General features: G+C 49.5%; 56 protein-coding genes and 2 pseudogenes (1 of these 58 running past the window's edge). 30 read left to right on the plus strand and 28 right to left on the minus strand.

The window, feature by feature from the left end; genetic code table 11:
- From CUS_RS11680 to CUS_RS11740, 13 genes and pseudogenes are all read left to right on the plus strand, one after another.
- Positions 1-412, plus strand: a pseudogene (locus CUS_RS11680) (methyltransferase); the annotation flags it as partial.
- A 204-nt stretch (positions 413-616) separates the two neighbouring features.
- Positions 617-1063, plus strand: a complete 447-nt coding sequence (locus tag CUS_RS11685) for an RNA polymerase sigma factor (protein WP_037277226.1) — start codon at positions 617-619, stop codon at positions 1061-1063.
- The gene (locus CUS_RS11690) at positions 1053-1256 is read left to right on the plus strand and encodes a helix-turn-helix domain-containing protein (RefSeq protein WP_037277232.1); all 204 of its coding nucleotides are present in this window, start codon (positions 1053-1055) and stop codon (positions 1254-1256) included. Before CUS_RS11685 ends, CUS_RS11690 begins: the two co-directional genes overlap by 11 nt.
- Before the next feature lie 627 nt (positions 1257-1883).
- Positions 1884-2282 carry a plasmid mobilization protein gene (locus tag CUS_RS11700; RefSeq protein WP_037277235.1) on the plus strand — a complete coding sequence of 133 codons (399 nt, stop codon included), beginning with the start codon at positions 1884-1886 and terminating at the stop codon, positions 2280-2282.
- The gene (locus CUS_RS11705) at positions 2254-3885 is read left to right on the plus strand and encodes a relaxase/mobilization nuclease domain-containing protein (RefSeq protein WP_002851056.1); all 1632 of its coding nucleotides are present in this window, start codon (positions 2254-2256) and stop codon (positions 3883-3885) included. Before CUS_RS11700 ends, CUS_RS11705 begins: the two co-directional genes overlap by 29 nt.
- Positions 3875-4231, plus strand: coding sequence for a cysteine-rich VLP protein (locus CUS_RS19255; RefSeq protein ID WP_002851050.1), 357 nt, complete (start codon positions 3875-3877; stop codon positions 4229-4231). Before CUS_RS11705 ends, CUS_RS19255 begins: the two co-directional genes overlap by 11 nt.
- Before the next feature lie 112 nt (positions 4232-4343).
- Positions 4344-5108 (plus strand): phage replisome organizer N-terminal domain-containing protein, encoded by a 765-nt coding sequence (locus CUS_RS11710; RefSeq protein WP_002850992.1) that lies wholly within the window; start codon positions 4344-4346, stop codon positions 5106-5108.
- A gap of 62 nt (positions 5109-5170) precedes the next feature.
- The gene (locus tag CUS_RS11715; RefSeq protein ID WP_002851075.1) at positions 5171-6016 is read left to right on the plus strand and encodes an ATP-binding protein; all 846 of its coding nucleotides are present in this window, start codon (positions 5171-5173) and stop codon (positions 6014-6016) included.
- Complete coding sequence (locus CUS_RS11720; RefSeq protein WP_002851043.1) at positions 6013-6207, plus strand: transposon-encoded TnpW family protein; 195 nt, start codon at positions 6013-6015, stop codon at positions 6205-6207. The genes CUS_RS11715 and CUS_RS11720 overlap by 4 nt, the downstream gene beginning before the upstream one ends.
- Positions 6208-6340: 133 nt before the next feature.
- Positions 6341-7966 (plus strand): recombinase family protein, encoded by a 1626-nt coding sequence (locus CUS_RS11725; protein WP_002851054.1) that lies wholly within the window; start codon positions 6341-6343, stop codon positions 7964-7966.
- 525 nt (positions 7967-8491) lie between these two features.
- Entirely contained in the window at positions 8492-8845 is a 354-nt protein-coding gene (locus CUS_RS11730; RefSeq protein WP_002851020.1) for a hypothetical protein, read from the plus strand.
- Between the two features lie 160 nt (positions 8846-9005).
- Positions 9006-9185: a transposon-encoded TnpW family protein gene (locus tag CUS_RS11735; protein WP_037277238.1), complete on the plus strand. Its 180-nt coding sequence runs from the start codon at positions 9006-9008 to the stop codon at positions 9183-9185.
- Between the two features lie 114 nt (positions 9186-9299).
- Positions 9300-10925, plus strand: a complete 1626-nt coding sequence (locus CUS_RS11740) for a recombinase family protein (RefSeq protein ID WP_002851040.1) — start codon at positions 9300-9302, stop codon at positions 10923-10925.
- A gap of 51 nt (positions 10926-10976) precedes the next feature.
- Here CUS_RS11740 and CUS_RS20795 read toward each other — a convergent pair.
- From CUS_RS20795 to CUS_RS11875, 27 genes and pseudogenes are all read right to left on the minus strand, one after another.
- Positions 10977-11099 (minus strand): annotated as a pseudogene (locus CUS_RS20795) (Maff2 family mobile element protein); the annotation flags it as partial.
- Positions 11100-11382: 283 nt separating this feature from the next.
- On the minus strand, positions 11383-13431 hold the full coding sequence (locus CUS_RS18690; protein ID WP_227945365.1) for a VirD4-like conjugal transfer protein, CD1115 family: 2049 nt from the start codon (positions 13429-13431) through the stop codon (positions 11383-11385).
- Positions 13432-13547: 116 nt separating this feature from the next.
- Positions 13548-13673: a hypothetical protein gene (locus CUS_RS20670; protein WP_002850069.1), complete on the minus strand. Its 126-nt coding sequence runs from the start codon at positions 13671-13673 to the stop codon at positions 13548-13550.
- Positions 13670-14146: a PcfB family protein gene (locus CUS_RS11760; RefSeq protein ID WP_002851070.1), complete on the minus strand. Its 477-nt coding sequence runs from the start codon at positions 14144-14146 to the stop codon at positions 13670-13672. The genes CUS_RS20670 and CUS_RS11760 overlap by 4 nt, the downstream gene beginning before the upstream one ends.
- Positions 14146-14430 (minus strand): hypothetical protein, encoded by a 285-nt coding sequence (locus CUS_RS11765; protein WP_002851049.1) that lies wholly within the window; start codon positions 14428-14430, stop codon positions 14146-14148. The genes CUS_RS11760 and CUS_RS11765 overlap by 1 nt, the downstream gene beginning before the upstream one ends.
- The gene (locus CUS_RS11770) at positions 14423-14620 is read right to left on the minus strand and encodes a hypothetical protein (RefSeq protein WP_002850033.1); all 198 of its coding nucleotides are present in this window, start codon (positions 14618-14620) and stop codon (positions 14423-14425) included. Before CUS_RS11770 ends, CUS_RS11765 begins: the two co-directional genes overlap by 8 nt.
- 39 nt (positions 14621-14659) lie before the next feature.
- On the minus strand, positions 14660-15649 hold the full coding sequence (locus CUS_RS11775; RefSeq protein ID WP_002851011.1) for a hypothetical protein: 990 nt from the start codon (positions 15647-15649) through the stop codon (positions 14660-14662).
- 12 nt (positions 15650-15661) lie between these two features.
- Positions 15662-15922 carry a hypothetical protein gene (locus CUS_RS11780; RefSeq protein ID WP_002851028.1) on the minus strand — a complete coding sequence of 87 codons (261 nt, stop codon included), beginning with the start codon at positions 15920-15922 and terminating at the stop codon, positions 15662-15664.
- A gap of 365 nt (positions 15923-16287) precedes the next feature.
- Positions 16288-17646: a phosphoribosylamine--glycine ligase gene (gene purD / locus CUS_RS11785; RefSeq protein WP_002851063.1), complete on the minus strand. Its 1359-nt coding sequence runs from the start codon at positions 17644-17646 to the stop codon at positions 16288-16290.
- Between the two features lie 80 nt (positions 17647-17726).
- Positions 17727-18452 carry a hypothetical protein gene (locus CUS_RS11790; protein ID WP_157769524.1) on the minus strand — a complete coding sequence of 242 codons (726 nt, stop codon included), beginning with the start codon at positions 18450-18452 and terminating at the stop codon, positions 17727-17729.
- 235 nt (positions 18453-18687) lie between these two features.
- Positions 18688-19869, minus strand: a complete 1182-nt coding sequence (locus CUS_RS11795) for a phosphoribosylaminoimidazolecarboxamide formyltransferase (RefSeq protein WP_002851074.1) — start codon at positions 19867-19869, stop codon at positions 18688-18690.
- Positions 19870-19897: 28 nt separating this feature from the next.
- Entirely contained in the window at positions 19898-20725 is an 828-nt protein-coding gene (locus CUS_RS11800) for a hypothetical protein (protein WP_002851077.1), read from the minus strand.
- A gap of 25 nt (positions 20726-20750) precedes the next feature.
- Entirely contained in the window at positions 20751-21284 is a 534-nt protein-coding gene (locus CUS_RS11805; RefSeq protein WP_002851035.1) for a CbrC family protein, read from the minus strand.
- A 1-nt stretch (position 21285) separates the two neighbouring features.
- Positions 21286-21879, minus strand: coding sequence for a hypothetical protein (locus CUS_RS11810; RefSeq protein ID WP_002851030.1), 594 nt, complete (start codon positions 21877-21879; stop codon positions 21286-21288).
- Between the two features lie 28 nt (positions 21880-21907).
- The gene (locus CUS_RS11815; protein ID WP_002850988.1) at positions 21908-22267 is read right to left on the minus strand and encodes an Imm51 family immunity protein; all 360 of its coding nucleotides are present in this window, start codon (positions 22265-22267) and stop codon (positions 21908-21910) included.
- A gap of 38 nt (positions 22268-22305) precedes the next feature.
- Positions 22306-23022, minus strand: coding sequence for an IMP cyclohydrolase (locus CUS_RS11820; RefSeq protein ID WP_002851009.1), 717 nt, complete (start codon positions 23020-23022; stop codon positions 22306-22308).
- 82 nt (positions 23023-23104) lie between these two features.
- The gene (locus tag CUS_RS11825) at positions 23105-23794 is read right to left on the minus strand and encodes a hypothetical protein (protein WP_002850996.1); all 690 of its coding nucleotides are present in this window, start codon (positions 23792-23794) and stop codon (positions 23105-23107) included.
- A gap of 52 nt (positions 23795-23846) precedes the next feature.
- Complete coding sequence (purN, locus tag CUS_RS11830; RefSeq protein WP_037277240.1) at positions 23847-24476, minus strand: phosphoribosylglycinamide formyltransferase; 630 nt, start codon at positions 24474-24476, stop codon at positions 23847-23849.
- 182 nt (positions 24477-24658) lie between these two features.
- Positions 24659-25186: a hypothetical protein gene (locus tag CUS_RS11835; RefSeq protein WP_002851059.1), complete on the minus strand. Its 528-nt coding sequence runs from the start codon at positions 25184-25186 to the stop codon at positions 24659-24661.
- Positions 25177-25674 carry an SF0329 family protein gene (locus CUS_RS11840; protein WP_002851052.1) on the minus strand — a complete coding sequence of 166 codons (498 nt, stop codon included), beginning with the start codon at positions 25672-25674 and terminating at the stop codon, positions 25177-25179. Before CUS_RS11840 ends, CUS_RS11835 begins: the two co-directional genes overlap by 10 nt.
- 28 nt (positions 25675-25702) lie before the next feature.
- Positions 25703-26206 carry a DUF2262 domain-containing protein gene (locus CUS_RS11845; RefSeq protein WP_002851055.1) on the minus strand — a complete coding sequence of 168 codons (504 nt, stop codon included), beginning with the start codon at positions 26204-26206 and terminating at the stop codon, positions 25703-25705.
- A gap of 20 nt (positions 26207-26226) precedes the next feature.
- Complete coding sequence (locus tag CUS_RS11850) at positions 26227-26601, minus strand: hypothetical protein (protein ID WP_002851034.1); 375 nt, start codon at positions 26599-26601, stop codon at positions 26227-26229.
- Positions 26602-26785: 184 nt separating this feature from the next.
- A complete protein-coding gene (gene purM, locus CUS_RS11855; RefSeq protein WP_002850986.1) occupies positions 26786-27826 on the minus strand; it encodes a phosphoribosylformylglycinamidine cyclo-ligase in 1041 nt (346 codons plus the stop codon).
- Positions 27827-28066: 240 nt separating this feature from the next.
- Complete coding sequence (locus CUS_RS11860) at positions 28067-29488, minus strand: amidophosphoribosyltransferase (protein ID WP_002851041.1); 1422 nt, start codon at positions 29486-29488, stop codon at positions 28067-28069.
- Positions 29489-29564: 76 nt separating this feature from the next.
- Positions 29565-30218 carry an HAD-IA family hydrolase gene (locus CUS_RS11865; protein WP_002851081.1) on the minus strand — a complete coding sequence of 218 codons (654 nt, stop codon included), beginning with the start codon at positions 30216-30218 and terminating at the stop codon, positions 29565-29567.
- Positions 30215-30712: a 5-(carboxyamino)imidazole ribonucleotide mutase gene (gene purE, locus CUS_RS11870; RefSeq protein WP_002851000.1), complete on the minus strand. Its 498-nt coding sequence runs from the start codon at positions 30710-30712 to the stop codon at positions 30215-30217. Before purE ends, CUS_RS11865 begins: the two co-directional genes overlap by 4 nt.
- 352 nt (positions 30713-31064) lie before the next feature.
- A complete protein-coding gene (locus tag CUS_RS11875; protein ID WP_157769525.1) occupies positions 31065-31325 on the minus strand; it encodes a hypothetical protein in 261 nt (86 codons plus the stop codon).
- Between the two features lie 147 nt (positions 31326-31472).
- Here CUS_RS11875 and rsmA point away from each other — a divergent pair, with 147 nt between their 5' ends.
- From rsmA to araD, 10 genes are all read left to right on the plus strand, one after another.
- Positions 31473-32333 carry a 16S rRNA (adenine(1518)-N(6)/adenine(1519)-N(6))-dimethyltransferase RsmA gene (rsmA, locus tag CUS_RS11880; protein WP_002851072.1) on the plus strand — a complete coding sequence of 287 codons (861 nt, stop codon included), beginning with the start codon at positions 31473-31475 and terminating at the stop codon, positions 32331-32333.
- A gap of 71 nt (positions 32334-32404) precedes the next feature.
- The gene (locus CUS_RS11885; protein WP_002851036.1) at positions 32405-34714 is read left to right on the plus strand and encodes a SpoIIE family protein phosphatase; all 2310 of its coding nucleotides are present in this window, start codon (positions 32405-32407) and stop codon (positions 34712-34714) included.
- A 312-nt stretch (positions 34715-35026) separates the two neighbouring features.
- Positions 35027-37018 (plus strand): 1,4-alpha-glucan branching protein GlgB, encoded by a 1992-nt coding sequence (gene glgB, locus CUS_RS11890; protein ID WP_002851007.1) that lies wholly within the window; start codon positions 35027-35029, stop codon positions 37016-37018.
- A gap of 83 nt (positions 37019-37101) precedes the next feature.
- Complete coding sequence (locus CUS_RS11895) at positions 37102-38304, plus strand: glucose-1-phosphate adenylyltransferase (protein WP_002851004.1); 1203 nt, start codon at positions 37102-37104, stop codon at positions 38302-38304.
- A gap of 16 nt (positions 38305-38320) precedes the next feature.
- Positions 38321-39448 carry a glucose-1-phosphate adenylyltransferase subunit GlgD gene (glgD, locus tag CUS_RS11900; RefSeq protein ID WP_037277242.1) on the plus strand — a complete coding sequence of 376 codons (1128 nt, stop codon included), beginning with the start codon at positions 38321-38323 and terminating at the stop codon, positions 39446-39448.
- A gap of 287 nt (positions 39449-39735) precedes the next feature.
- The gene (locus tag CUS_RS11905) at positions 39736-41145 is read left to right on the plus strand and encodes a glycogen synthase (protein WP_002851073.1); all 1410 of its coding nucleotides are present in this window, start codon (positions 39736-39738) and stop codon (positions 41143-41145) included.
- A 208-nt stretch (positions 41146-41353) separates the two neighbouring features.
- On the plus strand, positions 41354-42004 hold the full coding sequence (locus tag CUS_RS11910; protein ID WP_002851002.1) for a hypothetical protein: 651 nt from the start codon (positions 41354-41356) through the stop codon (positions 42002-42004).
- 32 nt (positions 42005-42036) lie between these two features.
- A complete protein-coding gene (locus tag CUS_RS11915) occupies positions 42037-43617 on the plus strand; it encodes a xylulokinase (protein WP_002851065.1) in 1581 nt (526 codons plus the stop codon).
- The gene (locus CUS_RS11920; protein WP_002851078.1) at positions 43614-44006 is read left to right on the plus strand and encodes an MmcQ/YjbR family DNA-binding protein; all 393 of its coding nucleotides are present in this window, start codon (positions 43614-43616) and stop codon (positions 44004-44006) included. Before CUS_RS11915 ends, CUS_RS11920 begins: the two co-directional genes overlap by 4 nt.
- A 2-nt stretch (positions 44007-44008) precedes the next feature.
- The gene (araD, locus tag CUS_RS11925; protein ID WP_002850994.1) at positions 44009-44698 is read left to right on the plus strand and encodes an L-ribulose-5-phosphate 4-epimerase; all 690 of its coding nucleotides are present in this window, start codon (positions 44009-44011) and stop codon (positions 44696-44698) included.
- Between the two features lie 225 nt (positions 44699-44923).
- Here the strand turns inward: araD and typA are convergent, their stop codons facing one another.
- Complete coding sequence (gene typA, locus CUS_RS11930) at positions 44924-46738, minus strand: translational GTPase TypA (protein WP_002851022.1); 1815 nt, start codon at positions 46736-46738, stop codon at positions 44924-44926.
- Between the two features lie 558 nt (positions 46739-47296).
- Between typA and CUS_RS20435 the strand changes: the two genes are divergently transcribed.
- The 7 genes from CUS_RS20435 to CUS_RS11965 all read left to right on the plus strand — a co-directional run.
- Positions 47297-50398, plus strand: coding sequence for a dockerin type I repeat-containing protein (locus CUS_RS20435; protein ID WP_002851076.1), 3102 nt, complete (start codon positions 47297-47299; stop codon positions 50396-50398).
- 248 nt (positions 50399-50646) lie between these two features.
- On the plus strand, positions 50647-51927 hold the full coding sequence (gene yfmF / locus CUS_RS11940; protein ID WP_002851080.1) for an EF-P 5-aminopentanol modification-associated protein YfmF: 1281 nt from the start codon (positions 50647-50649) through the stop codon (positions 51925-51927).
- The gene (yfmH, locus tag CUS_RS11945; protein ID WP_037277249.1) at positions 51920-53203 is read left to right on the plus strand and encodes an EF-P 5-aminopentanol modification-associated protein YfmH; all 1284 of its coding nucleotides are present in this window, start codon (positions 51920-51922) and stop codon (positions 53201-53203) included. Before yfmF ends, yfmH begins: the two co-directional genes overlap by 8 nt.
- A 7-nt stretch (positions 53204-53210) precedes the next feature.
- A complete protein-coding gene (gene lgt / locus CUS_RS11950) occupies positions 53211-54446 on the plus strand; it encodes a prolipoprotein diacylglyceryl transferase (protein WP_002851053.1) in 1236 nt (411 codons plus the stop codon).
- A 73-nt stretch (positions 54447-54519) separates the two neighbouring features.
- A complete protein-coding gene (gene folD / locus CUS_RS11955; RefSeq protein ID WP_002851045.1) occupies positions 54520-55371 on the plus strand; it encodes a bifunctional methylenetetrahydrofolate dehydrogenase/methenyltetrahydrofolate cyclohydrolase FolD in 852 nt (283 codons plus the stop codon).
- 1001 nt (positions 55372-56372) lie between these two features.
- Positions 56373-57194, plus strand: coding sequence for a TatD family hydrolase (locus tag CUS_RS11960; protein WP_002850977.1), 822 nt, complete (start codon positions 56373-56375; stop codon positions 57192-57194).
- A gap of 51 nt (positions 57195-57245) precedes the next feature.
- Positions 57246-57671, plus strand: the start of a protein-coding gene (locus tag CUS_RS11965; protein ID WP_002851015.1) for a glycosyltransferase family 2 protein. It continues 531 nt past the right edge of the window; the window shows 426 of its 957 coding nt (coding positions 1-426); the start codon lies at positions 57246-57248; its stop codon lies off the right edge, out of view.

Here is a 57671-nt window from a genome sequence, read left to right on the forward strand (position 1 = left end):
AGCGGATGCGACCAATAGAGAAAGTATATTAGAATTAAAAAGAAATCGAGCCTTTACGAAAGCAGTTTCTAATATGGCAATTATGGATATTACGGATATTGAACCACTTCTTATGGCTGTTTATGAACTGTTGGAGGAAAGCGGAATTTTTGTCTTTGCAACGCAACACCCTTGTTTTATCACGTTGACTGAAAAATATATGACACCGCACAGTTACTATGGTATAGCGATTGAAGGGCAACCGGAGGAGCAGATTTATTATCATCGTTCCATACAAGATATTTTTAACCTTTGTTTTAGAGCTGGATTTGTCATTGATGGATTTTATGAAGAATGTTTCAAAAACAACAAAGAAATTCCTATGGTAATGATAGTAAGGCTTAAAAAGGTAAAACGTGATAGCTTAAAATAAATTCAAGTTTGTTGGGTAAATAGCAAACCCGGCCGAGCCAGTCAACGGTCAAGATGAACGGGCTTCGCCCGCCGTTGACAGCCCCGCCCGGTTTTGCAGTTAGGCAGTCAAGGAGCGACAGCCTAAAGTGCTGCCGCCCCTTACTATCATAAAAAGCAACTACTAACCAGCCACAGCCCTTTTGGGAGGAAAGGGGGATTTTCCTTGACCTGTACAGAAGAATATCGGGAACATATCGAGTACACTTTCCATGCCTTTTGCAAAGTCGTTATCCGAAATGCAACGATCAACGCAGCGAGGACACGGAGCAGGAAGCACAAAAGAAAAATATCCCTTGAATACCTCACAGATGAAAAGCACTACCCTTTAGGCACGACAGATGAATATTTCCAAGCCCCGGAGCCGGACGAGGAATACATACTTACCCTTTGCGGAGATACCGTCATTTTCAGCAGCGGCTTACTTGCGGAAGCCCTGTCACGGCTGGACGAACGGGAGCGGGAAATGATTTACCTGTCCTTTTTCAAGCGTATTCCACAGCACGAAATTGGCAGACAGTACGGGCGCAGCCGCAGCACAGCGGGCTATCATATCCGAAAAGCCCTGCGGCAGCTCCAAGCGGAAATGGAGGGAATGGCACATGAGGAATAACAGGCTTCTCCCCTATGAAACAATCGTCCAAGCCGTCAGCGGGGAGCCGGAAGCGGTGGGAACCGTGTTGCAGTATTACAGCCGCCGAATACAATGCGCCGCCCGTGTGAATGGACGGGTAGACCAAGATACAGAGGACTACATCACCCAGACGCTTCTCACAGCTATTTTCAAGTTCCGCTTTGGGAGATAGCCCTACCGCCTACAACTGAATAACCGCCGCTTCGCCGGCAACCAGAAAGCAGTAAATCTATTCAACGGATTTGCTGCTTTTTTTCGTTCCTGTTCGGCGTTTTTGAAAATCCCCAGTATGAAAAAACAAAAGGGAAAATAGCCGCCGCAGTTGGCAAAATCCTTTTCCTATCCGTGGAGGGTATCAAAGAAAAAAATACTGCCATTGTCCGCCTTTTCCGGCTTGCGTGGTGTTGTAGGGAATAGAGGGGAAATTCTAAAAATCTCCGTCCATTCTGCTTTGAGTGGTGTTGTAGGTAGTGAACAAGAAAATTTTCAAGATATGCCGGAATAGCGGGTAGCAAAGCCCTTTTGAAACGTCTTGTTAGCGGAAAGGACGGGAGTCGGGGAACGCCGGAGTTTTTCAGAGCAAGATTCTACCACAGTACCAAATTTCGCTTATCGCTCATTTTGTCCTGCGGGAATCTTGTTGGGGTTGCCACCCCAAGCCCGCCTTATTGCGGCTTGCGCCGCTTGAAAAAATCCCGCAAAAACTTTTTCGGATTTTTTCAAAAACACTTCCGCTTTTGCCCCTGTTTTTCTCCCATTAGTGAGGGGGACACCATGAACAGAAAGGAGGTCACAGACCATGCGAAAAAAATATAACACGCCCCACCGAAGCCGGGTAATCAAGACACGCTTGACTGGGGAGGAATACGCCGAGTTTTCCGAGCGTGTTTCCTTTTGCCAGATGAGCCAAGCCGAATATATCCGGCAAGCCCTAACCAAGTCAAGGATACGCCCGGTCATTACCGTTTCCCCGGTCAATGATGGAATGCTCTCTGCCGTTGGGAAACTCACAGCCGAGTATGGCAAGATAGGCGGGAATTTGAACCAGATTGCCCGCTGCCTGAACGAGTACGGCGCACCCTATAACGCCCTCTCCAATGAGGTACGAGCCGCCATAGCGGAGCTTGCCGCCTTGAAGTTTGAAGTCTTGCAGAAAGTGGGTGAAGCTGTTGGCAACGTTCAAACATATCAGCTCTAAAAATGCCGACTATGGGGCTGCCGAACAGTACCTAACCTTTGAGCATGACGAATTTACCATGAAGCCCACACTGGACGGAAACGGGAGACTTATCCCCCGTGACGATTACCGCATTTCCTCTCTGAATTGCGGCGGGGAAGATTTCGCCATAGCCTGTATGCGCTCCAATCTGAAATACGGTAAGAACCAAAAGCGGGAGGACGTAAAGAGCCACCACTATATCATTTCCTTTGACCCCCGTGACGCACAGGACAACGGCTTGACCGTAGACAAAGCGCAGGAGTTAGGCGAGCGGTACTGTAAAGAGCATTTCCCCGGACACCAAGCCCTTATATGCACCCACCCGGACGGTCACAACCACAGCGGCAATATCCATGTGCATATCGTAATCAATTCTTTGCGGATTGAGGAAGTACCCTTGCTTCCCTACATGGACAGACCAGCGGACACAAAGGCAGGCTGCAAGCACCGCTGCACGGACGCAGCTATGGAGTATTTCAAAGCGGAAGTCATGGAGATGTGCCACCGGGAAAACCTCTATCAGATTGATTTACTGAATGGGAGCAAGAACCGTGTCACCGAGCGGGAATATTGGGTGAAACGGAAAGGACAAGCCGCACTGGATAAAGAGAACGCTTCCCTTGCCGCCAAAGGAGAGCCGCCCAAACTTACAAAATTTGAAACCGACAAAGAGAAGCTGCGCAGCGTGATCCGTGCCGCCCTGTCTTCTGCCATTTCTTTTGAGGACTTTTCCGGGAAGCTGTTACAACAGGGAGTGACCGTCAAGGAGAGCCGGGGGAGATTGTCATATCTCACGCCGGACAGGACGAAGCCAATCACCGCCCGGAAATTAGGTGATGATTTTGACCGTGCCGCCGTACTGGAAACACTCACCATAAACGCACAGAACGCCGCAAGAGCCGCCGAAAAGCCTTTACCCCAACAGGAATACCCCCGCAGCCTAAAAGACCGTTTACAGCGGAATAAAGCCGCCATAAACGCCCTGAAACAGGACAGCGTTCAACGCATGGTAGACCGGGAAGCAAAACGGGCAGAGGGGAAAGGCGCAGGATATGACCGCTGGGCGGCAGTCCACAACCTAAAGCAAATGGCGGCGACCATGAGCATTTACGAGGAATCCGGCTTTTCTTCCCCGGAGGAACTGGAAGCCGCCCTTGCTACTGCCAGCGCAGAACTGAACAGCGTCCATGCCGAACTGAAAGCCGTGGAAAGCACTTTGCGGGAGAAAAAGGACTTGCAGAAACAGCTATTAGCCTACATCAAGACCAAGCCCGCCCGTGACGGGCTGAAAGCACAGAAAACGGAGAAAGCCCGGAGAGCCTACCGGGAACAGAACGAAAGCGATTTTATCATAGCCGAAGCCGCCACCCGGTATTTCAAGGCAAAGGGCATTTCCAAGCTGCCAGCGACCAAAGTGTTACAAGCCGAGATTGAACAGCTAATGAGGGAGAAAAACAGCTTATACAACGAATACCGGGAAAAACGGGAGCGCACCACAGAATTACAGACCATAAAGAACAATATCGACCAGATTTTAAGGCGTGAGCCGGAACGGGGAAAGGCGAAAGACCATGAAAGATAAGATACCAAGAATGGACTACCAGCAGCACCGAGCGGCGTGTCGTCTTGTGCATGAGTGCTGTAATTACGATAACGGCAACTGTATCTTGCTGGATAGCGGCGAGCCTTGCGTATGTGTGCAGAGTATCAGCTATTCGCTTCTCTGCCGCTGGTTCATTGCCGCCGCCCTGCTCCACCAGGCAGACAGGAAACTCTGTACCGAGTGCGGCGGGTATTTTCTCCCCAAATCAAACCGGGGGAAATACTGCCCGGATTGTTCCGCAAGGGTGCGCCGCCGGAAAGAAGCCGAGCGTCAGCGGAAAAGATACCACCTTTCTACGCATTTAGGCTATGAAAGAAGCCCGTAAATCAAGGCTTTTTTGACCGCCCTCAACGGGTATGCGATACATTTATCCTTTATCCCCGGAAACGGCGTTCTAAAGCGTAACAGAAGCCCAAAACAGAACCAAAGGAGGAACAATGTCAGACAACCGCAAATATTACTACCTAAAGCTGAAAGAGAGCTATTTTGACGAGGACGCTATCGTGCTGCTGGAAAGTATGCAGGACGGTATGCTCTACTCAAACATTCTCCTGAAGCTGTACCTAAAATCACTGAAAAACGGGGGAAAGCTCCAGCTTGACGAGAATATCCCCTACACCGCACAGATGATAGCCACAATCACCCGCCAGCAGGTCGGCACAGTCGAGAGGGCTTTGCAGATTTTTATGAAGCTGGGGCTTGTAGAGCCTTTGCAGAACGGGGCTTTGTACATGAGCAACATAGAGCTTTTAATCGGTCAGTCCTCTACCGAGGGGGAGCGCAAACGCCGTGCAAGGCGGGCTTTGCAGGAGCAGAAGGCACTCCCGGAAGCCGTGGCGGACAAACGTCCACCATACAGGGCGGACATTTGTCCACCAGAGATAGAGATAGAGAAAGAGATAGATATAGAGTTAGAGATAAAGAGAGAGGGAGAGATAAAAAGCGGACAGACCGCCCGCACCCCTTTGGGCAGATACGAAAATGTATTCCTGTCAGAGAAAGAGCTTGCAGAGCTGCAAACGGAACTTCCCGGCAAATGGGAGTATTACATAGACCGCTTATCCGGCTATATCGCTTCCACCGGGAAGAAATACAAGAACCATGCCGCCACTATCCGGCGCTGGGCGGCTGATGATAAGGCAAAGGGGAAGCCGAAAAAGGGAATCCCCGATTATTCCTGCAAAGAGGGCGAGAGCCTTTGACAACTGAAACAAAACGCCCCGTAAACAGGGCGTAAAAGACCATGAACAAGGAGGACGATTTTATGAGTGATTATAATAACGCCATTTTCCGGCTTGCCACGGAAGCAGAGCCGGAGGACTACACCGGGGAGGACGGGCTTTTATACTGCGGGAAGTGCCGCCAGCCCAAAGAAGCCTACTTCCCGGAGGGCAAGAGCCTTTTCGGACGTGACCGCCACCCCAAAGAATGTGACTGCCAGCGGAAACGCCGGGAAACACTGGAAGCCGCAGACCGGGAACGGAAACACCGGGAGGAAGTGGAACGGCTGAAAAGAAAGGGCTTCACCGACCCGGCTATGAGGGAATGGACTTTTGAGAACGACAACGGGAAATGCCCCCAAATGCACAACGCCCATTCCTATGTGGAGCGTTGGGAGCAGATAAAGGAGGAAAACCACGGCTTGATTTTGTGGGGGAATGTCGGCACGGGCAAGAGCTATTTTGCCGGGTGTATCGCCAATGCCCTTATGGAGCGTGAGGTTTCCGTGTGCATGACAAACTTTGCCTTGATACTCAATGACCTTGCCGCCAGCTTCAAAGACCGCAACGAATACATATCCCGCCTTTGCAGCTTCCCTCTGCTTATCCTTGACGATTTCGGCATGGAGCGGGGAACTGAATACGGGCTTGAACAGGTCTACAACGTGATAGACAGCCGATACCGATGCGGAAAGCCGCTGATTGTCACCACAAATTTAACGCTGGAAGAATTACAGAACCCGGAGGACACGCCCCATGCCCGGATTTATGACCGCCTTTCGGAAATGTGTACCCCTGTCCGTTTTACCGGGGAAAATTTCAGAAAAGCCACCGCACAGGCGAAAATGGAACGTCTTAAAACGCTGCTGAACAGAAAGGAGAGCCTATGACCGACACCCCAAACAGAAGCACCACCACCACCCGCCGCCCGGATTGCGTTACAGAGATACGCAGAGGGAACACTGTACTTGTCGTGTCCGGCTACTTCAAACAAGGCACTACCGCTACCGCCGCCGACAAAATGATGAAAGTGCTGGAAGCGGAAACTGCCGCCGGGGAAAGAGCCGCCAGTGCCATGTAGAGTGACATTCCTTGTTAAAAACCAAGCGACATTATGTGACATAAAGTAGCAAAAAGGACTGTACAGCCAGCCCCGCCCTATGGTATAATAGACCTACGGAATAGTGGGCTGGCTGTCGGAAACGGAGGATATTATGTCAGGACAGACCACCCAAACACTTATTACCGCCCTTTATCCGAGATTATCCCATGAGGACGAGCTGCAAGGCGAGAGCAATTCAATCAGCAACCAGAAGCGAATCCTTGAAAACTACGCCAAACAGAACGGCTTCCGCAATCTGAAATGGTACACGGACGACGGTTATTCCGGGGCAAATTTCCAAAGACCCGGCTTTCAATCCATGCTTGCCGACATTGAAGCGGGGCTTGTGGGAACGGTCATAGTAAAAGATATGTCACGGTTAGGGCGCAACTACTTACAAGTGGGAATGTACACGGAAATGATTTTCCCACAGAAAAATGTCCGTTTTATTGCTATCAATGACGGCGTTGACAGCGCACAGGGCGACAATGATTTTGCCCCTCTGCGGAACATTTTTAACGAATGGCTGGTGAGGGATACGAGCAAGAAAATCAAGGCAGTCAAGAGGTCAAAAGGCATGAGCGGGAAGCCCGTCACAAGCAAGCCCGTATATGGCTACCTCATGGACGAGGACGAAAATTTCATCATTGACGAGGAAGCCGCCCCGGTAGTGAAGCAGATATACAGCTTATGCCTTGCCGGGAACGGACCGACCAAGATAGCCCGTATGCTTACGGAGCAGGAAATCCCCACGCCGGGAACGCTGGAATACCGCCGGACGGGAAGCACACGCCGCTACCACCCCGGTTATGAGTGCAGGTGGGCGACAAACACCGTGGCGCATATCCTTGAAAACCGGGAATACACGGGCTGCCTTGTGAACTTCAAGACCGAGAAAGTGTCCTATAAGGTCAAGCAGAGCAGGGAGAACCCGGAAGAAAAACAGGTAATCTTTGAGAACCACCACGGAGCAATCATTGACCGGGAAACATGGGAGCGTGTGCAGGAGTTACGCAAGCAGCGCAAACGCCCCAACCGCTATGATGAAGTGGGCTTGTTCTCCGGCATAGTCTTTTGTGCCGACTGCGGCAGCGTCATGTACCAGCAACGCTATCAGACGGACAAACGGCGGCAGGACTGCTATATCTGCGGCAGCTACAAGAAGCGCACGGCAGACTGTACGGCGCACTTTATCCGCACCGACCTGTTGACCGAGGGAGTGACCGAGAGCTTACGGCAGGTCACCAGCTACGCCGCAAAGCATGAAGCCCGGTTTATGAAGCTCTTGACCGAGCAGAACGAGGACGGGAGCAAACGCCGGAACGCCGCCAGGAAGAAAGAGCTGGAAGCGGCAGAAAAACGGATTGCGGAACTCTCTGCTATCTTCAAGCGGCTGTATGAGGACAGCGTGACCGGGCGCATATCGGACGAGCGTTTCACGGAACTTTCGGCAGACTATGAAGCGGAGCAAAAGGAACTGAAAGAAAAAGCCGCCGTTCTGCAGGGGGAGCTTTCAAGGACGCTGGAAGCCACGGCAAACGCTGAAAAGTTTATGAAAGTCGTCCGCAAGTACACCAGCTTTGAGGAACTCACCCCTACCCTGTTACGGGAGTTTGTGGAGAAGATAGTCGTCCACGAATCGGAAGCCCTTGACGGGAAACGCCGGGGAAAGCTCCGCAGACAGGAAATCGAAATCTATTATTCTTTTGTCGGCAAGGTAGAGCTGCCCGATACATAAAGCCCGACCTGTCCGGCAGTCAGCCGGATAGGAACGGCAAAATTTTTTACACTTCTTTTACTTCTTTATCTCACATGAGCAAATAAAGAACGCTTTAAGCAGGACAAGGCTAAGTACATAACTGAAAATCTCGATCACAAAAAATGGAGTACACGATTAGATGAAGAATTGTTTATCCGGTTTTTAGAGTTTTATGATTCAGCTATAAAATGATGTTCAACAGAAAACTGCATATCATAATAGAATATGGAAATTGGATTCCATGAATTTCAGTAAACGCACGACTTCTGATTTATCTTGGCAACAATCCTCTCAACTTACAAAACTGAATAACCCTACAAGCTGTGTGAGCGAATTTCCGCTCCGCAGCTTTTTCTTTTCCCCCGTAACAATGTGTCGAACTGGATAATGCAAGTGAAACAGAAAGTTTGAGCGCAATATCAATAGACATTGAACTGCGTTTCGCGCTATAATATTAACATAGGGTATTATCCCTAAATCCAATAAAAATGTTAGGTGATGTGAATGCGTGGTAATCTGAAAGACAACCAGGCGAAGCTCGACAGCTACGAGAAGTCTATCAAGGCAGCTCTCGAACGTAAACGCAAGGTCATCATGGAGAGCAAGCAGATCGCTTACGATATGCTCTCTGAGCTTTACGGCTTAGAGGGACAGGCTCTTGTCGATACTGCAACCATAGAGCATACGCTGATCGGTAAGCTGACCGCAAGCGGTATGACCTATGACAAGATCGCTGAGCTTGCTGACGATAGCTCTGCCGATACCAACGGCGATGAGGACGATGATTCCGACAGCGACGATAATGCCGACTATCAGACTACGTTCTTCGATAACAAGCACACTCCGTATTCGGATTAACATATATCCGACAACAAGACGATAGCTGTGAGAGGGACGGCAGCAATGCCGTTCCGCACGGCTGTATTCACAAACATCAACCATGAGGGTGAGAGATATAAAGCGATGCCCTCAGACCTATAAGCGTAGATATAGATAAGCTCAAGGAGATAAATTCGCTATGAATGAAACAACAACTGCCGCGGTTGCGGTAACAGATAACGTGTCCGAGTATCATATCGGGCATACGATTTACAGAGTGAAAACCGTCTTTAACCCGGCTTTTCGGCAAAGCCTGAGTGACATACTTGCAAGGCTCATCACGGCTGACTGCGAGAAAATGCTCGGTGATAATGAATAGGAACAGGACAAGCAGGCTGTGTGAAATTTTAGCTTGGTGCGTATTGACTTTTTCGGCAATGCGCGCTAAACTATTATCATAGCTTGCTGTATTCTGTCGGAAAGCGAGGTTAATATGACAGACAAGATAACAGCTTTATACTGCCGTCTTTCACAAGATGATATGTTGGACGGCGAGAGCAACAGTATCACCAACCAGAAAGCAATTTTACAGAAATTCGCTGAGGACAACGGCTTTCCCAATCCGACTTTCTATGTCGATGACGGAGTAAGCGGCACGACTTGGGAGCGTGAGGGTTTCAAAGCGATGATGTCGGACATTGAGGACGGCAAGGTCGCTACGGTAATCACTAAGGATTTGAGCCGTTTAGGTCGTGATTACCTGAAAACAGGTGAACTGATCGAAATGGTGTTCCCCGACTACGATGTGCGTTACATTGCGGTCAACGATAATGTCGATACGGCGAAATCCGAGAACGAACTGCTTGCTTTCAAAAATATCTTTAATGACTGGTACGCCCGTGATTGCAGTAAGAAGATTCGTGCGGTGTTCAGGGCAAAAGGTCAATCGGGCAAGCACCTGTGTCCGCCCGTGTACGGCTACAAGAAGTCGGATACCGACAAGAATCTGTGGGTAATCGACGAGCCTGCTGCTGAGGTGGTACGCAAGATTTTCAAGCTCTGCATTAAAGGTTACGGTCCGGTGCAGATCGCAAGGATTTTGACAGAGCAAGGCATACCAACACCGACTGCCTACGCATTGTCGCAAGGTCGTGACAACGGCAGACATAACGCAAAAACATACCGCTGGGGAGCGCAGACAATTGCCCATATCCTTGAACGCTACGAATACTGCGGTCACACGGTCAATTTCCGCACAAAGATGAAGTCTTACAAGGTGCATAAGATCGTCTACAATCCGCAGGACGAGTGGCAGATCTTCGAGAATACGCAAGAACCTATCATCACGCAGCAGACCTTTGACTTGGTGCAGGAGCTTCGCAAGCACAAGCGCAGACCGCAGCGCTCTGAGGTGGTCAATCCGTTCGCAGGAATGGTTTACTGTGCCAACTGCGGAGAGAAGATGTACCTGAGCCGACGCAAGAACGAGCGCCCCGAACAGGAACATATGCGTTGTTCTACATATGCTAAAGAACAGGATAAATGCACCGTGCATTATATCCGTACTTGCGTACTCAACGAAATTGTCCTCGGTGAGCTGAACAAGCTCCTTGCCACGGTACGTGAGAATGAGGACGAATTTATCCAGACCGCTATGAGCAATTCCGTTCAGCGTAAATCCTCGGAGCTTACTAAGGCGAAAAAGACCTTAAAACAGGCTGAAAAGCGTATCTCTGAACTGGACAAGCTGTTCACCAGACTGTATGAGGACAATGTTCTCGGCAGGCTCTCCGATGAGCGTTTCACGATGATGTCCGCAGGATATGAGGACGAACAGAAACAGCTCAAAGTCACGGTTGCAGAGCTTACCGCATTTGTCGAAACGGCTGAACAGAAGTCCTCCGATGTGACGGCGTTCCTCAAAGTGGTGCATAGATATGAGCATATTGAAACGCTCACGCCTGAGATCATGCACGAACTGGTTGACAAGATCGTAGTCCACGAACCCGACAAGTCCAGTGGAAAGCGTGTGCAGGATATTGAGATACACTTCCGCTTTGATGTGGCGGTGTCCACCATATCCGTTGAAACAGGTAAATATGGAAAAAAGGTCGCATAACCGACGGTGTTATGCGACTACACTAAGGGAGAAAAAACTTCTATATCACTACTGTGCTTTTGCGCCCGGGTTATCATTACCGTAACCTTCCAGAAGGTTTACGATACCCCATACACCAACACCGCCGCCAATCAGGCAGATGACACTCTTGAGAACGGTGCAGGCAGTAGTAATAAAGCTGGAAGTATCAACTTCACCGGTACCAGCCGCAAAAGCCTGCGTTGCACAGGTAGATGCCATTACTCCGGCGATAGTTGCGAACATAGTTGCCTTCTTAGCAAACTTAGCACCCTTAGAAAGCCACTTGTGCTTAGGTGCAGAGGCGGTTGCTGTCTCCATTGCGGTATTCTCCACCGCAGAAATATTCATAGTTTCCATAGGTAAAAAGTCTCCCTCAAATAAAATAAATTCGTCCATTCAGCGTCACCCGATTATCTCTTTTTTATTTTTCGGGTTCTTAGCTGTTTGCCGTATCTCCGTCTATATCTGTTTCGGAGTCGGCATCGTAAACAGCTTCTGCTTCTGCATTTTCTCTTTCTGTCGCATCAGCAGGATAGGTAACTTCCTTTAAGGCGGAACTTGACTTGTCGATCACCCATTGACTTATTTGATCTTTCGGAGAAATATTTGAAACCATCCCACTTCGGTCACTAACAAAACTTTGAATGTCAAACTTTTTCTTCGGATCTGCATCAAGAAGTTCAGAGTAATTTTTGTGTCTTGTTATATCGTATTTATCAGAGAAGAACGGACGCACTCCTCTAAGCTGTAAGATACATTTTCCGCCGTCCATTACGGCTAATTCGTCCTGTGACTTCAACTCCTTTCCGAGTTTCTGATAGTTCATGCCGTAGCTTTCCGACTGACCTCTGTTTGTGGAGGTATTGAAACTGTCGATAGTTTCCTTACCCAAACTTTCAGAGATCTCTTTCAGCGTGGACTTCTCCTTACCACCGAGAAACAGCATCGTATCACAGTTGCCTTCAATTGTGTCTGCATTGTCTTTGTAGATAGCCTTTAGCTGGCTCTTAGCTTGCAAGATGATACTTGCCGATATTTCACGGCTTCGGATAGTCGCTATCAGCTTTTCAAACTGAGGTATCTCACCGATGTTCGCAAACTCGTCCAGGAGACACCGCACATGGTACTGCAATCTGCCGCCGTCGCTGTTGTCAGCTTTGGTACACAGCAGATTGAAAAGTTGTGAATACATGATCGCAACGAGGAAGTTGAACGTTGCGTCAGTATCGGAGATTATTACAAACAGCGCTGACAGCTCATCACCGAGCATATCAAGGTGCAGTTCGTCATACGAAGTTATCTCCAGAACTTCATCTATGGCAAAAGGCGCTAAACGTGTCGAACAGCTAATTAAGATAGACTTAGCCGTTTTGCCTGCGGCAAGTTTGTACGCCTTGTATTGTTTGAGAGCAAATGCGCCGAGCCTTTGCTGTTCGCTTACAGGAGAATTTCTGCTCCAACAGCGGTATTCGTCATAGGCTTGGGCATCATAAGGAAGTTTGCTCTCACTTTCTTCTGTATCATCGGAACTATTAGGGTTTTCCGATTTATCTTTTTCTATTTTTAAGGCTTCGTCAATTTCTTCCTCAGAAGGAAATGTACCATTAAGCCAGCTTTCAAGCATATCGAACTGAATGTCGATAGCGTTCTTAAATTCTTCATCGTCCTCTCTGCATTCGGAAGAATTGATCATTTCTATCAAAGTCTCAAAGTTTCTTTCATCTTCGGGATAGATAGTAAAGATCATTGCAATATACGCCGTATATAACAGCTTCTCAGCCTTTACCCAAAAGTCATCACCACTTGGCTGTTGAGAGGAAGAAGTATTCTTGATCAGGACTTCCACGAATTTGAGTATGTCCTTCTCACGGTTTCTTTCGGAAATATAGGCAAAAGGGTTATAGTGCATGGATTTGGCAAAGTCAATGGTATTAAATACTTTGATAGTGTACGGCTCATAAACAGGCATAGGCTTGCCGTTCTTATCTTTCTTATAGCCGTTTTTGCCGTCCCTCTGATACACTATCTTGCCTTCGCTGTTTCTCAGCGGTCTGCCCCTTGCAAGAAGATGACCGCACTCCACAAGCACCGTACCTTTCGGATCGGTCACTACATAGGAGGAGTGCATCTGCATCAGATTCGGCTTTACGAAAAATCGTGTCTTACCTGAGCCTGAACCGCCGATCACAAGAATGTTCTTGTTTCTCGCAAACTTCGGAGCAGAGGGCTTGCCCATCGTCAGGGATTCTGTTTTCGTGAGGATAACGTTGTTTTCGGGGTTGGATAAGTCCATATAAGGCTCAATATCCTTTTCCGTACCCCATACAGCAGAGCCGTATTCTTCGCCCTGCCTAAACTTCTTCTTGTTTTTCGACTTGACATAGAGGACTAACCTCATCACACCCGCCAGAACCAAGCCGAAAAGAATATCCAACGGGTGTAAACTGGGAAAGACCTTAGCAAAAGCGACCCCGAGATTGCTCATAAAAGGGAGTATCTTCTCCTGAAACCCGTTGCCCTCCGCTGTTCGGTACGCATAGCCGATAAGGTTGCCTGCATACGCAAAGATCGCATAGGGTAAGGCTTTCAGAATGACCTTTTTTAGCTTTCGGGTATTGATCTGCACTCGGCAGATAAAGCCTTTCTCATGTTATCGGCATAAAAGTTCGCCGTAAAAACATCATCGCCCCTTGCTCTTGGTGTCGGGGGATAGGTATGTTCGATCATCTGTGTGTCTCCCTTTTTCTCTCTTTCGATCTGTGTTTCCTGTGCGGTGACTGTGCAACACGGGCAGCTTCTCTCTTTAACTGCTCCCTCGTGAACACCCCACGCTGGTTTGTCTTAGCGTTTTTCCCGACGTATTCGGTAAACGCTTTCTTGAAGTTCTCAGTCTTGCTTGCTGAAAAGAAAACATGATAGGTTGCCGGCTGGGTGGACTTGTCCGCTTTCAGGGCAAAGTCAACGTCGTACTTTCTCGCCGTTTTGAGGAAATCACCGATATTGTCCTCGCTGACCTCAATGCTGTCGAGCTTGCTGTCAGACTTCTTTTCCAGCTGACGATAGGACATTCGCCCTTTCTTTTCAGCCTTGCCTGCCATAAACTCCTGCAAGGCTTCTTTGAGAATATCCGAGCTGATCTTCTCCGCCTTGATTGTCAGATCTATCGTTTTCTTCGTGCCGTTTTCGTAGTCATTAGCCATCAGGTATCAGCTCCCTCCGGCTTGGGGACTTCGTAAACGGCATACGCCTGATTCTTGAACCACTCATGGAGTGCCTTGACAGCTTCCTCCGCTTCCTCATAGGTCTTGTAGATGCCGATAGGGATCTCAAGCCCCGTAATATCTCTGCCGACCATTTCAAAATCGGGAGCGATAGTGCCGTCATCGGAAATATCAGCGTCCTCCCAATTTGTCTTGATGCCGATTTTTACGATATTATCGTAATTCACCATCTCATCAAACTGTGTGTAGATAGTCTTAGCCACGTTCTTCACCGTCCTCTCTGCATATTTGTCTCAGCTTTTCGTGATATTCTTCCTGCAAGCGGTCAAAATCCTCAAACATCGTGTCTATGATACGCTTATCCGTCTTTTCAGCGATCATGTCCATGACGATAGCTTCAAACTCGCTGTGGAAAGAATAAAACAGCTTGTCTACTGCCTTGTATTCGGGCATAGTGTCACCTCACAATCATACGCACCACCTCCTTTGCGGTCAGTCGAAGTCATCATAGTGGAGCATTTGCTGAACATCGTACTTGATACTGCGCTCCTCGGAATTTGCAACAAGGTCATACTCGCTGCCGAGCTTTATCAGCACACTGACAAGATAGCCTGTGCGGTTATTGACTGTTCCCGGCGCCTTCTGCCTAAGCACCTCATAGCCCATTTCAATGCACTCTCTGTTCAGATTCAGCACAGCCTCCTGGACTTCGTACTTCGAGAAGCTCTCGTCATTGATGACTCGACCCTTGCCCGATGTAGCAGCCTTAGCCAGCTTATCCACAAGCTGTTTGATCTCAGCAGTTGTCATATCCTTGCCGAAAAGCCTTATCCATTGGAGATAATCTTCGTATTCGATATGCTCTTTGATGATACTCTTGATTCTTTTTGTGTCTGTGCTGTATCCCTCAATCACTCCATCAATCAGATTTTCAACAGTTTCAACAGAATCCGTTTCCTGTACAGAAGCGGATTGATTGGTGGATTCTTTATCACACAGTATTTTATTTTTGGATTCTTGATTATTTAGTTCTTTATATGCGTCCGGGTTTTCAAGATGTCGTTTTTCAAGATACGGGTTTTCCGTATCAAGTAATTCAGCATCTTGAATATCCGTATCTCGTGGGGCAGAAGCAGATGAGTTTTCAACATTTTCAACATTGCCGCCGTCCTCATCTTCATCGGCATCCATAGGCTCGTCACTGATAATGTAGTCCCAATCAATGATCCTGCCGTTCTCAAAGACACGCACACGCTTGAGGTAATGGTGGTCATACTCCAGACGGTTCAGGCTGTTTTCAATCTTCGTTACACCGTCTGGCAGGATAGCTGCAAGCCCTCTGATAGAGAAGTTCCAATTGTCGGGGAGCGACAGCAGCGTGCAGAGCGTACCACGGTCGGTAACACCCAGCTTTTTATTTCTGAATACCTTGTTGCTGATTATCGTGAAGTCTCCCGATAATCTTTTTATCAGCTTAGACATAGCTATCTCTCCTCAGATCGTATTTATCTCCAACAGTTTCATTTTGTTTACAGCATATCTGCCATTCACGCAGATAAGAAACTGCTTATCCTCGCTCATCAGCTCTGCGATTGCATCATCAATGACCATCGGAGGGTCAGCTTTGAAACGGCTGTACAATTCCTCAGCGGTCAGATAGTCGCTCTCGGGCAGACACATCATTGTCGCAAGGACACCCTTAGCAGCACCCGACAGGGGCTTGTCAAAGGGTTCAGCCCAGTTGATCTCACGCATACATATCTCCTCCATCTCTCTGAAATAGAAAAAGGGTGTCTCTCATTGACTGAGAAACACCCTTTCGGTTTATAATTATCCCTTAGTGTAATTGCAGGGAACAAAGCGTAATAACAGGAACAAAAAAGGGCGTTCCAAATTATATGGAACGCCCAAAAGCCTTGATTCTATTAAGTTTTAGCGATATTCGACCTGCCAATTTCTTACTGTTTTCATCATTTTTGTTTGTAAACTTTTTGTGAAGTCTTGTTCCCTTTGGACTTTACAAGTAGTACTTCTGACCTTACATCAGAAATACTATGGCGTAAAACTTCTTTATGCGTACCGTACTTAATAGCGCAGAGCTTTGATGTTTACTGTATCTGTCACTGTCTGAGGTAAACGCCGTTTTCCTCTATGTAGTCCTCCATATCGTCCTTATATCCGAGATGGAGCGGGTCGGTATTGTCGATAGCTTTCAGCGCACGCTGACCGATGTCTTTCCTGAAATGCGCACCCTCAAAGCTGATCTTGTCAACGCCTGCATACGCCTTTTCCAGCGCCGCTTTCAGTGTCAGAGCCTTTGCGGTAACGCCCAGCACTCTGCCGCCGCTGGTCAGGAACTTGCCGTCAGACAGCTTGGTGCCTGCGTGGAACACCTGCACGCCCTCAGCCTGACCCTTATCGTCAAGACCCTTTATCTCGATGCCCTTAGGATAAGAGAGCGGATAGCCGCCGCTCGCCATTATGACGCATGCACAGCTTCCCTCTGCCCACTCGACGTTCAGTTCGCTCAGCCTGTGGTCGTAGATGGCTTCCATGATGTCCACCAGATCGGTCTTGAGCATCGGCAGTACCACCTGTGTTTCGGGGTCACCGAAACGGCAGTTGTACTCTATCACCTTAGGACCCTTCGGTGTCAGCATAAGTCCGAAGTACAGACAGCCCTCGAAAGTCCTGCCCTCTGCATTCATGGCATTTATGGTCGGCAGGAATATCTTCTCCATGCACTGCTTTGCGATGTCCTCTGTATAGTAGGGATTGGGCGCTACTGTACCCATTCCGCCTGTGTTAAGACCCTCATCGTTGTCAAGCGCACGCTTGTGGTCCATCGAAGAAAGCATTGGCACAACGGTCTTGCCGTCAGTAAAACTCAGCACCGATACTTCGGGACCTGTCAGAAATTCCTCTATAACGACAGTTGCGCTTGACTCACCGAACTTCTTGCCGTCTATCATATCCTTGATGGCTTCAACAGCCTCAGCCTCGTTCTGTGCCAGTATAACGCCCTTGCCCAGTGCCAGACCGTCAGCCTTGATGACTGTCGGATAGCTGTTCTGCTGTTTTACATAAGCTATGGCAGACTCGCTGTCGCTGAAAACTTCATAGCCCGCAGTGGGTATGTTATACTTCTTCATCAGTTCTTTCGAGAACACCTTTGAACCCTCGATGATAGCCGCCGCTTTCTTTGGTCCGAAAGTCTTGAAGCCCTCAGCCTGCAAAGCGTCTACCATGCCCAGCACCAGCGGGTCATCGGGTGCAACAGCCACGAGGTCAACAGCCAGTTTCTTAGCAAGTGCTACCACGCCGTCTATATCGGTGGCGCTCACATCAAAGCACTCAGCCATAGCCGAGATGCCGCCGTTGCCGGGTGTGCAGTAGAGTTTCTCCACCTTAGGCGACTGTGCCAGCTTTGCAATCATAGCGTGCTCGCGTCCGCCGCCGCCAACTACCAGTATCTTCATATCAAACACGTCCTTTTTATTGAGATCATTTTTCAGCTGTCCTCTCAGCGTTCAGCCTGCGCGGGAACAGCCGCATTTTATCACGCAAAAGCGATGGTATCCAGCACCGCATCATAGTTTGCCTGCATAGCTTCGGTGCATTCCTTGTAGGAGATCACCCACACCTCTATCACCTGCGTACCCTCTGCCATTACGTTTATGTCAAGGTCAAATTCCACGCCATTGACGGTATACAGGCAGTCAAGATAATACGCCTCGTGACCGTTCAGCACACTGTCGCCCCGAGTATTGACTTTGACCGAATCGGTCAGTCCCTTTGAGTCGATAATGGCATCTGCGAGGTCACTCAGCAGTCGGTCTGCCATATCGGGCACAGTACGCGCATTTATCATTATGGTGCAGTTGCCTTTTGCGTACTGTATGTCATCGGCGTTGTATGTTATCGCCGCGCTCACCTCGTCAGCAGTCACCGCCCACTTGCTCTCATCAGCCTTGAAAGTGAACGGCGCACCCGCCGCCTGCACAGCTTCCGCCTTGCTTTCAGTACCGCTCTCTGCGGGGTCTTTTATCTCAACGACCACCGCGCTCTCGTCGGATATTTCCGACTGCGGCACAGCCGTGACAGTACCATCTGTCACAGCGGAAGACACTTCCTCAGCCGAAGCCGCATCTTCTGCCGCTGTAGTTTCGGTAATGGGCGGCATTTTCTTCACCCTGCCCGAACCGTCATTCTTTTCTTTGTCGCCGCACCCCGCAAGGCTGACAGACATCAGCGCCGCCAGTGCAGCCATCGCAAATCTTCTCATGTATATCACACTTCTTTGTCTTGCCGACCGTTCCCGACCGCAAGACTTTCATCTTACTTTCTTATAGCAATCCAACTATTTAAATTCACAAAATCCGGTCGCAAAAGCTCGGATCTATGGATTTTGTGACTGGATTTTGTCTGAATTTTAAGGTGGATTGCTATTGTACTGCAAACCGCCCCGCAGAACGCCGCCGCACAAGACAGCGTCCGCGATGCAGTGTATTTTTCGTTTATCAGTGGTGGAACAGTCTGATGCCTGTGAACGCCATAGCCATGCCGTACTTGTTGCATGTTTCAATAACGTTGTCATCTCTGATAGAACCGCCCGGTTCTGCAATGTAAGCAACGCCCGACTTCTTAGCCCTCTCGATATTGTCACCGAACGGGAAGAATGCGTCAGAACCCAGACAAACATCGGTATTCTTTGCAAGCCATGCCTTCTTCTCCTCAGCAGTCAGCGGTTCGGGCTTGGTCTTGAATATCCTCTGCCACTCGCCCTCAGCCAGTACATCCTCGTACTCGTCACCAATGTAGACATCAATGGCGTTGTCGCGGTCGGGTCTGCGGATATCGTCCTTGAAAGGCAGTGCCATTACCTTAGGGTTCTGTCTCAGCCACCAGTTGTCAGCCTTGCTGCCTGCCAGCCTTGTGCAGTGTACTCTCGACTGCTGACCTGCACCGATGCCGATAGCCTGACCGTTCTTTACATAGCATACAGAGTTCGACTGTGTGTACTTAAGGGTTATCAGCGAGATGATGAGGTCTTCCAGCTTGTCATCGGGGATATCCTTGTTGTCGGTAACAACGTTTGAAAGCAGTGCCTTGTCTATCTTAAGTTCGTTCCTGCCCTGTTCAAAAGTAACGCCGAATACCTGCTTGCGCTCTATCTCAGCGGGCACATAGCTTTCATCTATCTTGATGATATTGTAAGTGCCTTTTCTCTTTGACTTGAGTATCTCCAGCGCTTCATCGGTGTAGCCGGGTGCGATAACGCCGTCGGAAACCTCTCTCTGTATCATCTTTGCGGTGGGAACATCGCAAACATCAGACAGTGCGATGAAATCGCCGTAGCTGGACATTCTGTCAGCACCTCTTGCCCTTGCGTAAGCACATGCCAGCGGTGAAAGTTCGCCCAGATCATCAACAAAATAGATCTTTGCCTCAGTTTCGGTCAGCGGTCTGCCGATAGCCGCACCCGCAGGTGAAACATGCTTGAAAGAAGTTGCGGCGCACATGCCTGTTGCCGCCTTAAGTTCTCTTACCAGCTGCCAGCCGTTGAATGCGTCAAGCAGGTTGATATAACCGGGCTTGCCGTTCAGCACCTCGATAGGCAGATCCTTGCCGTCCTCCATAAAAACTCTTGACGGCTTCTGGTTAGGATTACAGCCGTACTTCAAAAGCATCTCATTTGCCATTGTGATTACCTCCGTTAATTATTATCTTTTAACGCGCATCATCCGCGTCTTTTTGCTTTGTAACTATCGGCACTTTGCCGAAGAAATCATCGGAATCGACTTTTTTCTTGTCTTCGTCCCTGCGTGCTACTCTTACACCGTTGCCATGATTATAAAAGCTCGCACTGCGGAACATCGGGTCGTCGGGGTCTTTTACCATCATCACATCGTCATTGCTGTTGATCCTGGCATCTATCTGCTCAGCCGACAGCTTGTCAAGACGCATCTGGTCAGCCACCGCATCGCCCATCGCCGCTCTCACCATGCTGTCCATCTCCTTGCCCGACGGTGCGCCCGCAGGTTCGTTTACTGTCAGTTCGACGGGAGAAACGCTCTTCACATATTCGATGAATTTTTCGGTTTCCTCGCGTGAAGAAAATTTGATAACATCAATGGGTCTGTCATAGATATTCTTGCCGTAGATATACAGCTCGAATTTCTTGTCGTTGTAGCTTTGCTGACCGTAGTATCTCGGCTGGAGATGGTCTATCTCGCTGTACAGCGACAGGTGACATGACCCGAAATAGTAGATGCCCTGATCCAGCAGTGCCACGTTGTTCTTCACGTTGCGGCAGTTTTTCAGTGCTTCATCAAGGTTGCCTTTGTACACCATTTTAGAACGCTTGTGTTCTTTGCGCACGCCTTTGGTGAGATAATAGTACAGCCCCCATATTATCAGCAGGAAAGGCAGTGTCCCAAGCACCGCAAATATCAGTTCTTCGCCTGCCGCCAGCTCTATAACTATCGGCAAAAGTGATAATCCGATGCACCAGCCCAAAGCCTTTTTTCTTCCGCTTGTATATTCATTATTGTTCATCTTTTGTTACCTCCGGAAGCGACATTCAGTCACAGTCGGCATAAAGCTGATACTTCCCGCATAAAAGGCATCTGAACAGATATCCTTGCAGACTGCCGCCGTTATACAGACCCTCTCTTATTGTATCAAGGTCGAAAAATGCCGCGTCTTTTCTGTAAATGTCTTCCGTCTTGTCTGCCAGACCCATTTTTTCCAGTTCTTCCATGCCCACATATCCCACGAACGCGCAGTAATCGCCGCAGTGTGCGAGCCAGTATTCCTGCTGCCAGCCGATGTAGCCGGGAGTGCGCTTTGTAAGTTCCTCCGTCTTTGCGGGATCATCGACCTTGTCACAGCTTGCCGCGTCCTGAAATTCGCCGTCAAACTTTTCTGCGGCACTGCCGTCAGCTATGCAGTACGGGCAAAGCACCTCCACATTTTCCGCCGAAAAGAACGGGGCTTCATATACATACTCAGTCTTTTTGCCGCAGCATTGACACACACGCGGCTCGTCCGCCTTTTTGAAAGCCTTAGTGCCTATCGGTTCGGGGTGATACTTAAATTTCGGGAACTCAGCCAAATCAGACCTCGCTTTCAGTCACCGTCACGACAGCCGCATATCCACTGCTCGCCGCTTCTCTTTCAAGCTGTGCCTCAGAGGGTGTCATAGAATTAAATATCACATATCCTGCCAGAAAGCCTGCAAGCACCGTCATAACCGCCAAGCCGACCAGCTTTATATATCTCATCCAGCCGCCCTGTAACCTCAGCGGCTCTTCTACCTCTTCGGGAGCAGGCGGCACTATGAACGTCAGGATAGGCGGCATGGCGAATCCTGAGATGAGCGCCATGACTATCATCGTCATACCTAAGTCATACGCATCCGAGTCCTCATAAGTGCGCTCTATGACGACAGAACCTATCGCCATCATCACAAATACCACCACATAGTAGACCCATGCTATTATCTTCCATTTTTTGACCCGCCGCGCGTATTCAGCCCTTGTGTCTGATATATTGCGGTATGCGCGCTTTGTTTTTTCAAGCGTTACCTCTGCCGCTTCGGGTTTTATTTCCAGTGTCGAGTCACAGTAAGGACACCTCGCCGTCCGCTGACCCACAGCGAACGTTATACTGCCCGCACAGTTAGGGCAGTTCATTGCTTTTATCTCCATTATGTATCACCCTGTCAGGAAAGCTGTGTCAGTCCCAGTCCACCTCATCGCCGTACTCACTTACGAAACGGAACAACTTCTGTTTGTCTTCTATGAGCGACTTTATGATATTCACCAGAGTCATTGCGTTTCTCGCGCCCTCCTCAGACTTCTCAAAGTACGCCGCAAACATATCTGCCTCGCTGTCAGCTTCAAAAGCGAATGCCAGACCCGGTGCGAACTTTGTTATATAGCAGTCAAGCAAAGCCTGCCAGTTATAACCGTTCATGTAGGCATTTGCGTTTATCGCCGCAAGTTCTTCGCCTATAGCCATTATTTCGTCACGGTCAATGTAGAACATCACATCAAGACTTCCGTCATTTTCTATTATCTCAACATAATCACTCATCGTCTTCGCTCCTTATCTTTCGTTAAAATATCACTCGTTTACTTTGAATACTTGTTAACTATCTTTGAAACCGCCTTGCCTGTTTCGATGTCGATAAATCTCACGAACAGCGACACCTTGTTGTCCTCGTTCAGCGCATTCCACAGACCATCGGTGAACTCGTCGATGTCGTTGGGAACGGTTATCTTCTTAGGCTCACCCTCAAAGCTGGGCAGAGGACTGCCGTCACCCATGTAGGTGTGTATGAAGTGACCGTAACCTGCAACAGGGGTCGAATAGCTGAAAGTAAATCTCTCTACGCTGTCGGGGTCACCGTCAGCAGATTTCAGTATGCTCATGGCATAGTTATACTGACCGTCACCAACGTGCATTATGCCTGAAATTCTTGGGGTGTAGTTGGGCGCATCGTCCTCATACTCCCTTGTGCGAAGGCTCTGCTCGAAAGTCTGCTGTTTGTCCATCAGTTCATATATAGTATCGGTCTGGTCGCCGTTTGTAACTATGGTCTTGTTGCCCAGCACCCTTACAGGCGAATAGATTATCAGATGGGGGTCTGACAGCTTGGAAGGATCGGCAGCCTCAGTCTTTATGCCGTCCTCAGTTTCGGTGAATACTCTGTTGCGTGAATTAACGCTCCTGCCCATGATGAAGTAAGCAGTCACCGCATTTTTGCCATCAGCGCTCTTGCCGATGATGATGCCTCTTCCGGGATAGGAATTGCTCTTAAGTTCCTCATAAATGTCAAGTGTTTTCATTTGAAATGACCTCCTTGTTATTGTCTGTATGTTTGCCATTGATGATATCATCAATGGGTATTTTCTTCTACTGTACGGACGTTCAGTCATACTCATTCAGTATAAATCTGAAATCCGCCGCCTTGTTCAGCTTTGGAATAGCGTTCTCTTCGATGGCTCTCTGCATGATGAACGACCCGAAGCCGAACATATCAGCTCTTGTTTCGGGCGGACAGCAGACCAGCATCGTGCTCCATGTATCGCAGTCACAGCTGATGCGGTATTCATTGCTGTATTCGCCGCTGTTGTCAGCCGCACTGTCACCGCCGACCGCTCTCACTGCCGCAACTTCTTCGGGGCTTGCTGTCTTCACCGAAAAATCCACCGATTCACCGTCATAGAACTTCTCGATAAAAATTCGTGACACCTTAGCACTGCGCTCTAATATGCTCTCGCAGAGCCTTTCGCCCTCTAAACTGCAAAAGTGATATATCACTGCTTTTGCCGAGTCATCATCTGCGATGTTGAAATAGACAGGACACCTGTATTTTCCGCTCATCACATCGACCAGCACTATGTCGCCTTCATCATTATATCTGACCCGCATGGTCTTTTCGGCATCTTCGGTCTTGACCGAATAGCGCCTGACCTCAGTTCCGTAAACGGGCAGCAGATATATCAGGTAATCGAACTTTGTCTGTTCGATGACAAGGCATTCGCCCTGTTTCGGAAGTTCTGCGGCTAGATAGTCGCCCGCCTTGTATTTAAGGGGGATATAAAATGTCTTTTCCACCGCATATCACCTCACTTTATATTATACCAGATAATCCCGCCGATTGCAAGCATTATTTCAGATCAACGTAAGCCTTGCCGTCCTTTATGGTTATCCTGTCTTCGCAGAACAGCGACACCGCCTTTGGCAGGAGTTTCCATTCAACGTTTTCCATTATCTTGCGCTGTAAAGTTTCGGGAGTTTCATCATTAGCGATGTCAACAGCGCCCTGTAGTATTATCGCGCCCGCGTCAGCCTCTTCATTCACGAAATGTATAGTCGCGCCGCTGACTTTCACGCCGTATTCAAGGGCTTTCTCGTGTACTTTAAGCCCGTAGAAGCCCTCACCGCAGAATGACGGTATCAGTGCGGGGTGAACATTTATTATCTTGTATGGATAAGCCTTTGTCAGGCATTCGTCCAGTATTATCATAAAGCCTGCCAGCACCACAAGGTCAGCTTTCTGACGGTCAAGTTCTTCCTTTATCGCCATGCTGTAGCTTACCTTGTCAGCATAGTCCTTTCTTGGCAGTGTGACGGCGGGTATGCCCGCTTTAGCCGCCCTCTCCAGCGCATACGCGCCCTCTTTTGATGAGATGACACAGCTTATCTTTCCGCCCTTTATCTCACCGCGCTCCTGCGCATCTATCAAAGCCTGCAAATTAGTACCGCCGCCCGATACCAGTACAACTATATTTTTCATATCGTTCTTCCTTTCAGATACATTTTCCGCACAGCCGAGCGCTCCGATATTCACCCGCTGTGGCATTTATGTAGTTTCGGTGCAGAAAAAAGCCCGAAAACGCGCACTTTCACATTGTTTTATGCAGAAAGTGCAGAAACCACATACATTTTCCGCACACCTATAGCAATCCGCCTTAAAATTCAGTATTCGTCCGCGCCCTCGTTTATGACCACCCGGCTGACACCGTCCACGCGGTCGATGGCTTCTAGTATGTCGGTGATCATGCTTCCATCTTCGGCATTTCCGAGATCAAGCACCACCATGACCTTTTCCTTGTCGAACGACTCGTCCTGCCACAGCGATATATCGCCGTAGCAGACATCTTCGCTGTAATTTTCATACAGCTTGTCTATCTCAGCCGATACCGCATCGCGGTCAGCCTGTGACACCTCATGGTCAAAATATATGCTGTAATCGAACATCTCGCCGTCAATGCCGTCCATGCTGACATCATAGCCAAGCCCCAGCTTGTCAAAGCCCATGTACGCGCCCATGTCTGCATCATTCATGCCTGCGTCTTCCACCACGACTTCTTTCGGGTGAGCCTGCCGCCAGCCGATATACCATATCGCCAGTATCCCCGCCAGCAGAAAGCACCCGAATACCTGATGCTTGTGCCGCCGCCAGAAATCTTTCAGCCCCTTTTTACGCTGATAATTCAATTCCATTCTACGCCCTCCGCTTCACACCGCAGAGCATAAAACGCCTGAATGTACGGCGGCGCCGAGTGCATCTCATCAGCCATAGCCGCAAGCCTGCGCTTGCCCACCCGCCTGTCAACTATGGCGAATATGCGTATCAGCGGAAATTCACTTTCAAGGCTGACCTCGATGGGCTGACTGTCAAACGCCTGAAACTCACGGTAAAAAACATGATGGTCAAATCCGCCTGCTTTTTCGGCTTCATCAAAGGCTTTCATCCAGCTTTCATGAAGACCCGCGCCGCGTTCCTCCAACTCATGGTATTTCTGCGAATGTATCATCATTCGCTCAAAATAATTGCTCTTGAAAACTTCGGCACCGTCAACACGTATCGCCGCCCTGCCCTCATGGTCGGGGCATTTTGAGTAAGATGTGGCAAAATATGTCACCCGTCCTCTCAGCGATGGCGCGAGATATTCATTTTCAAGCCTGTGTTTAATCTTTGAAAATGGCATATTATCCCTTTCTTCGGCTGTATTCCGACTATCCGCACAGACCGCATACTTCAATGTTTCCGTCGCCGTCTATCTGCACATCAATGGCATGACCCGCAAATATGTCGGGGTCACAGGTCAGATAAAGCTGTATGTTGCTTATCTTATCAGTGTCTTCACAAAACTCCAGCGAAGCCTCAGCGATACCCAGCATACTCGTGAAGACTTCCTCGCTTATCGGCGTTCTCACCTTACGACCGTCTTCCATTATATAGCAGTCCTCTTCATCGGGGTCTTCCTCCGCCGATGATGCCCAATCGTCAGCCATATCAAGTGCATCGTCATCTATCAGCGCCGCGATGATCTCGGCTTTGCGGCTGTTCACAAATCCGACAGCCCTTTCCACCTCAGGCAGTATCTCTGCCGCTGTGCTGTCAGTTACATCAATGTCCTCCGTCAGGATCTCTATTTTAAGCGACCTGCCCCACAGTTTAGTTTCAAATACAAAAGCCCATTCATCGCTGTCCTGTCTTTTCAGTACGATGTCGCCCATAATATACCTCCGTTTTTCATTCACCACAGCCTGTACTTCAGCCTCAGATACAATATCCCTCCGCAGGCAAAAGCTATCAGTATCGCCACGCCCGATGAGTGGAAGTCTGTGCGCTTGTCGTATCTGAGTTTCTTCTTTAACGCCCTGTGTATCACACAAACGTGGAACGCCGCCCCTGCCAGAAACATCGCAAAGCCCACCGCCGTCATAATGGCGAAATGACCCGCCCTGTGCAGTTTGTAAAGTTCGGGACCTATCAGCAGTACCGCCGCCGCGCCGGTTGTTATGAACGGCGTGTTCAGACCGCTTGTTCTTTCTTCCTCTCTATCTCTGTAAGACCAATGGGCGGGATCACTGAAAACATCAACGATCTTTCCCCATATCCCCTTGTTCATAATGTTCCTCCATCTACCCTTATTAAGATACTCCCAATTCTGAAGTGTATTGCTGATGATACAGAATGGCTTTTTTTCGTATTGTTTCCCCCGCCTTCGGCGGGGGAAACAATACACAACCAAATTGGGATTTAAGATAAAGCCACCCGACACCTGCCGCGCCGAGTGGCTTGCTGAAAATTTTTTAGCAGATTATAACGCCCATGTCGCTGTCTACCAGTTCACCGAGAACATATGCGTCCTCGCCAGCCGCCTTGATAGCCGCGATAGCCGCATCAGCGTCAGCCTTATCGACTACAACGGTCATGCCCACACCCATGTTGAAAGTGTTGAACATGTCCCTCTCAGGGATATTGCCTGTCTTTGCGATAAGGTCGAATATAGGCAATACCTGAACATCGCTCCTCTTTATCTGAGCCGAGATTCCCTTAGGCAGTGCTCTCGGAATGTTCTCGTAGAAGCCGCCGCCTGTGATGTGAGATATGCTCTTCACCTTTACAGCGTCCAGCAGGCTCATTATCGCCTTTACATAGATGCGTGTAGGTGTCAGCAGAGCTTCGCCCAGTGTGGTGCCCAGTTCGTCATAGTGCTTGGCGAGGTTCTCCTCGTTTACATCGAATACCTTTCTCACCAGCGAGAAACCGTTGGAATGTACGCCGCTGGACTTGATAGCGATCATCACATCGCCAGCCTTCTGGGTGGTGGGGTCAAGTATCTTGTCCTTGTCAACGATGCCCACCGAGAAGCCTGCCAGGTCATACTCTTCCTCAGGCATAAGACCCGGATGCTCGGCAGTTTCGCCGCCTACCAGTGCGCAGCCTGCCTGCACGCAGCCCTCTGCCACGCCCGAAACTATGCTCGCTATCTTTTCGGGTATGTTCCTGCCGCATGCGATGTAGTCAAGGAAGAACTGAGGCTTTGCGCCGCAGCAGATTATGTCGTTCACGCACATGGCAACGCAGTCGATGCCCACTGTGTCATGCTTGTCCAGTAGGAAAGCGATCTTGATCTTAGTGCCGACACCGTCAGTGCCCGATACCAGTACAGGCTTGTTTATGCCTGTCATATCAAGCTCGAAAAGTCCGCCGAAACCGCCGATACCGTCAATAACGCCTTTAGTGACAGTCCTGCCCACATACTGCTTCATAAGTTCCACTGCCTTGTATCCGGCAGTAACATCAACGCCTGCTTCCTTGTAGCTGTTAGAATAGCTGTTATTGTTCATAATTTGATCCTTTCGGTCTAATACGTCCCCTCAGACCGCGCCTGTCGGTCATCGGGTATCCTGTTAGTTTTATATAGTCGTCCATAATTATAACGCCGCTAAAAAGACGTTATAACGAGTAACATTTATTGATACGTTATCTTTCGTCAAGCCCGCCGAAAGACTGTACAGCCGTTGTGTCAGCGGGAAAGAATTATAGTTTTATCGTTATTTGCGTTGAAATAAATTTCCGTCTGCGGCTTATTCTCTGCCGTCCCAGCAGTAGGTACACAGACCGCATTCGGGCTTGCCCACAGCCTTTACAGTGCCCTCTATCGACTGGAATTCCAGCGAAGTCAGCTTCAGTCTGCGGCATATCTCATCTCTCAGCAGTTTGCCGCGCTCGGTATTGGTATCGCTGTACTCGCTTATGTACTTAACGCCCTCAGCGCCCTCGTTCTCGTCGATTATCTGCCTTGCGATAAGTTCCAGTTCGGAGGTGCTTCTTGAGAAGTTCAGGTACTTGCACCCGTACATGATGGGCGGGCAAGCCGACCTCATATGCACTTCCTTAGCGCCGTTCTCATACAGGAACTCGACAGTTTCCCTCATCTGAGTGCCTCTTACTATACTGTCATCGACGAACAGCAGTTTCTTGCCCTCGATGAATTCGTGTACAGGTATCAGCTTCATCTTAGCCACCCTGTTTCTCATCGACTGATTGGTAGGCATGAAACTTCTCGGCCATGTGGGAGTATACTTGATGAAAGGTCTTGCAAAAGGTATACCGCTCCTGTTGGCATAACCGATGGCGTGAGGCGTACCCGAATCAGGCACACCGCATACATAATCGACTTCGGGCAGTTTGCCGTTCTTGATGTCGTTCTCAGCCATTATCATGCCGTTGCGTATCCTCATGCCCTCGACATTCACGCCCTCATAATTGGCGTTGGGGTAGCCGTAATAAGTCCACAGGAAAGTGCATATGCTCATTTCATCTGTGCCCTCAGCCATTATCTCATAGCCGTCCTTAGTCAGCCTGAGTATCTCGCCCGCTTTCAGTTCATGGCAGGTCTTGTAGCCCAGCTTCTGGTAAGCAAAATCCTCAAAGGAGAAGCAGTAGCCGTCCGACCTCTGCCCTATCAGTATCGGCAGTTTGCCCGCCTTGTCCCTCGCACAGATTATGCTGTTCTCGGTCATTATTACCAGCGACATAGTGCCGACTATCTTTTGCTGTGCATATCTTATGCCGTCAACGAAGCTGTCCTTCTGTGCTATAAGTGCGCCTATCAGCCCTGCCGAATTGATAGCGCCGCTGCTCATTGTTTCAAAGTTCGCACAGCCGCTCTGCAAAAGTTCCTGCGAAAGCTGTTCTGCGTTGTGTATAACGCCTATCGAACAGACAGCGTAAAGTCCCAGTTTAGAGCGCACCATTATCGGCTGAGGGTCGGTGTCGCTTATACAGCCGATGCACACCCTGCCGCGCATCACCTCTACATCTTTCTCGAACTTTGTTCTGAAAGGTGAGTTCTCGATGCTGTGAATGTTTCTCTGAAAACCTATCTCAGGCGCATAAGAGGTCATACCGCCTCTTCTTGTGCCCAGATGTGAATGATAATCAGTTCCGAAGAAAACGTCCTGTATACAGTCGTTCGACGAAACCGCGCCAAAAAATCCGCCCATATATTACTCTCCCAAGAATTCTATTCATCATTTCCCGAAAAGCGAACTTCGGGAAAACTTACTTTACATAATGCCGTCATTCAGCCGCCGCGATATGCCTGCCGCATTCTTCGGGTGTCGCCGCCGTGAAAGCTGCCCCGCATTCAGCCGCTTCCTCCGCACTGCCGTACCCCCACAGAGCATACAGTCCGTCAATGCCGCACTGCTCTGCCCCGATGATGTCATGCTCTCTGTCGCCTATCATCAGCACTTTGCTTCTGTCAGGCTGACCCAGATTTTCCAGTACATATTCTATGACCAGCTTTTTATTGTCCCGCGTGCCGTCAACGCCCGAACCGCCGATATAGTCAAAATACTTATCCAGCCCGAACCTTTTCAGCAGACTCCTCGCAAAAGGCTCAGGCTTGCTTGTAGCCACACCGAGAGTGTATCCCTCAGCTTTCAGCCCCGCAAGAAGTTCTTCGACACCATCGAACTTCTCCGAGTTATAAAGGTCGTCCTTCGGGTACTTTTCGCGGTAGATACGCACCGCCTGCCACGCACGTTCCTCGTCCAGCCCGCAGTAGTCCATCATAGACCGCAGCAGCGGAGGTCCAAGAAACTTTTTCAGCTGAGGCGGTTCTTCCACCCCCAGCTTTGCCAGCGTGTACCGCACAGTGCTGAATATGCCCGGCGCTGTGTCCATCAGCGTGCCGTCAAGGTCAAACAGCAGAACTTTGTATCTGCTCACAGTGCAGCCAGCTTTTCCTGAAGAGCCGCGTCCTTAGCCTTGACGCCCTCTATCATATCAGCCTTAGCCTTTTCCAGCTTTTCAGCCAGACCTTCATCGGACAGTGCAAGCATCTGTATAGCCAGTATAGCCGCATTCTTCGCGCCGTCTATGGCAACGGTGGCAACAGGTATGCCGCTCGGCATCTGTACTGTAGCCAGCAGAGCGTCAAGTCCGTCAAGATTTGAGGACTTGCAGGGAATGCCTATAACAGGCAGTGTGGTATGACCTGCTATTACGCCTGCCAGATGTGCCGCCATGCCTGCCGCACAAATTATAACGCCGAAGCCGTTATCCTTAGCCTTGTCAGCAAAATCAGCCGCCATAGCGGGAGTCCTGTGGGCGCTCATAACATGGCACTCATAAGGTACGCCGTAAGCCTTAAGTTCGGCACAAGCCTTGGATACAACAGGAAAATCGCTGTCAGAACCCATTATTACTGCGACTTTCTTCATATTTATCAAACTCCTTCCAAACCAAAAAAACTGCAACAATAGCGTTGCAGTTTCAAATTCGGTCAAACTTACTATGTGTTTTACCCATACAGATGTGACAAGAGTGCGCAGACACAAGACGGCAGCCGAACTCGGCACCGCCCATTGGATATGAGAATGAAAAACCGTTAGCTGTCATCATTATCCATTCGACTCCTGTCCCGCTGCATACGCAGTCGATATTACATTAATATTGTACAATATTATCGGAATAATTTCAACAGTTTTCCATATAGAATTTGTGAATTTATTAAAGCGTTTTCTTGTGTAAAATCAACTATAGCGACCCATTTCAGGACACCCCGACGACATCTCACCTGTCCCCGCCGAAAAGTTCCCGCCTGGCAAGGTAAGCCGCTTCACCGACCTTGCCCGCACTCTTTCTGCCGCCGCACAGCCTCGCCGCCGCCGACAAGTTTTCCGTACTGACACCAGCATATCCCCGATGTCCCGCCATGTATACCACCCTCGCAGGCAGTTCCACGCCTGCAAAAAATGCCGAATTATTCACATTTCCGCCGCCTTTCACGCCGCCGCACCACGTTTTAATTGTGCGTAACTTGCTTAATTTCAAAAAAAGTATGTCCGTTTTATGTGAAAATATTCAAAAAAGTATTGACTTAAAGAGCATGATATGCTAAAATTGTAATATCTGTGACCGTTCTGCATTTTCAGACGGCAATTCACACCCTGTTATTTCATAAAACTACGGGAGTTAACAATGGACAATCTTTCAAATATAGGCGTCATCAAGGACGTCATGCAGCGTCACGGCTTTACGTTTTCAAAGGCGCTGGGGCAGAATTTTCTGGTAAACCCATCGGTCTGCCCGCGCATAGCCGAGATGGGCAACGCTAAAAAAGGCTTCGGTGTCATCGAGATAGGCACAGGTGTCGGCGTACTGACAAACGAACTCGCAAAGCGTGCTGACAAGGTAGTAGCCATCGAGATAGATGACCGCCTTATCCCCGTACTTGAGGAAACGCTTGCAGAACATGACAATGTAAAGGTCATAAATGCCGATGTCATGGAGGTAGACCTGCACAAGCTGATAGAAGAGGAATTTGACGGGCTGGAGGTGGCAGTCTGCGCCAACCTGCCCTACTACATAACCTCGCCCATACTTATGATGCTTCTCGAACAGCGGCTGAGGATACGCTCGGTCACCGTAATGGTGCAGAAAGAAGCGGGCACGCGCCTCTGCGCCCCTGTTGGCACACGGGATATGGGCGCTGTCACGGTGGCGGTCAACTATTTCTCCGCACCGAAGATACTTTTCAATGTTTCGCGCGGCAGTTTCATGCCCGCGCCCAATGTTGACAGCTGTGTGGTGCGCTTCGACATAAAAGAGGACACCCCCGCAGGTGTCACCGATGAAGCGTTCTTCTTCAAGATGGTGAGAGCGGCATTCTCACAGCGCCGCAAGACTCTGGTGAACTCTGTTTCATCGGGTATGGGGCTTGACAAGGCAGCTGTCACAAAAGCTGTGGAAAACAGCGGTCTGCCCGCAGCGGTCAGACCCGAACAGCTTAAGATGGAACAGCTTGTCACTTTCAGCGAAGAACTAAAGAAACTCGCGTAGATACGACACTTTTCACACCCCCTGTGTGATAGGATATAAAGACAATATTCTATTTCGGGGACGTGATAAATATGCTGCAAAAAGTAAAAACAGCGGAGAAAAAAGCAGTTCCGCAGACCAAAAGCACAAACACTGTCAGCAAGGGCAGAAAACTGAGATACAGAGTCGCAGCCTACGTCGGCGGACTGATAACAGGTCTTTCGGTGACGCTGGGTTTCCCGTCATTCATGTGCGGGGCGGCGGCATCACTGGCAGGCGGCTGTTCGGTGTACGCCTTTCTGGGGACACTGACGGCTTTCCTGTTAAATCGCGGGCTTGAAGCAGGCATAGTGCAGATATGTTCGGTGCTGGTCATCACGGCGATACACTTCATCGACCCGTTCGGTGACCGCCGCGATGAACCGATATACCGCTCACTGGTGGTAACAGGCGTGTTCATGCTTTTTTCCTGCGTGATGACCGTTGCAGTGCCTACAGACTTCTATGTGGCTTCGATGCGCATGATAAATTCACTGCTGGCAGGCTGTACCGTGTATATCGCCATGACGGTAATGAACTCGGCGCGGCGCAGCGGCGTTTTCGACCTGACAGGCATGAACGGCGTGTTCGTCGGCATGTTTTACATAGTCGCGGTCAGCGTGCTGGCTTCGGTGAACATTTTTGCAGTAAATCCCGGCAGGGCGCTGGGCGCATTCGTGCTTTTGCAGGCGGCGAGGAAATACCGCAGCTTCGGCGGCGCTGTAGTGGGCGCACTGACAGCCTGCGGCGTTCTGGTCAGCGACCCGAGCCTTGCACGCAACACACTTCTTCTCGCGACTGCGGGGCTGATATGCGGCGCTTTCGTAAAATTCGGCAGCCTTGCCGCTGCCATGAGTTTCATGGTGTCATCATTGGTGAGCCTTGTGGCTGTGGGCGTAAACGGCGATACCTACCACATGTTCGCGGATATCGCCGCAGGTTCGCTGCTTTTCATAATGATACCGACAAGCAGGATAAGACGGCTCGGCAAGCGCATCTCAGGGTTCAGCAATACCCCTGAGATAGTCGGACAGACCACCGCCGCAAGGCTGGCGATGGCAGGGCAGACCCTCAGCGAGATACGCAAACGGCTGGACATGGTAACTGTCACTATGGACAGGAACACTGCTTCACGCACAGCAGCCGCTGAGGTAAAGAGATACCTCTGTGCCGACTGCCCGTCTTACCACATCTGCTTTGAGGAAGACTGCGGCGCTCCGACGGACTTTGCGCGCCTGCAAGCAGTCATCGACAATGGCGGCGCGGTCACCGCTGTGATGGCTGACAAAACAGTAAAATGCTGCGACCGCCCCGCGCTGCTGGCAGAAGCCTTCAACGATATGGGCAGGCGCATTCTCGAAGACAGGTCTGAAAATATACGCATGCGCGAACTGCGCGGCATGCTGACCGACCAGCTTCTCTCAATGGAAGAGATACTTGCTGACCTCAGCTTCCGTTCATCGCGGGTGCGCTCGATAGATGCGGGGCTTTCCGCAAGGGTACGCGAACAGCTTTCTGCGATGGGCTGCAAGGGCGCAAAAGTATGCGTGTATGTCGATGAAGACCTCTGCCGCCGCGCCGATGCTTTCATAAACGGCGGATTTACAGGCGATATCGCCAAGCTGACGGCATCTGTGTCGTCACTGCTGGACTGCGATATGGGTCTGCCCGATATCACGGGCGAAGCGGGCGTGATACGCATGTCGTTTGCCGAACTGCCAGCGTACAAAGCCGATGCAGCCGTATTCTCGGCATCTGCCGGCGGCGAATATTCGGGCGACAGCAGTGATATCTTTGATGCAGGCGGCAGTGAGAAATACCTTCTGCTGTCTGACGGCATGGGAACGGGCAAACGCGCAAGGCTCGACTCGGCTTTTACCGTCAGCCTCAGCCGAAAGCTGCTGATATCAGGGCTTTCTATGACCACTGTACACCGTCTGGTCGCCTCCATGCTGCGCGTAAAAGGCTGGGAGGAGAGTTTTGCAACGATGGACATGCTGCGCATAGACCTCTGCGGAGGGCGTGCATCTCTGCTGAAAGCGGGCGCTGTGAAAAGCTACCTCTGCCGTGACGGTTCGGTGATGCCGCTGGGCGGGACTTCTTTCCCCGCAGGCATACTTGCCGACTGCCCGCCCGATAAATGCGATGTAAAACTGTTTGACGGCGATATCATCATAATGACTTCCGACGGTGCCGACGATGACACCGCAGTATATCTCGCACAGACCGCCGCCGATACAGATATCATCGACATGGACGAACTGGTGCAGCGGTTGGGCAGCATAGCCATCTCGCGCAGGCAGGGCGCACACGCCGATGACCTCACGATAATGGCAGCACGCATGTCGCTCCGCCGCGAATAGTCAGAATATATAAAAGAACCCTGAATAAATAGTATAATTTTTAAAAGTTAGATATACAATTCCACCAAAGCGGTGACTAAAAATATGTAAGAAGTTGAAAATAATTACTAAACCCCTTGAAAAACTATTAAAAAAGAGTTAAAATAAGAGTATTAAAAAGGCATAATTATGTCATATACCAAACACCAAAGCTGTGTCTGACGCTGAAAGGTCACAGCGGTCTTTTGCCGTTTATCTTGCGGCAGTGTTCGGTATAACAGCACAAGCTGACGGCATATTTTCCCTGTTCACTGTAAGGAGGCAAGCGTTTTCATGGATAAGATACCTCAGGGATATGAGATACCCCTTTACCTTTTCCACAACGGCACCAATATGGAAACTTACCGTTTTCTTGGCTGTCACAAGGGCGAAAAGGACGGTAAGAAAGGTCATTATTTCAGGGTCTGGGCGGCTAAAGCCAAAGCCGTTTCACTGGTCGGTGACTTCAACGGCTGGGACGATGACAAGACCCCGATGGAAAAGATAGCCGACTCGGAAGTATGGGAAACTTTCGTTGAGGGCTTAAAGACTTTCGATACATACAAATTCTGCATAGACGGCTGTGACGGCAAGCGCCATTACAAAGCCGACCCCTACGGCACTCATATGGAATTGAAGCCCCAGACAGGCTCTAAGATATTCGATATCGAAGGCTATGAGTGGAAGGATAAAAAGTGGCAGGAGGCACGCAAGACCAAAGATGTCTACAACTGCCCGATGAATATTTACGAAGTACACCTCAATTCGTGGAAAAGCTGTGATGACGGCGTGTACTATTCCTATACAAAGTTCGCTAAGGCGATAATCCCCTATCTTAAGGAGATGGGCTATACCCACATCGAATTCATGCCGCTGGCAGAATTCCCGTTTGACGGTTCGTGGGGCTATCAGGGTATAGGCTACTACGCCCCCACATCGCGTTTCGGCACGCCGCATGAGTTCATGGAGATGATAGACCTGTTCCATCAGGCTGAGATATCTGTCATTCTCGACTGGGTGCCTGCACACTTCCCGCGTGATGAGGCGGGTCTGTTTGAGTTTGACGGCGGCGCTTCCTACGAATACGCTGACCCGAAGAAGAGGGATCATCTCGCGTGGGGCACAAGGGTGTTCGACTATGGCAGGAACGAGGTCAAGAGTTTCCTTATCTCCAACGCACTCTACTGGATAGAACAGTACCATATAGACGGTCTGCGCGTTGATGCAGTGGCTTCGATGCTGTACCTCGACTATGACAGGCGTGACGGCGAGTGGACACCGAACATCTACGGCGGACACGAGAACCTCGAAGCTGTGCAGTTTTTGCGCGACCTGAATACCGCTGTGTTCTCAAGGTGCCCAACTGTGCTGATGATAGCTGAGGAATCCACCGCATGGCCGATGGTCACAAAGCCGGTCACAGACGGCGGTCTGGGCTTCAACTTCAAGTGGAACATGGGCTGGATGAACGACATGCTCAAATATATGAGTTATGACCCCATCGACAGGGCGTTCCACCACGATATGCTGACATTCTCGTTCTTCTACGCATTTTCCGAGAATTTCGTACTCCCCATCTCACATGATGAGGTGGTACACGGCAAGGCTTCACTGGTGAACAAGATGTACGGCGGCGATGTGGATAAAAAGTTCGAGCAGTGCAAGCTGTTCAACGCATATATGATGGCGCATCCCGGCAAAAAGCTGATGTTCATGGGCACTGAGTTCGCGCAGTTCCGCGAGTGGGACTATGAGAACGGTCTGGAGTGGTTTTTGGTCGATGAGTACGAGAACCACCGCAACTATCAGGCATTCTCAAAACGGCTCAACCATTTCTATCTCGACCACCCGCAGTTCTGGCAGAAGGACTTTGACTGGTCGGGCTTCAGCTGGATAGCGAATGACGACTTCCGACAGAGCATAATAATCTTCCGCAGATTTGACAAAGATGCCAACGAGGTGATCGTGCTGTGCAACTTCGTGCCTGTAGAAAGAAAAAGCTACTGCTTCGGCGTGCCTTACAAGGGCAGATATACTGAGGTATTCAACTCGGCATCGCCCGACGGCGCACCGATGACAAACGGCACCGTGAAGTCGCAGGACGTTCCGATGCACAATTTCAGTCAGTCCGTCTGCATAGATATACCGCCTTTCGCCTGCTTGTATTTTGAGGTGAAAAAGGACGAAGAAAAGCCTGACAGCGTAAAGAAGTCGGACGAAGAGAAAAAGTCTGCCGACAATAAAAAGTCAGCGGCAGACCAAAAGGCTGAAACAGCCGAAGAATAAAGACAACTCACACCCCCGCACCGATAACGGCGGGGCGTGAAGAAATATAGTAAGAAAATAATAATTTGGTGGGTGAAAATTTTATGTTCAACAAAAAAGAATGTGTGGCTATGCTTCTGGCAGGCGGTCAGGGCAGCAGACTTTACGCCCTGACTCAGGACGTTGCAAAGCCCGCAGTGCCTTTCGGCGCAAAGTACCGTATCATCGATTTCCCTCTGTCTAACTGCATAAATTCAGGTATAGACACAGTGGGCGTGCTGACCCAGTATCAGCCGCTGGTGCTGAATGAATACATCGGCAACGGTCAGCCCTGGGACCTCGACCGCATACACGGCGGTGTTCATGTACTGCCCCCATATCAGAAAGCAATGGGTGCTGACTGGTATTCGGGTACAGCAAACGCTATCTATCAGAATATCGGCTTCATCGACAGATATGACCCCGAATACGTAGTAGTGCTTTCGGGCGACCACATATACAAGATGGACTACAATAAGATGCTGGAATTCCACAAGTCAAAGAAAGCCGCCGCTACCATCGCGGTGCTTGACGTGCCTAAGGAAGAAGCGAGCCGTTTCGGTATAATGATAACCGATGATGACGACAATATCATCGACTTTGAGGAAAAGCCGAAGGTGCCCAGATCTACTCTTGCTTCGATGGGTATATACATCTTCACATGGGAGAAACTGCGTGCTTACCTCATCGCCAATGAAGAGGACGAAACTGCTTCAAAGGACTTCGGCAAGAACATAATCCCCGATATGCGCGAAGCAGGCGAAAAACTGGTGGCTTACAGATTTGACGGCTACTGGAAGGATGTTGGTACCATAGAGTCGCTGTGGGAAGCAAACATGGATCTTATAAATCCAAATATCCCGATAGACCTCTATGACCCCAACTGGAAGATATATTCCAGAAACCCTGTATACCCGCCCCAGAGTATAGGCAAGAACGCTCAGGTGCAGAACTCTATGGTAACTGAGGGCTGTGTCATTGACGGTTCTGTTGAGTTCTCAATGATATCCGACGGCGTTATCGTCGAAGAGGGTGCTGTTATATATGACTCGATACTGATGCCCGGCGCTGTCGTAAAGAAAGGCGCTAAAGTAGAATATGCGATAGTAGGCGAAAACTCGGTGATAGGAGAGAACTGCCAGATAGGTGCCCGCCCCGAAACTATCGAGGACAAGGACAGTTGGGGCGTTGCTGTCGTGGGTCATAACCTGACCATCTCTGACGGAAGCAACGTTCTGCCAAAAGCAATAATCTACGAAGATATGTAAGAAAGGACCGAGTAAAATGGAAGTTAATATGGGTAATGTACTGGGTCTTGTTTTCGCTAACATGCACGACACGACTCTTGGCGATATGACAAAGAACAGGACTATGGGTTCTGTAATGTTCGGCGGCAGATACCGCCTGATAGATTTCCCCCTCTCTAATATGGTAAACAGCGGCATCTCTGAGGTCGGTGTAATAACCAAGTCCAATTATCAGTCACTTCTCGATCATCTGGGCAGTGCAAGAGAGTGGGACCTCGCAAGAAAGAAGGGCGGTCTTTACATACTGCCTCCTTTCGGCAACGTTGAAAGCACCCTCTACAGAGGCAGGATAGAAGCTATCTACGGTGCTATGAACTTCATCTCGCATTCTACTGCGAAGTATATAGTTCTCACCGACTGCGATGTTATCACCAACATCGACTACAAGCCGATAGTTGCAAAGCATATCGAGAGCGGCGCTGATATCACCGTTGTATCTCACACAGGTCCGTATACCTCTGATGACCTGAAAACCGCCACTGTGCTGAACACCAACGAAGAGGGTCAGGTCACAAGCGTGCTGATACAGCCCGAACTCAGCGGCACATGCACATGCAGTCTTAACATGTTCGTTATGAGCATGGAATTTATGGTGGATATGATAAAGGACTCCATCGCAAGGGGCAAGGTGTCTTTCGAGAAGGATATACTTCAGGAGAGATGCAGTGAACTGAAAATAATGGCTTACGAATACAAGTACTATTTCAGCAAGCTGAATTCCACCGATACATATTTCAAGGCAAACATGGATATACTCGACCCTGAGAACGCAAGAAAGCTGTTCGTTCCCAAAAGGTCTATCTACACAAAGGTCAGCGATAATGCACCTGCAAAGTATGACCTCGACTGCATAGTAAAGAACTCGCTGGTGGCTGACGGCTGCATAATCGAGGGCGAAGTGGAGAACTGTGTGCTGTTCAGGGGCGTAAAGATAGGCAAGGGCGCAAAGCTGAAAAACTGCATACTCGGTCAGGGCACTGTAGTTGGCGACGGCGCACAGATGAACTATGTCATAACCGACAAGGACGTTACCGTTGCACCAAAGCATGTGCTGACAAGTTCCGCCGAATATCAGATGTACGTTTCTAAGGGCGCTACCGTCTGATATGCCGATATAAGGCGGCAGGGTATGACACCCGATGCCGTTTTGCTGAGGCGTTTGGCGAAAGCATAAAGAATTATGACTGTCACGCTGATATACCCGTTTCGGGGGAAAGATACAAAAACATCAATTATTCGTTTTTATCCCGAATTTACGTTGTTACGCGGATAGCCGCATAAAGAATTTATGCCGCATAGTGCCCGTCGGCGGCGCTGTGCGGTTTTTATCAATATCGGTCACGCCGCCTGTTTATGCGGCTGACTTTATCTACCAAAAAGGATGGTGATACTATGAAAATACTTTACACCGCAAGTGAGGGTCTGCCTTATGTGGCTTCGGGCGGACTGGCTGATGTTGCAGGTTCACTGCCTGCCGCACTGAACGCACTGGGGCAGGACTGCCGCGTTGTTCTGCCGATGTACAGTTCCATCAGGCAGGAACTCAAAGACAGGCTGAACTACGTGACCAATTTCACCGTACCCGTTGCATGGCGCAACCAGTACTGCGGAGTTTTCGTGGGCGTTGAGAACGGCGTTACCTACTACCTGCTGGATAACGAATATTACTTCGCAAGAAACGGTCTGTACGGCTTCTATGACGATGCCGAGAGATATATATTCTTCTCGCGGGCAGTGCTTGAACTGCTTAAATTCATCGACTTCAAGCCCGATGTCATAAATGCAAACGACTGGCAGACGGCACTTGTGCCTGTATACTACGATATATTCTACCGCTACCAGCCGGGCTATGAGGATATAAAGACCGTGTTCACGATACACAACATTCAGTATCAGGGTCAGTACGGGCTTGAAATTATCGGTGACCTTATGGGCATACCGCTGTATCACACAAATCTGCTGAGTTATGACGGCGATGTGAACTTCCTCAAAGCCGCCATTGAAGTCAGCGACAGGGTAACAACAGTTTCACCCAGCTACGCATGGGAGATACTCGACCCCTGGTACTCGCATTCCCTTGACAGGGAACTGGTACACCAGCAGTATAAACTCAGCGGTATCTTAAACGGCATATCCCAGACAATTTACGACCCCGCCACCGACAAGAACATCGCCAAAAACTACAGCCTTGCCGATAAATCGGGCAAAGCAGTCTGTAAGCGTGCCCTTGAAAATGAACTGGGCATGTCCACAGGCAAAGAACCCATCATCGGCATAGTCACAAGGTTCGTTTCGCACAAGGGTCTTGACCTTATAAAATATGTGTTCGAGGATATGATAAGGCTGGGCTACAAGTTCGCGATACTCGGTTCGGGCGAAAAGATATACGAAGATTTCTTCACCGAGATGCACTACCGCTACCCCGACAGAGTCGGTCTGCGGCTGGGATTTGTACCTGAACTTTCGCGCCGCGTATATGCAGGCGCAGACATGTTCCTCATGCCGTCACAGAGCGAACCATGCGGTCTTGCACAGATGATAGCACTGCGATATGGCACTATCCCGATAGTACGTGAAACAGGCGGTCTGCGCGACACCATCAGAGATGCGGGCGGCGAGAACGGCAACGGCTTCACTTTCAAGACCTACAACGCACAGGATATGCTCGATGCGACAATACGCGCAAGGGCATGCTACGATGACAAGATGCGCTGGGGCAGACTGGTGAACAACGCCTTTAAACAGGATTTCAGCTGGGAACGCTCAGCTAAGGAGTATATCAGACTTTACGAAGATATCTGATATCATACAGGAAGACTTGCGGGTCTTCCTGTTTTTATTCTGATAAAACGCACAGATCTGTCTGAACACTGTCAATTTTTATCAGCTTTGCCGAATTTGAGTCAGATTTTTCTACAATTACGTGAAAACATAACGGCAAAAAAAGACTTGTAATTATCAATTAGATGTGATATAATAAAGTTGTAAGTACAATTTAGGAGGACTTACTATGGATAATTTCCGCGAAGACTGGCAGACTATGCCCGATGAAGACCTGCGCGACATATACCGCAAAAAACTGAGAGAACATAAGCGGCTGGGCACGATAGCTTTTGCGCCGCTTCTGCCTGCACTGCTGGTATATGGCTTTATGGGCTGGACGGGCTTCTTCATTTTTGAGATCGGCGGCTTCAACAAGAGCGACATGGATTTCGCTGTGGGACGGGCTTTCTACTATGTCGGACTGGCAGCCAGCAGTGCGCTGATACGCACCGTAAGTTATAAACACCGCTGGATGATATTCCTGCCCGTCGTGATCTCGATATTATTCGTGTCCGTACTTTTCGGTGAATTTTCCATAGAACCTGTAATAATGCTGGGCTATCTGGGCTATGCCTACTACAGATCGGGCGAACTTCTGACCGACCTTGATTTTCTGCGGGGTCTGCCGCGCTTTCCGTTCGACTATCACAGCGCACAGCGCGATGTGCGCAATATGGGTATGAAAAAAGCCGCAGACACGCTGGAACTTTCGTCAGGGCGGGCTGTATCGACAAATTTTGAGGATATATTCACCTCAGACCACCCCGAACTGATAGCTTCGCCGCCCGATAAAAAGGACGACTACTTCCAGCAGAAAAAAATGAAGTACAAATGGTGACCGTAAAGATCTGACCGCAAAGGAGAATTGACATGACAACTAAGGAAATGATAGAACAGGGCAAAACATATCTCGGCATCGAGTTCGGTTCGACCCGCATCAAGGCTTGCCTCGTTGACGAGAGTTTAGCGCCGATAGCAGGCGGCTCTCACAGCTGGGAAAACCGCCTTGACAACGGCATATGGACATACACCCGCGATGACATCATCACAGGGCTTAGGCACTGCTATGCCGAACTGAAAAAAGATGTTACAGACAAATTCGGCGTTACCCTCACGACTTTCGACGGCATGGGAATATCTGCCATGATGCACGGATATCTCGCCTTTGATGAGAATGATGAACTTCTCGTGCCTTTCAGGACATGGCGCAATACCATGACAGGCGAAGCCGCCGCAAAGCTGACTGAACTGTTCGGCTTCAATATCCCCGAAAGATGGAGCATCGCACACCTCTATCAGGCTATTCTCAGCAAAGAGAGTCATGTTGGCAGTATCGCACACCTGAACACACTTGCAGGCTTCGTTCATTTCCTGCTGACAGGCGAAAGAACGCTGGGCGTGGGTGACGCTTCGGGCATGTTCCCCATTGAGGGCGGTGACCACTACAACACCGCCATGCTGGAGAAGTTTGCCGCGCTGCCCGAAACTGCCGTACTCAGCAGGTCACTCAGCGAGATACTGCCCGCTGTGGCGCAGGCAGGCGACAAGTGCGGCACACTTACCGAAGCGGGCGCGAAACTTCTCGACCCCGCAGGCGACCTCAAGGCAGGCGTTCTCTTTGCACCGCCCGAAGGTGATGCAGGCACAGGCATGACCGCCACCAACGCTGTCCGCAAGGGTACAGGCAACGTTTCCGCAGGTACAAGCATCTTCTCGATGATAGTCCTCGAAAAGCCAATGAAAGGTCACTATCCCCAGATAGATGTGGTCACCACCCCCGACGGTGCAGATGTGGCTATGGTACACTGCAACAACTGCTGCGGCGAACTGGATAAGTGGGTAAACATGTTCATCGAATTTTCTAAGCTGGCAGGCAGTCCCGTTGATGTTTCCGATGCTTATGAGATACTCTACAAAAACGCCCTCAACGGCGCGCCCGACTGCGGCGGCGTGGTGGGCTACAACACCATTTCGGGCGAACCTGTTGTTGGTCTTGGCGCGGGCAGACCCGCATACTACCGTCAGTCGGACAGCGCTATGCCGCTGGCAGACTTCTTCCGCGCCGAACTCTACGGCGCTATGGCGGCGCTCAAAGCGGGCAACGATATACTGTTTGAGAAAGAAGCTGTTCAGCCCAAAAGCATCACAGGTCACGGCGGGCTTTTCAAAGTCAAAGGCGTTGCACAGCAGTTCCTTGCAGATGCACTGGGCAGTGATGTCAGCGTAATGTCCACCGCAGGCGAGGGCGGCGCATGGGGCATGGCTCTCCTTGCGGCTTACACCTGCGAAAAGCAGTCAGAAACACTTGCCGACTGGCTTGATAACCGCGCATTCGCAGGTATGGAGAAGTCCACCGTCAGTGCAGACAAGGCAGGTTCTGAGGGCTGGAAGCAGTACATGAAGAACTACTCCGCAGGCATACCCGCCGCTAAGATACTGGGCGAGATATGACAAGCGGAAGGGATAAGGTATTCGGCTTTGTCAAAAAAGAATATGATACCGACCCCGAATACCTCTGGGAGGGCGACTTCGACACCGCAGTGTTCCGCCATAAAGATACCAAGAAATGGTTCGGGATAATCATGCAGGTCAAGCGCTCGACTCTCGGCATAGAGGGCGAGGGCACAGCCGATGTGCTGAATGTCAAGTGTGACCCTCTGCTGGTTGATATACTTGTGCAGAAACAGGGCTTCATGCGGGCATACCACATGAACAAGCGGCTCTGGATAAGCATTCTGCCCGATGAAGTGACCGACTTTGCCGAAGTCTGCTCGCTGATAGACCAAAGCTACAAGCTGACCGACAAAAAGCCCAAAACAAAATCATCGAAAGGAAAATGAAAATGTTAGAAGAACTCAAACAGAAAGTCCTTGAAGCAAACCTGCTTCTTCCGAAATACGGTCTTGTGAAATTCACATGGGGCAATGTTTCCGAGATAGACCGCGCAAGCGGACTGGTAGTCATCAAGCCGTCGGGCGTTGAGTATGACGGCATGAAAGCCGAAGATATGGTGGTCGTTGACCTTGACGGCAACGTGGCAGAAGGTCACTACAAGCCCTCCAGCGACACACCCACACATCTTGAACTCTACAAGGCTTTTCCCGAAGTGGGCGGCATCGTACACACCCACAGCAAGTGGGCTGCCAGCTTCGCGCAGGCAGGCAAGGGCGTTATCCCCTACGGCACAACTCAGGGCGACTACTTCTACGGCGAGATACCCTGCACCCGCAAGATGACCCCCGAAGAGATAGCAGGCGAGTACGAAAAGGAAACAGGCACAGTCATCATTGAAGCATTCAAGGGCATTGACCCCATGTCTATCCCCGCAGTACTCGTCCACAGTCACGGACCTTTCACATGGGGCAAGGACGCATTCGATGCAGTGCATAACTCGGTAGTGCTGGAAGAAGCCGCATTCATGAACTTCCACACCGTTATGCTCAATCCCGGCATCGCCCCCATACAGCAGGAACTTCTCGACAAGCACTACCTGCGCAAACACGGCAAAAACGCCTACTACGGGCAAAATTAATTCATAATTCATAATTCATAATTGTTGACATGGACGCGGGTATCGCGTTTTGACGGTCACATTTTATTACAAAAAAGAAAGCACCTGTTCTTTGTGTGGAACAGGTGCTTTTACTTCGGCACAAAAATGCGCTCACGGAAGATCTCCGTGAGCGCTCTTTTTCGATAAAACGGCAAAGCAATAATGCCTGCCAATAATTATGAATTCTGCATTATGAATTATGAATTACATTTTCGCTCTGTCTTTGGCACGCTGAGTGTTGCTCAGTGTTCTCTTTCTGATGCGTATGCTCTTGGGTGTTACCTCCAGCAGTTCGTCATCAGCAAGGAATTCCAGCGCATCTTCCAGCGACATGTTTCTCGGCGGTATCAGTCTGAGTGCATCGTCCGAACCGCTGGCGCGGGTGTTGGTCAGATGCTTTTTCTTGCAGACATTTACCACAAGGTCTTCCGACTTGGGTGATGCACCGACTACCATGCCCTCATATACCTGAGTGCCCGCAGTGATGAACAGTTCGCCGCGCTCCTGAGCGTTGTACAGACCGTAAGTGACAGCTTCGCCTGTTTCAAATGCAACCAGCGAACCCTGCGCTCTCTTGGGAATGTCGCCCTTGTAAGGCTCATAGCCCTCAAATACCGAACTCATGATGCCCTCGCCCTTAGTGTCGGTCAGGAACTCGCTCTTGTAGCCGAACAGACCTCTTGCAGGTATCAGGAATTCAAGCCGCATTCTGCTGCCGATGGGGTTCATAGACTGCAACTCACCCTTGCGGCTTCCCAGCTTCTCCATTACAGAACCAACTGCATCTTCGGGAACATCTATAACGACTCTCTCGATAGGCTCATTCAGCTGACCGTCTATCTCGCGGTAGAGCACGCGGGGTGTGGAAACGCCCAGTTCATAGCCCTCTCTTCTCATGTTTTCGATGAGGATAGAAAGGTGCATCTCACCTCTGCCCGCTACGCGGTAGGTATCAGCATTGTCAGTTTCGGAAACTCTCAGCGAAACGTCCTTCAGCAGTTCCTTGAACAGCCTGTCACGGATATGTCTTGTGGTGACGAACTTGCCCTCTCTGCCCGCAAAAGGCGAGTTGTTTACCGAGAATGTCATCTCGACGGTAGGTTCGCTTATCTTCACGAAAGGCAGAGCCTCAAACTTGCCGAACTCGCATATCGTATCACCGATGGTGATGTTCTCTATACCGCTTATGCAGACGATGTCGCCAGCCTTAGCCTCGTTGACAGGCACCCTGTTCAGACCCTCTATCTGATACATGGTGACTATCTTGCCGCGATACTCCTGCTTGGTGTTGTGGTAGTCACCGATGGTAACATCCTGATTTACCTTCATTGTGCCGCGCTCGATGCGTCCTATCGCGATCCTGCCCACATACTCGTTATAGTCAATGGCAGATACAAGATACTGCATGCCGCCCTCGTCTTCTACCTCAGGTGCGGGCACGTAGTCGAGTATCATATCGAACAGAGGTGTCATGTCAGTGCCGCCGTCCATCGTCAGCGAAGCTGTACCATCTCTGCCCGAGCAGAACAGTACAGGGCTGTCAAGCTGTTCATCGGTAGCATCAAGGTCAAGCAGAAGTTCCAGCACTTCCTCAACGACCTCTTTAAGACGCGCATCCGGTCTGTCTATCTTGTTTACGACAATGATTATCTTGTGACCCAGTTCAAGCGCCTTCTGTAAAACGAAACGTGTCTGAGGCATGGGACCCTCAGCCGCATCTACCAGAAGCAGAACACCGTTGACCATCTTAAGTACGCGCTCTACCTCGCCGCCGAAGTCAGCGTGACCGGGAGTGTCGATGACGTTTATCTTAACGTCCTTGTACTTGATGGAAGTATTCTTCGCAAGGATAGTTATACCTCTCTCACGCTCGATATCGTTGGAGTCCATAACGCGCTCTTCAACAGCCTGATTTTCTCTGAAAGTGCCGCTCTGCCTGAGCATCTGGTCAACGAGAGTGGTCTTGCCGTGATCGACATGGGCGATGATAGCCACATTTCTGAGGTCTTCTCTGATCATTTTCTCTTCCTCCAATTTTACTGAAGTTTATTACTTTACGTTTACAATTGTTTAAACAACGCCTATCTTACATAATTCGGGGAGTATAATCGCGTTTTATAAAGTGCAATTTAACGAACTGCCCCCAACAGCAAAATAACCCTGCGCTTAGCGCAAGGTCACTTTAGACAATATATTATAGCATATTTTGTAAGAAATGTCAAGCGCGAAAAATAAAATTATAGTTATCCCGCTGTACACCACAAAAACGGCGTTCTTGCAGAACTTAAGGTGGTTGACGTATGGTGCTCAATCATTCTTTCATTTACCGCATTTTCAGACGGCGTGCCAAAGGGATAGTCATAAAAAAAATCATATGAATATCCACACTTTCAAAAAGTTCCGATTTTCCTAAATTTTTATTGACTTTTTATTAACTGTGTGATATAATGGTGAAAAGCTGTTGGGGTTTTGCATTTATATGTAAAAAATTATGTTGAAATCGACCAATTCGTCAAAAAATGCAGGACCACGCTTAATATCACGCGATACAAATTAATTTCTAAGGAGGAATCAACCATGCAGACCAAGCGAAAAAACTTTGGCAAACGCACCCTGAGCGCCGCACTTTCGGCAGCGATGGTGCTTTCGGCAGTACCCGCATCGGTGTTCACCGCAGATGCGGCTGTAGGTATCTACTTTACCACACCGCCGCGGAACAACTGCTACACTGACAAGCTGCCCACCGTTCTGTGGGAGTACAATGCCACAAACATGTGGGCAGATGCCTACATCTATCAGGTGTCGGACAAAAACGGCAGCAATCCCGTAAAGATCACGAAGATAGGTCCTGCCAGCTTCAAGACCGCTTCATGGTATGTCGATGACTACGCACAGCTGGGGCACTACTATCAGGTGTGGCTGAAAGATACCAAATCGTCAGACGTTGTCAAGAGCAGCACTTTCTACCTGGATACCGCCCCGAAGATAACTTCTCAGATGAAGGACTACTATCTCGGTTCGGGCGATGAACCGACCTACGGCATAAACTTCCCCGCCGCCAAGACCGAACTTTACGGCGGCTTTACCCATCTCAAGACCTACGATGACTACGGCGATGACTGGAATGTTCTGAGCAATATCAGCAGACGCGGTCCTATCTACAAAGACGAAGATTTCGGTGAACCCGACAACCATGCGACCTATACTTTCAGGTCGTACTATACCCCCACAAAGTATGTCGAAACCGAACCTTTCCACGTATTTCAGGCTGAGATAGAGGAACAGCCCGAAGATGCTGTCATCTACAACATGTCACCCAACGGCACGACCGCCACAGCAAACTTCCCCATCAAGGGTGTAAGACTTGTCACCAACTGGGGCACGAAAGAACTTGATACGAGCAGGTACGTGCTTTCCGAAGACGGCAGGTCGGTCAAGGTAAAATTCTCGCAGGCTGATGCGAACATATCCAACAAATATTGGCTGGAACTGAAATACGGCTCAAAAGACACCGCATGGGTCAAAACAGATGAATTCCGCTGCTATTCCGATACTTTCGAGTACACTCTCCAGCCGCAGGACGTTCTGGTAAAGGAAAGCGAGGTGGGCTCAGTCGAACATGCTGTTGAATGTTCCGACTATAACATCTGCCCCGAATACGAAGAAGTACTGGCTGACGGCGAAGTGATAGACTACTGCGAAGGCGATTACTTCTACATTTATAATGTAGATACATCACTTGCGGGCAAAGAACTCAAATTCAGGACTTACTATCCTTCATGGAACGATGAATTCGAGAAGACCTATTCCGATTATATCGAGTCAGATGTGTTCCATGTTCGCGCAATGGCTAATGTCAACTTCATGGTACAGCCCATTGATGTTGACCTGCCCGAAGATGGTTCGGAAGGTCTTGCCACCTGCGCAGTTGACTTCGAGCCACGCGGCGCAGCCCTCTACAAAGGCGAAGAAAAGATAAGCGATAAGTGTACATGGACATTCGAGGGCGGCTCTGCTGTCATAAACTGCCCCGTTACCGCCGACATGAAGGGCGATGGCATCAAGTTCAGGGTATACTACGGCGATGACGGCGAGTATATCGACTCTGATACTTTCGCGGTGACTCAGTATAAGATCACATCACAGCCGGGCAGAGAGATCTACCTGTACCGAAATACCAACACCCGCGAACTGGTATACGAAACGAACTTCCCTGTAGATACCGCTAAGGTAATGGACTACTGGAACAACACCACATACTCAGATGCGGTCATAAAGATAGAAAATACCGAAGACAAGGGCAAGGTGACATTCACCGCCAACAGCGACTTCGAGTATAAGACCGTTTACCTGTCGATCCGTCCGAAGGGCAGCGGGAATGCTCTGAAAACAGCGGCTACCGACATCTATCCCGCATTTGAACCCGATTTCTATGAACTGCCCCAAAGCATAGTTTTCCCCGATGATGTCAATGAAGTATCTGTGATATTCGGCTGTGAATTTGACTTTACTAACTATGAACTTTACGCAGACGGCAAACTCGCGGAAAGCTACCACTGCGACCCTGTCAGCTTCAATTATGTCAACATCACAAGAGATATCGCAGGCAAAGATCTTGTGCTGAAAGTCACCGTACCCGCCAGCGAAGCCAGAGGCACCCCCGAAGAATACCTTGAAAGCCCTGTTTTCAAGGCAGTACTTCCCGACAGCAGCCACAAGTTCTCGATGCAGCCTAACGATATGGATATAACTTCGGGCGACCTGCATCACCTGACATGGAACACCAACTTTACACCTGTAAAAGTTGAAGTCACCACAAATCTGACATACTCCTACTACACACTTCCAGACCCCACACAGAAGAGCCTTGACTATATCTTCTGGTACAGCAATTCCTTTGACAGCGATATCTACCGCCTGAAAGCATATTACGGCGAGGGTGATCTGGATTATGTCTACAGCGACACATTCAAGTCAGTCAGACCCGCTTTCTCGGTAGAACCAATGGGCGGCTACGCACCCACAGGCGAGAACCTGAAGATCGAATGGGATACCAACTTCAAGCCCGTCAAGCAGGAACTCTGGGCTGACAACGCATTCGTAAAAGAACTGAAAGCAGATGCAAAGTCTGTCGAACTGGACGGCATCGGCGTGAACAACTATCAGATAGTTTCTTACTATGACGATGACGAGAACAGCGCAGTGTTCAGCGCGTATTTCTTCGTCAAGCTGACAAATGCGCCCATATACAAGCTGAAAGCCAACAAAGATGTGATTTTCTATAACTCCGACGGCTATTATACCTCATCTGCCATAGAGGGCGAAACTGTTGATATACTCTTCGTTGGTTCCTATGAAGATTTCGGAAGCTGGGTTTCAAAGAGCGGCAATGTCAATTTCGATGACCCCGAAAATGATTACACACACTTCACCATGCCCGCAGGCGATGTTGAAATAATCATCAACAAGCCGAAAGCACAGGGTCTTAAGGGCGATGTCAACGGCGACGGCAAGATAAATGTCACCGATGTTTCAAAGGCAGCCGCCCATGTAAAGAACATAAAGAGCCTTGACTCCGATGCTGTATCACGCGCTGATGTAAACGATGACGGCAAAATAAACATCACCGATGTTTCAAAGATAGCCGCACACGTAAAGGGCGTCAAGACCCTGCATTAAATAATGATTTTCCGATATCCCGCAGACTGCATGCCTGCGGGATATCTCTTTCTGCCTGAACTGCCGCAAAAAACTGTCAGCAGTATCAGCGGCGCGGCACAGCAGATGTTCAACCGTGAAAATGAAAATATTGTGAAATCGGTGGAATTTTTTACAGTTATGTGTTATACTATAAGTTGGTATATTTTCATCTGTCAACTAATTTTAAACAGGCTTTCCGCGAAAAGTCTATAGAACGGAGAATGTAAATGGCAGTAAATTATAATAAAACGGAGATAGGCAAGGGCATCACCCTCACCCGCATCACCGACCCCAAGTATAAGGCGAATATTATCCGTGTAAGATTCATCACACCGATAGTCCCCGATGATCTGGGCGTGAATGTACTGCTCACTTCACTGCTGGTGACTTCAAACTCGCAGTACAAGTCGAGAAGTGAACTTTCAAAGAAGTTTCTGGGACTGTACGGTACTTCCATCGGCGCGGTTTCGGCTAATGTCAGCGACTATCAGTCGGTGGGCATGACCATAAGCGCCATACGCGACCGCTTCACCATCGGCGGCGAGGTCATCTCGGATGAAGCTGTGAAACAGCTGATAAAATGTATCTTCGAGCCTGACCTCACCGACGGAAAATTCAACGAGAACTACTTCCGCCTGAGAAAGCAGGAACTTCTCGACAACATAGCCGCCGCAGTCAATGACAAGCGCGGCTACGCATATATGAAAGCGAAAGAAGTCATCTACGCGGGCGAACCTGCGGCGGTATCCGATATGGGCACTGCCGAGCGTGCAGCCGCTATAACTCAGGAAGACCTGCTGAGGCAGTACCGCTTCCTGCTGAAACATGCCGCCATAGACATAACCGTGTGCGGCGGCGGTGAGATAGACAGCGCAGTAAAACTGCTGACAGATGCTTTTGCAAAAGTCGAAAGGGGCGATGTGCCGCAGATAGACTATCTCAAAGCATCACCCGTCAAGGAAAAGCTGTGCGTAAAGGAAGAGCCGATGAACATAAACCAGAGCAATATGTTCATGGCGTACAAGACCGACTATCCGAATATATACGCCAACAAGCTGATGGACTGCATACTGGGCGGCTCGGCATTTTCAAAGCTGTTCATGAACGTGCGCGAGAAACTTTCGCTGTGCTATTACTGTGACAGCTATTTCAGCGACCTCAAAAACGTGATGATGATAGAAAGCGGCGTTGATACAGCCAATATCGAAAAGGCACAGCAGGCTGTAACAGCCGAACTGAAAGCCATGCAGAACGGTGATTTCACCGATGAAGAGATGGAAAATGCAAAGCTGTATATATGCAGCGGCTTCATGTCCAACTACGACTCGGAATGGGATATCGGTGCATGGTACAGGGTGCAGGATACACGCGGCACCGCCTACACCCCCGAAGAATGCTGCGCACTTATAAATGCTGTGACAAGGGAACAGATAATCGAAAGTGCCAAAAGCATGAAGCCCGATACGATATTCATTCTTAAGGCGGAGGGAGGCAGCGATGATGAATAAGGAAATTATCAGAAGTGAACGTTTCGGTGAGCAGTATTCGCTGATACACCACCCCTCAGGACTTGATGTGCTGGTATGGAAGATGGATAACTATTCCACCACCGAAGCGATGTTCGCCACAAAGTACGGCTCTATCAATACATGCTTCAAGACTGCCAAAACAGGCGACTTCATCGAAGTCCCCGAAGGCATCGCACACTACCTCGAACACAAGCTGTTTGAGAACGAGGACACCGATGTGTTCGACCTTTACGCCGCCACAGGCGCATCGGGCAATGCTTTCACCACTTTCCATGAAACAGCCTACACATTCAGCACAGCCCGCAACTGGGACAAGGCGCTGGAAATACTCCTCGACTTTGTGCAGAAGCCCTATTTCACACAGGAAAATGTGGATAAAGAACAAGGCATAATCGCACAGGAGATAAAAATGGGCGAAGACTCGCCCTACCGCAGCTGCTACTTCAACCTGCTGAAAGCGCTGTATAAGGAACACCCCGTAAAAATAGACATCGCAGGCACAGTGGAGTCGATCGCTAAGATAACCCCCGAACTGCTTTACGACTGCTATTACACTTTCTACAATCTTCACAACATGGTGCTGTCCATCGCGGGCAATGTTGATGAAGACAAGGTCATCGAGATATGCGACAAGCTGTTGAAGCCCGCAGAAGACCTTAAACTCGAATGCCGCTTCCCCGAAGAGGGTCACGGCGTTGCACAAAAGCGCATCACAGGTAAATTCCCTGTAGGTCTGCCGCTGTTCGATATCGGCTTCAAAAGCAAGCCCTGCGGCGGCATAGAACTTGAAAAGCGCGCCTGCATAGCAAAGACCATACTCCAGCTGGTGGCAGGTACTTCATCACCGCTGTACCAGCAGATGTTCGAGGACGGTCTGATAAATTCACAGTTCGGCTACAGCACCTTCAACGCAGTTGACAGCTATTTCGCCTGCATAATATCGGGCGAGTCGAAAGACCCCGACGAAGTCTACAGGCGTATAATCGCTGAACTTGACCGCGTACAGCGCGAAGGCTTTGACAAGGAGAACTTCGAGATACTCAAAAAGTCGCGCTACGGCTCGATGGTAAGGACTCTCGGAAGTGTCGAGGGCATCGCAGATTCGATGACCGAAAGCTACTTCAACGGCACTACCGTGTTTGACGAGGCAGAAGTGCTGGCAGAAATGACCATCGAGGACTGCATGGCGGCGGTGAGCGAACTGTTTAACGAGGAAAATTCGGCTATATCCATAATAGAGCCTGCAAAGGAGTAAATGAAAAATGAACATGAATGTTATGACTGCCCTGACAGCCCTCGCGGAGGACACAGCCGCAGTCAGAGAAAAGCTGAGGGCAAATCCCGATAAGGTGTATTTCCCGAATTTCGGCGGCGGCGATAATATCCTCAAAGAGGGCATCAGCATCGACCGCGTGGCGTTCACGGTACCCGGACTGAACTTCACGGTATACTGGTACGGACTGCTGATAGGCATCGGCATGCTGCTGGCGATAATCTACGGTTTCAGAAAAATGCGTCCCTGCGGCATCGACCCCGACAGAGCGACCGACTCGGTGATAAGCGGCATTATCGGCGCTATCATCGGTGCAAGGCTCTACTATATCATATTCAATACAGAGGGCATGAAGCTGACCGACTTTTTCAAGATACGCGACGGCGGTCTTGCCATCTACGGCGGACTTATCGGTGCGATACTGGTGGGCGGCATCGTCACTAAGCTGAGGGGTCTGCGGCTTTCCGCCATGCTGGATGTCACAGCACCCTGTTTCCTGATAGGTCAGTGCATCGGCAGATGGGGCAATTTCTTCAATCAGGAGGCTTTCGGCGCAAACACCGACAAAGCGTGGGGCATGCTGTCGTGGAAGACTGCCGCGTATATCAGCGACCATTATGACACCCTCACCGATGTTGACGCTTTCAAGCCGATACACCCATGCTTTTTGTATGAGTCGCTCTGGTGTCTGCTGGGATTTGTGCTTCTGCACCTATACTTCAAACACCGCAAGTTCGACGGCGAGATATTCCTCATGTACACATTCTGGTACGGTCTGGGCAGGTTCTTCATAGAAGGTCTGAGAACTGACTCACTCTATCTGGGTCATATAAGAGTTTCCCAGCTGGTGGCAGGCACATGCGTTGTCGCATCTGTCATACTGTGGATAGTTTTCAGAAGTTCGGTAAAGCGTTCGGACAGCTACAAGTTCTTCTGCGAAACGGAAGTTTCCAAAGCACAGCTGGCAGAGTTCACCGAGTATGAAGATATGCAGAAGGAAAAGAAAGAACTGAAAAAGAAGATAGACGAAGCCAAGCACAAGGGCGAGAGTTTTGCGGAACTTGAAAAGGAATACGAGAAAAAGTTCGGCAAGGAAGCTGTGAAAGCCAAAAAGCAGGCACTCAAAGATGCCGCAAGCAAAGACAAGGAAAAGGCTGAAAAGCCCGATGACGGCTACAAGTCGATACTCGCAGATGACGAGGACGAAAAGGAAAATAATGACTGACTCCCTCAGTACGCCGAATAGCGGCGTTCAGGCAGGACAGCCATAAAACGACATAAACAGGAGGTAAATGAAAATGGCAAACATTATTGACGGCAAGGCGGTATCCGCACAGGTCAAGGAAGAGATCAGGCAGGAGGTCGAGGCGCTGAAAGCTAAGGGCGTTGAGATAGGTCTGGCAGTGGTGATAGTGGGCGATGACCCCGCATCACAGGTGTATGTAAAAAATAAGGAGAAGGCTTGTGAAACTGTAGGCTTCAATTCCTACAAGTACGCTCTGCCCGCTGAAACTACCGAAGAAGAACTGCTGGCACTGGTAGACAAGCTGAACAAGGACGACAAAGTTGACGGCATACTGGTACAGCTTCCTCTGCCCAAGCACCTAGATGACAAGATAATCATAAACAACATACGCCCCGACAAGGACGTTGACGCTTTCCACCCCGTAAACGTGGGTAAGATAATGATAGGCGATTACAGCTTCCTGCCCTGCACACCTGCGGGCGTTATGGAACTTATCAAGTCCACCGGCACAGATGTTGCAGGCAAGGAATGCGTTGTCATCGGCAGAAGCAACATCGTTGGCAAGCCTCAGGCTATGCTCCTGCTCCATCAGAACGGCACTGTTACCATCACCCACTCAAAGACAAAGAACCTCAAGGAAGTCTGCGCAAGGGCTGACATTCTCGTGGCGGCAGTCGGCAGGGCTAAAATGGTCACCGCTGACTACATCAAGGAAGGCGCTGTTGTCATAGATGTCGGCATGAACCGCGATGAGAACGGCAAGCTGTGCGGCGATGTTGACTTTGAGGACTGCAAGGAGAAAGCAGGCTACATCACCCCCGTTCCCGGCGGCGTAGGTCCTATGACCATAGCTATGCTGATGAAGAACACCCTCACAGCAGGCAAGGAGCATCACGGCATCTGACAGTCGGCTCAACGATAAAATATCAGAGAAGGGGCTGTTGCAGCCCCAACAAAGAAAAAAGAGCCTGGCACAGACCTGAAAGGTAGTGCCAAGCTCTTCTTTTTGTGGTATAATATAATTGCAAAAACCATTAAACCAACGAAAGGATCGTACCACAAAAATGAGAAATTGTCAAGTGCGAATGAACGGGAGCATACAGGCTGAGGGAGCATTCGGCGTTCTTAAACAGGACTATGGTTTCAGAAGATCTCTGTGCAGAAGCAAGCCAAAAACGATAATACAAGTCGATCCCACCACTAAATTGACAAAATTGACAAAAGCTGACACGAAAGTGTCAACTATATAAACCCCGAAAAATAGGGCTTTCAGGGGTCAAAACATAAAAGTTGACAAAATTGACAGGGTAGTAAGGATACTTTAAAAAATAAATTTACCATATATTGGAAATTACCTGCTATTTTTTCATTTTTCCCCTTACCTTGTCAACATTGTCAATTTTCTCAAAAACAAGGTTTAAACGCCGTAAAATAGGGCTTTTAAAAGTTGACAAAGCAGTGTCAATTTGTGTCAACTTTGTCAACTTTGGAATTGTCAAGAAAAGGGGTCTATCCATGAAAAAAATACCTGATGACCGTATATACCTATTTCGTTTCGGGCGAAAAATATACTTCCCGACCGTTTTTGAACTGAAAACGGCATAAAAACCAGCAGAACATAACACCCCCGAGTCCTTTTTTTTGAAGAAGGCTTGGGGGGTGCTGCGGTTGCAACAGCCCCTTTTTTTTGCGTGATATTTGACGGTGCGGGCGGCGCGGAAATGCTTGTTATGCCGTCATTCATCGCGGCGGTCGGGGGGTGGACGCTGTTTATTTTTCTTTTGGCGCACAGCATGTCACTTTTTTTGTAAATGACAAAAAAGTGCTTTACTTTTGGGGCGAGATGTGTTATAATAACTATTGTATATACAGGCGTATTTGTCGCCTGACAGAAAGGAGATCTGTATGGCGGGAGGGATATTTGACTCGCATTGTCATTACGATGACCCTGCCTTTGATGAGGACAGGTTCGAGCTGCTGGACAGACTGCTGACAGGCGATGCTCACCCAATAGACAGGATGCTTCATGCCGCCACCGATGAAAAGTCGGCAAGGTTCGGCATCGAAACAGCTAAAAGATATGAAAATTACTACACCTCAGTGGGTTTCCACCCCGAAAATGCTGACGAAGTTCCCGATAACTACATGGATATCTTACAGGAACTTTACCGCGAAGCCTGCGAGATACACAAGCTGGGCGCTGTCGGTGAGATAGGGCTTGACTACCACTATGAGGGCTACAATAAAGAAAAGCAGATAAAGATGTTCAAAGACCAGGTGAGGTTCGCGGTGTGCAAATCTCTGCCTGTCATAGTACACTGCCGCGATGCTACAGAGGACTGCATGAAGATACTCAACGAGTTCCGTCCCGAAGGCGTTATGCACTGCTTTTCAGGCTCGGCTGAAACGGCTGAGGAAGTCGTGAAGCTGGGCATGTACATCGGTTTCACGGGTGCGCTGGCTTTCAAAAACAACAAGAAGTCGCGCCGTTCCTGCGAAGCTGTGCCGCTGGACAGGCTCCTGCTGGAAACTGACTGCCCCTACATGGCACCGCCTCCCTACAGGGGCGAGCGCAGTGACAGTTCGATGATAGCCGAAACTGCAAAGGTCATGGCTGAGGTAAAGGGCGTTTCGGTGGAAGAGATAATACGCATCACCAACGAGAACGCATGCAGGCTGTTCGGTATAAACAGAGATGAAGAGGCTATTTTTCTGAGTTCAATGTGACGAACATACGAAATATAAAAATACAATAATAAACTTTGGAGATGAATAAAATTGGCAGAGATACTGTATCTGGTGATACCTTGCTATAATGAGGAGGAAATGCTCCCCATAACGGCTAAGGCTATCATGAAAAAGATGGACACACTTATAGGCGAGGGCAAGATAAGCCCCAAAAGTAAAGTAATGCTGGTGGACGACGGTTCTAAGGACAAGACTTGGGAAGTCATCGAAAAACTGCATGGTCTGGCGCAGACCGATATCTTCACGGGCATAAAACTCTCGCGCAACAGGGGGCATCAGAATGCACTGCTGGCAGGTCTTATGACAGCAAGGAACTACGCCGACATAATGATATCGATGGACGCAGACCTTCAGGACGATATAAACGCCATCGACGGCATGCTGGAAAAACGCGCTGAGGGCTGTGAGATAGTCTACGGTGTGAGGTCTTCGAGAGAAACTGACACCGCTTTCAAG

Source organism: Hominimerdicola alba 8 (assembly GCF_000178155.2).
GTDB lineage: Bacteria > Bacillota > Clostridia > Oscillospirales > Ruminococcaceae > Hominimerdicola > Hominimerdicola alba_C.

Excerpts from the sequence above, each read along its gene's own strand:
- CUS_RS11690 (WP_037277232.1), top strand. The coding sequence starts at position 1,053 with ATGAGGAATAACAGGCTTCTCCCCTATGAAACAATCGTCCAAGCCGTC.
- CUS_RS11700 (WP_037277235.1), top strand. The coding sequence starts at position 1,884 with ATGCGAAAAAAATATAACACGCCCCACCGAAGCCGGGTAATCAAGACA.
- CUS_RS19255 (WP_002851050.1), top strand. The coding sequence starts at position 3,875 with ATGAAAGATAAGATACCAAGAATGGACTACCAGCAGCACCGAGCGGCG.
- CUS_RS11710 (WP_002850992.1), top strand. The coding sequence starts at position 4,344 with ATGTCAGACAACCGCAAATATTACTACCTAAAGCTGAAAGAGAGCTAT.
- CUS_RS11715 (WP_002851075.1), top strand. The coding sequence starts at position 5,171 with ATGAGTGATTATAATAACGCCATTTTCCGGCTTGCCACGGAAGCAGAG.
- CUS_RS11720 (WP_002851043.1), top strand. The coding sequence starts at position 6,013 with ATGACCGACACCCCAAACAGAAGCACCACCACCACCCGCCGCCCGGAT.
- CUS_RS11725 (WP_002851054.1), top strand. The coding sequence starts at position 6,341 with ATGTCAGGACAGACCACCCAAACACTTATTACCGCCCTTTATCCGAGA.
- CUS_RS11730 (WP_002851020.1), top strand. The coding sequence starts at position 8,492 with ATGCGTGGTAATCTGAAAGACAACCAGGCGAAGCTCGACAGCTACGAG.
- CUS_RS11735 (WP_037277238.1), top strand. The coding sequence starts at position 9,006 with ATGAATGAAACAACAACTGCCGCGGTTGCGGTAACAGATAACGTGTCC.
- CUS_RS11740 (WP_002851040.1), top strand. The coding sequence starts at position 9,300 with ATGACAGACAAGATAACAGCTTTATACTGCCGTCTTTCACAAGATGAT.
- CUS_RS18690 (WP_227945365.1), bottom strand. The coding sequence starts at position 13,431 with ATGAGCAATCTCGGGGTCGCTTTTGCTAAGGTCTTTCCCAGTTTACAC.
- CUS_RS20670 (WP_002850069.1), bottom strand. The coding sequence starts at position 13,673 with ATGATCGAACATACCTATCCCCCGACACCAAGAGCAAGGGGCGATGAT.
- CUS_RS11760 (WP_002851070.1), bottom strand. The coding sequence starts at position 14,146 with ATGGCTAATGACTACGAAAACGGCACGAAGAAAACGATAGATCTGACA.
- CUS_RS11770 (WP_002850033.1), bottom strand. The coding sequence starts at position 14,620 with ATGCCCGAATACAAGGCAGTAGACAAGCTGTTTTATTCTTTCCACAGC.
- CUS_RS11775 (WP_002851011.1), bottom strand. The coding sequence starts at position 15,649 with ATGTCTAAGCTGATAAAAAGATTATCGGGAGACTTCACGATAATCAGC.
- CUS_RS11780 (WP_002851028.1), bottom strand. The coding sequence starts at position 15,922 with ATGCGTGAGATCAACTGGGCTGAACCCTTTGACAAGCCCCTGTCGGGT.
- purD (WP_002851063.1), bottom strand. The coding sequence starts at position 17,646 with ATGAAGATACTGGTAGTTGGCGGCGGCGGACGCGAGCACGCTATGATT.
- CUS_RS11790 (WP_157769524.1), bottom strand. The coding sequence starts at position 18,452 with ATGAGAAGATTTGCGATGGCTGCACTGGCGGCGCTGATGTCTGTCAGC.
- CUS_RS11795 (WP_002851074.1), bottom strand. The coding sequence starts at position 19,869 with ATGGCAAATGAGATGCTTTTGAAGTACGGCTGTAATCCTAACCAGAAG.
- CUS_RS11800 (WP_002851077.1), bottom strand. The coding sequence starts at position 20,725 with ATGAACAATAATGAATATACAAGCGGAAGAAAAAAGGCTTTGGGCTGG.
- CUS_RS11810 (WP_002851030.1), bottom strand. The coding sequence starts at position 21,879 with ATGGAGATAAAAGCAATGAACTGCCCTAACTGTGCGGGCAGTATAACG.
- CUS_RS11815 (WP_002850988.1), bottom strand. The coding sequence starts at position 22,267 with ATGAGTGATTATGTTGAGATAATAGAAAATGACGGAAGTCTTGATGTG.
- CUS_RS11820 (WP_002851009.1), bottom strand. The coding sequence starts at position 23,022 with ATGAAAACACTTGACATTTATGAGGAACTTAAGAGCAATTCCTATCCC.
- purN (WP_037277240.1), bottom strand. The coding sequence starts at position 24,476 with ATGAAAAATATAGTTGTACTGGTATCGGGCGGCGGTACTAATTTGCAG.
- CUS_RS11835 (WP_002851059.1), bottom strand. The coding sequence starts at position 25,186 with ATGGAATTGAATTATCAGCGTAAAAAGGGGCTGAAAGATTTCTGGCGG.
- CUS_RS11840 (WP_002851052.1), bottom strand. The coding sequence starts at position 25,674 with ATGCCATTTTCAAAGATTAAACACAGGCTTGAAAATGAATATCTCGCG.
- CUS_RS11845 (WP_002851055.1), bottom strand. The coding sequence starts at position 26,206 with ATGGGCGACATCGTACTGAAAAGACAGGACAGCGATGAATGGGCTTTT.
- CUS_RS11850 (WP_002851034.1), bottom strand. The coding sequence starts at position 26,601 with ATGAACAAGGGGATATGGGGAAAGATCGTTGATGTTTTCAGTGATCCC.
- purM (WP_002850986.1), bottom strand. The coding sequence starts at position 27,826 with ATGAACAATAACAGCTATTCTAACAGCTACAAGGAAGCAGGCGTTGAT.
- CUS_RS11860 (WP_002851041.1), bottom strand. The coding sequence starts at position 29,488 with ATGGGCGGATTTTTTGGCGCGGTTTCGTCGAACGACTGTATACAGGAC.
- purE (WP_002851000.1), bottom strand. The coding sequence starts at position 30,712 with ATGAAGAAAGTCGCAGTAATAATGGGTTCTGACAGCGATTTTCCTGTT.
- rsmA (WP_002851072.1), top strand. The coding sequence starts at position 31,473 with ATGGACAATCTTTCAAATATAGGCGTCATCAAGGACGTCATGCAGCGT.
- CUS_RS11885 (WP_002851036.1), top strand. The coding sequence starts at position 32,405 with ATGCTGCAAAAAGTAAAAACAGCGGAGAAAAAAGCAGTTCCGCAGACC.
- glgB (WP_002851007.1), top strand. The coding sequence starts at position 35,027 with ATGGATAAGATACCTCAGGGATATGAGATACCCCTTTACCTTTTCCAC.
- CUS_RS11895 (WP_002851004.1), top strand. The coding sequence starts at position 37,102 with ATGTTCAACAAAAAAGAATGTGTGGCTATGCTTCTGGCAGGCGGTCAG.
- glgD (WP_037277242.1), top strand. The coding sequence starts at position 38,321 with ATGGAAGTTAATATGGGTAATGTACTGGGTCTTGTTTTCGCTAACATG.
- CUS_RS11905 (WP_002851073.1), top strand. The coding sequence starts at position 39,736 with ATGAAAATACTTTACACCGCAAGTGAGGGTCTGCCTTATGTGGCTTCG.
- CUS_RS11910 (WP_002851002.1), top strand. The coding sequence starts at position 41,354 with ATGGATAATTTCCGCGAAGACTGGCAGACTATGCCCGATGAAGACCTG.
- CUS_RS11915 (WP_002851065.1), top strand. The coding sequence starts at position 42,037 with ATGACAACTAAGGAAATGATAGAACAGGGCAAAACATATCTCGGCATC.
- CUS_RS11920 (WP_002851078.1), top strand. The coding sequence starts at position 43,614 with ATGACAAGCGGAAGGGATAAGGTATTCGGCTTTGTCAAAAAAGAATAT.
- araD (WP_002850994.1), top strand. The coding sequence starts at position 44,009 with ATGTTAGAAGAACTCAAACAGAAAGTCCTTGAAGCAAACCTGCTTCTT.
- typA (WP_002851022.1), bottom strand. The coding sequence starts at position 46,738 with ATGATCAGAGAAGACCTCAGAAATGTGGCTATCATCGCCCATGTCGAT.
- CUS_RS20435 (WP_002851076.1), top strand. The coding sequence starts at position 47,297 with ATGCAGACCAAGCGAAAAAACTTTGGCAAACGCACCCTGAGCGCCGCA.
- yfmF (WP_002851080.1), top strand. The coding sequence starts at position 50,647 with ATGGCAGTAAATTATAATAAAACGGAGATAGGCAAGGGCATCACCCTC.
- yfmH (WP_037277249.1), top strand. The coding sequence starts at position 51,920 with ATGAATAAGGAAATTATCAGAAGTGAACGTTTCGGTGAGCAGTATTCG.
- lgt (WP_002851053.1), top strand. The coding sequence starts at position 53,211 with ATGAACATGAATGTTATGACTGCCCTGACAGCCCTCGCGGAGGACACA.
- folD (WP_002851045.1), top strand. The coding sequence starts at position 54,520 with ATGGCAAACATTATTGACGGCAAGGCGGTATCCGCACAGGTCAAGGAA.
- CUS_RS11960 (WP_002850977.1), top strand. The coding sequence starts at position 56,373 with ATGGCGGGAGGGATATTTGACTCGCATTGTCATTACGATGACCCTGCC.